The sequence below is a fragment of the Streptomyces sp. NPDC046859 genome, assembly GCF_040645135.1.
Lineage (GTDB): Bacteria > Actinomycetota > Actinomycetes > Streptomycetales > Streptomycetaceae > Streptomyces.
Window position 1 is genome coordinate 1 of the sequence record NZ_JBEYXR010000010.1, and the last position, 57,671, is coordinate 57,671.

43 protein-coding genes, 1 tRNA gene, 1 rRNA gene and 2 pseudogenes (1 of these 47 running past the window's edge) are annotated in these 57,671 nt (G+C 70.8%); 36 read left to right on the plus strand and 11 right to left on the minus strand.

Annotation, left to right across the window (positions count from 1 at the left end; genetic code table 11):
* From rrf to ABZ899_RS17015, 3 genes are all read left to right on the plus strand, one after another.
* A 5S ribosomal RNA gene (rrf, locus tag ABZ899_RS17005) occupies positions 1-95 on the plus strand; the annotation flags it as partial.
* A 113-nt stretch (positions 96-208) separates the two neighbouring features.
* Complete coding sequence (locus ABZ899_RS17010; protein WP_361346696.1) at positions 209-871, plus strand: DegT/DnrJ/EryC1/StrS family aminotransferase; 663 nt, start codon at positions 209-211, stop codon at positions 869-871.
* Between the two features lie 75 nt (positions 872-946).
* Positions 947-1,019: transfer RNA gene (locus ABZ899_RS17015), tRNA-Thr, on the plus strand.
* A 61-nt stretch (positions 1,020-1,080) separates the two neighbouring features.
* On the opposite strand, the gene ABZ899_RS17020 is transcribed toward ABZ899_RS17015, so the two are convergent.
* Positions 1,081-3,825, minus strand: coding sequence for a SpoIIE family protein phosphatase (locus ABZ899_RS17020; protein WP_361346299.1), 2,745 nt, complete (start codon positions 3,823-3,825; stop codon positions 1,081-1,083).
* Between the two features lie 379 nt (positions 3,826-4,204).
* Here ABZ899_RS17020 and ABZ899_RS17025 point away from each other — a divergent pair, with 379 nt between their 5' ends.
* The 9 genes from ABZ899_RS17025 (at position 4,205) to ABZ899_RS17065 (ending at position 18,547) form a co-directional block, all read left to right on the plus strand.
* On the plus strand, positions 4,205-9,679 hold the full coding sequence (locus ABZ899_RS17025; RefSeq protein ID WP_361346301.1) for a HAMP domain-containing protein: 5,475 nt from the start codon (positions 4,205-4,207) through the stop codon (positions 9,677-9,679).
* A 244-nt stretch (positions 9,680-9,923) separates the two neighbouring features.
* Positions 9,924-10,607, plus strand: coding sequence for a response regulator (locus ABZ899_RS17030; protein WP_361346303.1), 684 nt, complete (start codon positions 9,924-9,926; stop codon positions 10,605-10,607).
* Positions 10,608-10,755: 148 nt separating this feature from the next.
* On the plus strand, positions 10,756-13,503 hold the full coding sequence (locus tag ABZ899_RS17035; RefSeq protein WP_361346305.1) for a DNA translocase FtsK: 2,748 nt from the start codon (positions 10,756-10,758) through the stop codon (positions 13,501-13,503).
* Between the two features lie 276 nt (positions 13,504-13,779).
* Entirely contained in the window at positions 13,780-14,616 is an 837-nt protein-coding gene (locus ABZ899_RS17040; RefSeq protein ID WP_361346307.1) for a RodZ domain-containing protein, read from the plus strand.
* Between the two features lie 94 nt (positions 14,617-14,710).
* The gene (gene rimO, locus ABZ899_RS17045; protein WP_361346309.1) at positions 14,711-16,180 is read left to right on the plus strand and encodes a 30S ribosomal protein S12 methylthiotransferase RimO; all 1,470 of its coding nucleotides are present in this window, start codon (positions 14,711-14,713) and stop codon (positions 16,178-16,180) included.
* Positions 16,177-16,968: a CDP-diacylglycerol--glycerol-3-phosphate 3-phosphatidyltransferase gene (gene pgsA / locus ABZ899_RS17050; RefSeq protein WP_361346311.1), complete on the plus strand. Its 792-nt coding sequence runs from the start codon at positions 16,177-16,179 to the stop codon at positions 16,966-16,968. The genes rimO and pgsA overlap by 4 nt, the downstream gene beginning before the upstream one ends.
* On the plus strand, positions 16,965-17,510 hold the full coding sequence (locus ABZ899_RS17055) for a CinA family protein (protein ID WP_361346313.1): 546 nt from the start codon (positions 16,965-16,967) through the stop codon (positions 17,508-17,510). Before pgsA ends, ABZ899_RS17055 begins: the two co-directional genes overlap by 4 nt.
* A 109-nt stretch (positions 17,511-17,619) precedes the next feature.
* Positions 17,620-18,000, plus strand: a complete 381-nt coding sequence (locus tag ABZ899_RS17060; protein ID WP_019756312.1) for a helix-turn-helix transcriptional regulator — start codon at positions 17,620-17,622, stop codon at positions 17,998-18,000.
* Positions 18,001-18,268: 268 nt separating this feature from the next.
* Entirely contained in the window at positions 18,269-18,547 is a 279-nt protein-coding gene (locus tag ABZ899_RS17065) for a hypothetical protein (protein ID WP_361346314.1), read from the plus strand.
* Here ABZ899_RS17065 and ABZ899_RS17070 read toward each other — a convergent pair.
* The 3 genes from ABZ899_RS17070 to ABZ899_RS17080 form a co-directional block, all read right to left on the minus strand.
* Positions 18,495-19,259 (minus strand): SDR family NAD(P)-dependent oxidoreductase, encoded by a 765-nt coding sequence (locus ABZ899_RS17070; protein ID WP_361346316.1) that lies wholly within the window; start codon positions 19,257-19,259, stop codon positions 18,495-18,497. The two genes, ABZ899_RS17065 and ABZ899_RS17070, sit on opposite strands and share 53 nt — an antisense overlap.
* Positions 19,260-19,291: 32 nt before the next feature.
* Entirely contained in the window at positions 19,292-20,176 is an 885-nt protein-coding gene (locus tag ABZ899_RS17075; RefSeq protein WP_361346318.1) for a DNA-formamidopyrimidine glycosylase family protein, read from the minus strand.
* Between the two features lie 65 nt (positions 20,177-20,241).
* Positions 20,242-25,116 carry an ATP-dependent helicase gene (locus ABZ899_RS17080; RefSeq protein WP_361346320.1) on the minus strand — a complete coding sequence of 1,625 codons (4,875 nt, stop codon included), beginning with the start codon at positions 25,114-25,116 and terminating at the stop codon, positions 20,242-20,244.
* 161 nt (positions 25,117-25,277) lie between these two features.
* Here ABZ899_RS17080 and ABZ899_RS17085 point away from each other — a divergent pair, with 161 nt between their 5' ends.
* From ABZ899_RS17085 to ABZ899_RS17095, 3 genes are all read left to right on the plus strand, one after another.
* Positions 25,278-26,129 (plus strand): AraC family transcriptional regulator, encoded by an 852-nt coding sequence (locus tag ABZ899_RS17085; protein WP_361346322.1) that lies wholly within the window; start codon positions 25,278-25,280, stop codon positions 26,127-26,129.
* 130 nt (positions 26,130-26,259) lie between these two features.
* A complete protein-coding gene (locus ABZ899_RS17090; RefSeq protein ID WP_361346699.1) occupies positions 26,260-26,928 on the plus strand; it encodes an AzlC family ABC transporter permease in 669 nt (222 codons plus the stop codon).
* Positions 26,925-27,233, plus strand: a complete 309-nt coding sequence (locus tag ABZ899_RS17095) for an AzlD domain-containing protein (protein ID WP_361346324.1) — start codon at positions 26,925-26,927, stop codon at positions 27,231-27,233. The genes ABZ899_RS17090 and ABZ899_RS17095 overlap by 4 nt, the downstream gene beginning before the upstream one ends.
* Before the next feature lie 26 nt (positions 27,234-27,259).
* Here the strand turns inward: ABZ899_RS17095 and ABZ899_RS17100 are convergent, their stop codons facing one another.
* Together ABZ899_RS17100 and ABZ899_RS17105 are read right to left on the minus strand one after the other, a co-directional pair.
* The gene (locus tag ABZ899_RS17100) at positions 27,260-28,195 is read right to left on the minus strand and encodes a hypothetical protein (RefSeq protein ID WP_361346325.1); all 936 of its coding nucleotides are present in this window, start codon (positions 28,193-28,195) and stop codon (positions 27,260-27,262) included.
* Positions 28,196-28,447: 252 nt separating this feature from the next.
* Positions 28,448-29,098, minus strand: coding sequence for a pentapeptide repeat-containing protein (locus ABZ899_RS17105; RefSeq protein WP_361346326.1), 651 nt, complete (start codon positions 29,096-29,098; stop codon positions 28,448-28,450).
* 939 nt (positions 29,099-30,037) lie between these two features.
* On the opposite strand from ABZ899_RS17105, the pseudogene ABZ899_RS17110 reads away from it, so the two are divergent.
* The 8 genes and pseudogenes from ABZ899_RS17110 to ABZ899_RS17145 all read left to right on the plus strand — a co-directional run.
* Positions 30,038-31,738, plus strand: a pseudogene (locus tag ABZ899_RS17110) (glycoside hydrolase family 9 protein); the annotation flags it as partial.
* A gap of 290 nt (positions 31,739-32,028) precedes the next feature.
* Positions 32,029-32,532, plus strand: coding sequence for an RDD family protein (locus tag ABZ899_RS17115; RefSeq protein ID WP_361346328.1), 504 nt, complete (start codon positions 32,029-32,031; stop codon positions 32,530-32,532).
* A gap of 260 nt (positions 32,533-32,792) precedes the next feature.
* Entirely contained in the window at positions 32,793-34,475 is a 1,683-nt protein-coding gene (locus tag ABZ899_RS17120) for an acetolactate synthase large subunit (RefSeq protein WP_361346702.1), read from the plus strand.
* A gap of 805 nt (positions 34,476-35,280) precedes the next feature.
* Positions 35,281-36,144, plus strand: coding sequence for a phosphatase PAP2 family protein (locus ABZ899_RS17125; RefSeq protein WP_361346329.1), 864 nt, complete (start codon positions 35,281-35,283; stop codon positions 36,142-36,144).
* A 118-nt stretch (positions 36,145-36,262) separates the two neighbouring features.
* On the plus strand, positions 36,263-36,943 hold the full coding sequence (locus ABZ899_RS17130; protein WP_361346331.1) for a response regulator transcription factor: 681 nt from the start codon (positions 36,263-36,265) through the stop codon (positions 36,941-36,943).
* The gene (locus ABZ899_RS17135; protein WP_361346333.1) at positions 36,940-39,009 is read left to right on the plus strand and encodes a GAF domain-containing protein; all 2,070 of its coding nucleotides are present in this window, start codon (positions 36,940-36,942) and stop codon (positions 39,007-39,009) included. The genes ABZ899_RS17130 and ABZ899_RS17135 overlap by 4 nt, the downstream gene beginning before the upstream one ends.
* 227 nt (positions 39,010-39,236) lie before the next feature.
* Positions 39,237-39,797 (plus strand): annotated as a pseudogene (locus ABZ899_RS17140) (trehalase-like domain-containing protein); the annotation flags it as partial.
* Positions 39,798-39,954: 157 nt separating this feature from the next.
* Positions 39,955-40,149, plus strand: a complete 195-nt coding sequence (locus ABZ899_RS17145; protein WP_361346334.1) for a glycoside hydrolase family 15 protein — start codon at positions 39,955-39,957, stop codon at positions 40,147-40,149.
* A gap of 58 nt (positions 40,150-40,207) precedes the next feature.
* Here ABZ899_RS17145 and ABZ899_RS17150 read toward each other — a convergent pair whose 3' ends face one another.
* From ABZ899_RS17150 to ABZ899_RS17165, 4 genes are all read right to left on the minus strand, one after another.
* Positions 40,208-41,320 carry a glycoside hydrolase family 5 protein gene (locus ABZ899_RS17150; RefSeq protein WP_361346335.1) on the minus strand — a complete coding sequence of 371 codons (1,113 nt, stop codon included), beginning with the start codon at positions 41,318-41,320 and terminating at the stop codon, positions 40,208-40,210.
* Between the two features lie 167 nt (positions 41,321-41,487).
* The gene (locus tag ABZ899_RS17155; RefSeq protein WP_361346337.1) at positions 41,488-41,829 is read right to left on the minus strand and encodes a DNA-binding response regulator; all 342 of its coding nucleotides are present in this window, start codon (positions 41,827-41,829) and stop codon (positions 41,488-41,490) included.
* A 205-nt stretch (positions 41,830-42,034) separates the two neighbouring features.
* Positions 42,035-43,024: a glycoside hydrolase family 6 protein gene (locus tag ABZ899_RS17160; protein WP_361346339.1), complete on the minus strand. Its 990-nt coding sequence runs from the start codon at positions 43,022-43,024 to the stop codon at positions 42,035-42,037.
* An 86-nt stretch (positions 43,025-43,110) separates the two neighbouring features.
* Positions 43,111-44,259 (minus strand): S8 family serine peptidase, encoded by a 1,149-nt coding sequence (locus tag ABZ899_RS17165; protein WP_361346341.1) that lies wholly within the window; start codon positions 44,257-44,259, stop codon positions 43,111-43,113.
* Between the two features lie 388 nt (positions 44,260-44,647).
* Here ABZ899_RS17165 and ABZ899_RS17170 point away from each other — a divergent pair, with 388 nt between their 5' ends.
* The 7 genes from ABZ899_RS17170 (at position 44,648) to ABZ899_RS17200 (ending at position 52,796) form a co-directional block, all read left to right on the plus strand.
* A complete protein-coding gene (locus ABZ899_RS17170; protein WP_361346343.1) occupies positions 44,648-45,205 on the plus strand; it encodes a GtrA family protein in 558 nt (185 codons plus the stop codon).
* Positions 45,202-46,494: a glycosyltransferase gene (locus ABZ899_RS17175; RefSeq protein ID WP_361346345.1), complete on the plus strand. Its 1,293-nt coding sequence runs from the start codon at positions 45,202-45,204 to the stop codon at positions 46,492-46,494. The genes ABZ899_RS17170 and ABZ899_RS17175 overlap by 4 nt, the downstream gene beginning before the upstream one ends.
* 184 nt (positions 46,495-46,678) lie before the next feature.
* Positions 46,679-48,193: a glycosyltransferase family 39 protein gene (locus ABZ899_RS17180; protein WP_361346347.1), complete on the plus strand. Its 1,515-nt coding sequence runs from the start codon at positions 46,679-46,681 to the stop codon at positions 48,191-48,193.
* Between the two features lie 24 nt (positions 48,194-48,217).
* The gene (locus ABZ899_RS17185) at positions 48,218-49,693 is read left to right on the plus strand and encodes a hypothetical protein (RefSeq protein ID WP_361346349.1); all 1,476 of its coding nucleotides are present in this window, start codon (positions 48,218-48,220) and stop codon (positions 49,691-49,693) included.
* 60 nt (positions 49,694-49,753) lie between these two features.
* Complete coding sequence (locus ABZ899_RS17190) at positions 49,754-50,191, plus strand: hypothetical protein (protein WP_361346351.1); 438 nt, start codon at positions 49,754-49,756, stop codon at positions 50,189-50,191.
* Entirely contained in the window at positions 50,188-52,098 is a 1,911-nt protein-coding gene (locus tag ABZ899_RS17195; RefSeq protein WP_361346352.1) for a PAS domain S-box protein, read from the plus strand. Before ABZ899_RS17190 ends, ABZ899_RS17195 begins: the two co-directional genes overlap by 4 nt.
* The gene (locus ABZ899_RS17200; RefSeq protein ID WP_361346354.1) at positions 52,095-52,796 is read left to right on the plus strand and encodes a response regulator transcription factor; all 702 of its coding nucleotides are present in this window, start codon (positions 52,095-52,097) and stop codon (positions 52,794-52,796) included. The genes ABZ899_RS17195 and ABZ899_RS17200 overlap by 4 nt, the downstream gene beginning before the upstream one ends.
* A 75-nt stretch (positions 52,797-52,871) precedes the next feature.
* Here the strand turns inward: ABZ899_RS17200 and ABZ899_RS17205 are convergent, their stop codons facing one another.
* A complete protein-coding gene (locus ABZ899_RS17205) occupies positions 52,872-53,291 on the minus strand; it encodes a DoxX family membrane protein (protein WP_361346356.1) in 420 nt (139 codons plus the stop codon).
* A gap of 237 nt (positions 53,292-53,528) precedes the next feature.
* Between ABZ899_RS17205 and ABZ899_RS17210 the strand changes: the two genes are divergently transcribed.
* From ABZ899_RS17210 to recA, 6 genes are all read left to right on the plus strand, one after another.
* Entirely contained in the window at positions 53,529-53,840 is a 312-nt protein-coding gene (locus ABZ899_RS17210) for a zf-HC2 domain-containing protein (protein ID WP_361346357.1), read from the plus strand.
* A 446-nt stretch (positions 53,841-54,286) separates the two neighbouring features.
* Complete coding sequence (locus tag ABZ899_RS17215) at positions 54,287-54,535, plus strand: zf-HC2 domain-containing protein (protein WP_361346359.1); 249 nt, start codon at positions 54,287-54,289, stop codon at positions 54,533-54,535.
* A 234-nt stretch (positions 54,536-54,769) separates the two neighbouring features.
* Positions 54,770-55,324: a sigma-70 family RNA polymerase sigma factor gene (locus ABZ899_RS17220; protein WP_361346361.1), complete on the plus strand. Its 555-nt coding sequence runs from the start codon at positions 54,770-54,772 to the stop codon at positions 55,322-55,324.
* A 209-nt stretch (positions 55,325-55,533) separates the two neighbouring features.
* Positions 55,534-55,728, plus strand: a complete 195-nt coding sequence (locus tag ABZ899_RS17225) for a DUF3046 domain-containing protein (protein WP_361346363.1) — start codon at positions 55,534-55,536, stop codon at positions 55,726-55,728.
* Positions 55,729-55,788: 60 nt separating this feature from the next.
* The gene (locus ABZ899_RS17230; protein WP_361346364.1) at positions 55,789-57,153 is read left to right on the plus strand and encodes an AI-2E family transporter; all 1,365 of its coding nucleotides are present in this window, start codon (positions 55,789-55,791) and stop codon (positions 57,151-57,153) included.
* 219 nt (positions 57,154-57,372) lie between these two features.
* Positions 57,373-57,671 carry the beginning of a recombinase RecA gene (recA, locus tag ABZ899_RS17235; protein ID WP_361346366.1) on the plus strand. Its footprint extends 829 nt past the window's final position, so 299 of the gene's 1,128 nt are visible here — the first part of the coding sequence; the start codon lies at positions 57,373-57,375; the stop codon falls past the right edge of the window.

The window sequence follows — 57,671 nt, forward strand, 5'->3', positions numbered from 1 at the left end:
AAACGCCCGGTTACATTCCGAACCCGGAAGCTAAGCCTTACAGCGCCGATGGTACTGCAGGGGGGACCCTGTGGGAGAGTAGGACGCCGCCGAACAATACTTAGAGGGCTGGACCCGAAACTTAGGTTTCGGGTCCAGCCCTTTTTTGTTGTGCGTCATCTGTCGTTCACGTGTCGCGCAGACGATCCATGGCATGGGTACTGCTGCAATGCTCCAGGCCGCCGGCATAGGGGTCGGTGACGAGGTCGTCGTACCGGCCTTCGGGAACGTCGAGGTGGCCGAGGCCGTGGTCCTCGCGGGTGCGCTGCCCGTGTTCGCCGACATAGACCCGGTGACGTACTGCCTGGACGCCGCCGCCGTGGACGCGGTCCTCGGTCCGCGGACGGCCGCTGTCGTCGCCGTACACCGCTTCGGGCGGGTGGCCGATGTGCCGCGACTGCGGGCCGTCGGGCGACGGCATGGGCTGCTGGTGCTGGAGCAGAGCGAGTCCGAGGGGCCGTACGACGAGGTCGCCCAGCGCCGGCAGCGGGCGGCGTACTTGGAGGCCAAGTTGAAGGGTGTGCTGGTGCCCGACGGCGGTGACGGGCACACCTACCAGCAGTATGTGGTGCGGGTGCCCGGGAATGGGCGGCCCGACCGGGACGCGTTCGCACGGGCTCTGCGCCTCAAGGGAGTTGAGTGCCGCGTGCCGGTGAAGACGCCGGTGCATCGGCTGCCCGAGTACCGGCGGTGCGTGTCCCTGCCGGAGACCGAGCGGGCCGCCGACGAGGCACTGGCGCTGCCCGTCGACGGCGCCCTCACCAAGCGGGAGTTGCAGCACATGGTGTCGGCCTGCAATGCGCTCGGCGGACTGCTCCAGCCCGCCTTCTGACGGAATTTGGGAGCACGGGCGCGTTCAGGGTACGATCTCTTTCGTTGCCGCGAGGGAAACCCCGCAGGGTAGCAGGCCCCTATAGCTCAGTCGGTAGAGCGTCTCCATGGTAAGGAGAAGGTCAACGGTTCGATTCCGTTTGGGGGCTCGACAGAAAAGGCCCCGCCCCTTCGGGCGGGGCCTTTTTCATGCCCGTCTTCCGTCTTCTCTCAGTCCTGGTGGACTTCCGGGACCCGCATGGCCAGGATCGCCATGTCGTCGGACGGGGCGTCGGAGGCGAAGCGTTCGACCGCGCGCATGATGCGGGCCGCGACCGCGCCGGCCGTCAGGCCCGTGCAGGTGGTCAGGACGTCGGCGAGACCGTCGTCGCCCAGCATGCGGGTGCCTTCGCGGCGTTCGGTCACACCGTCGGTCACGCACAGCAGGACGTCGCCCGGGTCGAGGGTGACCGTCTGCTCGTAGAGCTCCAGGTCCTCCATGACTCCCAGGAGAGGCTGGGGTTCGGCGGCCGGTTCGACGGTGCCGTCCTGGCGCAGGCGGAGGGGGAGCGGGTGGCCGGCGCAGACCACCTTCAGCTCCGCGCTGCCGTCCTCCTGCGGCCTCATCTCGCCGTAGAGGAGGGTCAGGAAGCGGCTGCGGGCTCCCTCGTCGAGGATGGCGGAGTTCAGGCGCTCCAGGACGGCGGGGCCGCTGAGACCCTCACGGGCGAGGAGCCGCAGGGCGTGCCGGGCGAGGCCGGTGACCGCGGCGGCGTTGGGGCCCGTGCCGCAGACGTCGCCGATGGCGAAGCCGTAGGCGCCGTCGCTGATGGGGAAGAGATCGTAGAAGTCGCCGCCGACCTCGTTGCCCTCGCCGGCGGCGCGGTAGATGACCTCGACCTCCACGCCGTCGATCTCGGGCAGCTCCGGCGGCAGGAGACTGCGCTGCAGGGACTGGCTGATGGCCGTGCGCTCGGAGTAGAGGCGGGCGTTGTCCAGGGCGAGGGCAGCCCGTCGGCTCAGGTCCTCGGCGAGTTCGAGGATCTCCTGGCGGAAGTGCTCGTCGGTCGGCTTGCCGAGGGTCAGCATGCCGATGACGCGGTTGCGGGCGACGAGCGGAAGGACGACGGTCTCGCCGCCCACCGCGGAGGCCGTGGCGAGCGTGGGGCCGATGCCCGCGCTGACGCGGCCGACCGGCTCGCCGAGACCGAGGCTGCGCATGGAGGTGCGCAGAGCGGCCTGGTGCGCCGACTCGGCGGGAGCCGACCAGATGCGGGCGCCAGGGGTGGGTACCGGGTCCGGCGGGGGGATCTTCGACAGCAACGACTTGATGCCGTCGATGAGTTCCTCGTCCTCGTGCAGGACGTACGACAGGTACGGCTCCGAGGCCTGGTCGGCGATCGTGTAGACGGCGCACCAGGTGGCGAGGGTGGGGACCGTCATCTGGGCCATGAGCGCCAGCGTCTGGTCGCGGTCCAGGGTGCCGGCCAGCAGGTCGGACGCCTCCACGAGGAAGCTGAGGGAGCCCCGGCGCAGCCGTTCGAGTTCGCCGAGGCGGGCGGACTCCACGGCCAGCGCGATGCGGTCGGCGGCGAACTGGAGGCGCAGGGCCTCCTCGTTGGTGTACCGGCCGGGTCCCTCCGCGGCGACGCCGAGGGAGCCCGTGAGGCGGCCCTCGACCTTGAGGGGGACGGTGACGACCGAGCGCATGCCGGTGCCGCGCAGCAGGGGGACGGCGCCGGGCACCATCGTGAGGTCCTCATGGACCGCCGGCATCCGGGCGGAGCCGTAGCGGCCGGGGCCGGCCTCGACCGGGACGCGGGCGAAGCGCTGGCGGGCGGAGGGCAGGCCGGTGGAGGCGCGGACCTCCAGTTCGGTCTCGTCGTCGGTGGCGAGCAGCAGGAAGGCCGAGTCGCCGTCGAGCATGTCGCGGGCGCGTTCCACGGTGCGCTGGAGCAGGCCGTCGAGGTCGTCCGGGGCGGGGGAGCCGATGAACACCTCGAACGGGTCGCTGCTCGTCGACTCGGAGGCGGAGTCGCCGGCCGGCACGCGCACGGGTGTCTGGAGGACGGCGCGCTCGTGGTTGCGGACCAGGAGGCAGACCGTGGAGGGCTCGCCGTCGGTGTCGCGGACGCGCAGGTGGGAGGCGTACACCGGAATGACGCGGCCGTCGGCGCCCCTTATGCCGTAGCTGCCCTCCCAGCGGGAGAGCTGGAGGGCCTCGGCGATGCCGGTGCTGGTGCCGGGGGTGTGCGGCCAGGCCGCGAAGTCGGTGAGGGGCTTGCCGACGACCTGCTCCGACGCGTAGCCGAAGAGGTCCTCGGCGTCCTCGTTCCACGAGGAGATGGCGCCGGCCCGGTCGATCTGGACCACGGCGACGCGGACGCGGCCGTCGGCGAGCGGGAGGAGGTCGAGGGGGAGCGACGGGCCGGCGGCGCGGGTGCCGACGGGGCGCTCGGGCAGGTCGAGCTGGAACCAGACCTGCTTCTGGGTGGGGGAGTAGTCGACGCCCCAGCGGCCCGCGAGCGCCGCGCAGAGCTGGAGGCCACGGCCTCCCTCGCGGTCGGGGCTGCCCATGTTGACGGGCGAGCCCTGGAGCGGGATCTCCCGTTCCGGGTAGCGGTCGGCCACCTCGATCCGTACGCCGTCCTCGCTGCGCAGGCACAGGACGTCCGCGGAGGTGCCCGCGTGGACGACGGCGTTCGTCACCAGTTCGCTGGTGAGGACCACGGCGTCGTCGACGATGTCGGCGAAGCCCCAGCCCTGCAGGGTGTCGCGGACGAAGGAGCGGGCGCTCGCGACGGACCGCCCGACAGGCTCGAAGCTGGCTGCCGCGCGCGCGGTGATCACTGAACTCCTCGTCCGGTCGTCGACGTGCAGGGCTTCGCGGCCGGCCGGGTCGTGCCGCTGGTGCGGCATCTGTCCGCCCGTCGGCCCCTCCGGGGTCGGTGCCCCCGGAATCAGTCCGGTGGTCATGTCCGGCCGCCCCTCCGTTTGCCCGCTCGTGCTCCTCCTGCCACCGCCCAGGCCGGACGGACCGGCGCGGCTGGACAGCCGCATGCAAGGTTACTTACCTTCGCGGTCCCTGCGGATGCCGGTCTGCAGTGTTTCCGTCCCGAGGGTGTGCGGACGATGTGCGAAGCTGCCGAACTGTTATGGCCGGGTTCAGCCGGGGTGAAACACTGGGCAGGCTTCCGGTGAAGGTCCGGGCAGGCCGAGTGGGGGGCGCGTCCGGCGGGCAGCAGCCCGTGGTGCGGCCCCGTTCGTCCGGGCGGACCACCCGGTGGACAACGGGTACGCGGAAGCAGCAGCACCGAGCACGACAGTGATGGTCGACCCCTGCGGGAGGGACACAGTGGAGTCTGGCGCAGCGACGCGGGGCACTCAGACGCGCGCGAAAGGCGGACAGTCCCTGAAGAGCGAACGCAAGAGCCGCGGCGGTACCACCGCCGTGGACACGGCGGCCCTGAACCGGCTGCTGACGGCCTTGGTGTCGATGCGCGACGGGAACTTCCGCAAGCGGCTCACGGTGTCCGGGGACGGCGTGATGTCGGAGATCGCGGCCGCCTTCAACGAGGTGGCCGACCGGAATCTGCACCTCACGGGTGAGCTGGCGCGGGTGCGGCGGATGGTCGGCCGGGAGGGCAAGCTGACCGAGCGGCTGGAGACCGGGGCCTGTGAGGGCTCCTGGGCGGCCGCGATCGACAACTCGAACGCCCTGGTGGACGACCTGGTGCGACCGGTGTCCGAGGTCGGGCGGGTGCTGTCGGCGGTGGCCGAGGGTGATCTGTCGCCGCGGATGGAGCTGCGGACGCAGGCCCCGGACGGCACCGGGCATCCGCTGCGGGGCGAGTTCCTGAAGGTCGGCCGTACCGTCAACAATCTCGTCGACCAGTTGTCGACGTTCACCGACGAGGTCACGCGGGTGGCCAGCGAGGTCGGCACCGAGGGCAAGCTCGGTGGGCAGGCCCGGGTGCGGGGCATGTCGGGTTCCTGGAAGGACCTGACGGACTCCGTCAACACGATGGCGTACCGGCTGACCGCTCAGGTGCGGGACATCGCGCTGGTGACGACGGCGGTCGCCAAGGGCGATCTGTCGCGCAAGGTCACGGTGCACGTGGCCGGCGAGATGCTGGAGCTGAAGAACACCGTCAACACGATGGTGGACCAGCTGTCGTCGTTCTCGTCCGAGGTGACGCGCGTCGCCCGCGAGGTGGGCACCGAGGGTGAGCTGGGCGGTCAGGCGCAGGTGCCCGGTGTGGCCGGTGTGTGGAAGGACCTCACCGATTCGGTGAACCTGATGGCCGGCAATTTGACGGCCCAGGTGCGCGGTATCTCACAGGTGACGACGGCGGTCGCCAACGGTGACCTGTCGCAGAAGGTGACGGTGTCGGCGCGGGGCGAGGTGGCCCAGCTCGCGGACACCATCAACCAGATGACCGAGACGCTGCGGATCTTCGCGGACGAGGTCACGCGGGTGGCCAACGAGGTCGGCGCGGAGGGCCAGCTGGGCGGTCAGGCGAATGTGCCGGGGGCCGCGGGCACGTGGAAGGACCTGACGGACTCCGTCAACACGGTGTTCCGGAATCTGACCATTCAGGTGAGGGACATCGCGGCGGTCACGACCGCGGTGGCCAGTGGTGACCTCTCGCAGAAGGTCACGGTCGACGTGGCCGGCGAGATGCTGGAGCTGAAGAACACCGTCAACGGCATGGTCGATCAGCTGTCGTCGTTCGGCAGCGAGGTGACCCGGGTCGCCCGGGAGGTCGGTGTCGAGGGTGAGCTCGGCGGCCAGGCGCAGGTGCCGGGGGCCGCGGGCACCTGGAAGGACCTCACGGACTCCGTCAACACGGCGTTCAGGAACCTCACCGGACAGGTGAGGAACATCGCGCAGGTGACGACGGCGGTGGCCAACGGCGACCTGTCGCAGAAGGTCACCGTGGACGTGTCCGGCGAGATGCTCCAGCTGAAGAACACCGTGAACACGATGGTGGACCAGCTGTCGTCGTTCGCCGACCAGGTGACGCGGATGGCCCGGGACGTGGGCACGGAGGGCCGCCTCGGCGGTCAGGCCGTCGTACCGGGGGTGTCGGGCACCTGGAAGGAGCTCACCGACTCCGTCAACTTCATGGCCGGCAACCTGACGTCCCAGGTGCGGCAGATCGCCCAGGTGACGACGGCGGTGGCGCGCGGTGACCTGTCGCAGAAGATCGACGTCGACGCGCGCGGGGAGATCCTCGAGCTGAAGAACACCATCAACACGATGGTCGACCAGCTCTCCGGCTTCGCCGACCAGGTGACCCGGGTGGCCCGTGAGGTGGGCACCGAGGGCCGGCTCGGCGGCCAGGCGCAGGTGCCCGGCGTCGCCGGTGTGTGGCGGGACCTCACGGACTCCGTGAACGGCATGGCCGGCAACCTCACCGCCCAGGTGCGCAACATCGCGCAGGTCGCGACGGCGGTGGCGCGCGGTGACCTCTCGCAGAAGATCACCGTGGACGCGCGCGGGGAGATCCTGGAGCTGAAGAACACGCTGAACACGATGGTGGACCAGCTGTCGTCGTTCGCGGAGGAGGTCACCAGGGTCGCCCGTGAGGTGGGCACCGAGGGCGAGCTGGGCGGTCAGGCCGAGGTGCAGGGGGTCTCCGGTACCTGGAAGGACCTCACCCAGTCCGTGAACTTCATGGCGAACAACCTGACCATCCAGGTGCGCCAGATCGCCGAGGTCACGACGGCGGTCGCCAAGGGCGACCTGTCCAAGAAGATCACCGTCGACGCCAAGGGCGAGATCCTCGAACTGGTGACGACCGTCAACACGATGGTCGACCAGCTGTCGTCGTTCGCCGAGCAGGTGACCCGGGTGGCCCGTGAGGTGGGCACCGAGGGCATCCTGGGCGGCCAGGCGCACGTCCCGGGGGTCACGGGCATCTGGAAGGACCTCAGCGGCAATGTGAACCTGATGGCGAAGAACCTCACCATGCAGGTGCGCAACATCTCGCAGGTCGCCGCCGCCGTCGCCAACGGCGATCTGACGCGCACGGTGACGATCGAGGCGCGCGGCGAGGTCGCGCAGCTCGCGGACACGTTCAACACGATGGTGAAGACGCTGAGTTCGTTCGCCGATCAGGTCACCAAGGTGGCCCGTGAGGTGGGTACGGACGGCATCCTGGGCGGTCAGGCGCATGTGCCGGGAGTGGCCGGCACCTGGAAGGACCTCACCGAGTCCGTGAACCAGATGGCGTCGAACCTGACCGGTCAGGTCCGCAACATCGCCATGGTCACGACCGCCATCGCCAAGGGTGACCTGACGAAGAAGATCGACATCGACGCCCGGGGCGAGATCCTGGAGCTCAAGACCACGATCAACACCATGGTCGACCAGCTCTCGTCGTTCGCGGAGGAGGTCACCCGCGTCGCCCGCGAGGTGGGCACCGAGGGACAGCTCGGCGGCCAGGCACGCGTGCGTGACGTCGACGGCACCTGGCGGGACCTCACCGAGTCCGTGAACGAGATGGCCGGGAACCTCACCCGGCAGGTGCGTGCCATCGCGCGCGTGGCGACCGCGGTGACCCGCGGCGACCTGAACCTGAAGATCGACGTCGACGCGTCCGGCGAGATCCAGGAGCTCCAGGACTACATCAACAAGATGATCGCCAATCTGCGCGACACCACGATCGCCAACAAGGAGCAGGACTGGCTCAAGGGCAACCTGGCCCGGATCTCGGCGCTGATGCAGGGCCGCCGGGACCTGGAGGACGTGGCCTCGCTGATCATGAGCGAGCTGACGCCGGTGGTGTCCGCCCAGCACGGTGCGTTCTTCCTGGCGATGCCGCTGGTGGACGGCAAGGACATCAGCGCCGAGGGCGAGGACCAGTACGAACTGCGGATGCTGGGGTCGTACGCCTACTCGATGGGGTCGATGCCGACGTCGTTCCGGCCGGGCGAGGGGCTGATCGGGACGGCCGCCCTGGAGAAGCGCGCGATCCTGGTGGAGAACGCGCCCAGCGGCTATCTGAAGATCTCCTCCGGGCTCGGTGAGGCGCCGCCCGCGCAGGTGATCGTGCTGCCGGTGCTGTTCGAGGGCAAGGTGCTCGGAGTCATCGAGCTGGCCTCCTTCACGCCGTTCACGCAGATCCAGAAGGACTTCCTCAACCAGATCGCCGAGATGATCGCGACCAGCGTCAACACCATCTCGGTCAACACCAAGACCGAGGTGCTGCTGCGCCAGTCGCAGGAGCTGACCGAGCAACTGCGCGAGCGGTCGGCCGAGTTGGAGAACCGGCAGAAGGCCCTCCAGGCGTCCAACGCCGAACTGGAGGAGAAGGCCGAGCTGCTGGCCCAGCAGAACCGCGACATCGAGGTGAAGAACACCGAGATCGAGGAGGCGCGGCAGGTCCTGGAGGAGCGCGCCGAGCAGCTCGCGGTGTCGATGCGCTACAAGAGCGAGTTCCTCGCCAACATGTCGCACGAGCTGCGCACCCCGCTCAACTCGCTGCTGATCCTGGCGAAGCTGCTCGCCGACAACGCCGAGGGGAACCTCTCCCCGAAGCAGGTCGAGTTCGCCGAGACCATCCACGGGGCCGGTTCCGACCTGCTGCAGCTGATCAACGACATCCTGGACCTGTCGAAGGTCGAGGCGGGCAAGATGGACGTCTCGCCGACGCGGATCGCGCTGGTGCAGCTGGTGGACTACGTCGAGGCCACGTTCCGGCCGCTGACCGCGGAGAAGGGCCTGGACCTGTCCGTGCGGGTCTCTCCCGAGCTGCCGGCCACGCTGCACACCGACGAGCAGCGGCTGCTCCAGGTGCTGCGGAACCTGTTGTCCAACGCGGTGAAGTTCACCGACTCCGGATCGGTCGAGCTGGTCATCCGGCCCGCGGGCTCGGACGTGCCGCAGTCGATCCGGGAGCAGCTGCTGGAGGCCGGGTCGCTGAGCGAGGCCGACGCCCCGCTGATCGCGTTCTCGGTGACCGACACCGGCATCGGGATCGCCGCGAGCAAGATGCGCGTGATCTTCGAGGCGTTCAAGCAGGCGGACGGCACCACGAGCCGCAAGTACGGCGGTACGGGTCTGGGGCTGTCGATCTCGCGGGAGATCGCCCAGCTGCTCGGCGGTGAGATCCACGCGCAGAGCGAACCGGGGCGGGGTTCGACGTTCACGCTGTATTTGCCTCTGCACCCCAGCGAACTGCCTCCGCAGGGGTATCAGCAGCAGTTGCCGCCGCTGGACCCGGGTGACCTGGTGGCGTCGGCGGCCGATCTGGCGGAGCTGTCCGACGCCGAGATCGAGACGCCGGCCGAGGTGCGGTCGTACCGGGAGACGCAGAACGGAGCCGCCGCGCTCTTCCGGCGCCGGCGCCGGGCCGCGGAGCTGGAGCAGCGGCCCGCCCAGCCGGAGCTGCGGTCGGCGGGCACCGAGGACGCCGCGGCGGCCCGGGCCCGGCGGGGCATCCGCTTCGGGGGCGAGAAGGTGCTGATCGTCGACGACGACATCCGCAACGTCTTCGCGCTGACCAGCGTGCTGGAGCAGCACGGCCTGTCCGTGCTGTACGCGGAGAACGGCCGGGAGGGCATCGAGGTCCTGGAGCAGCACGACGACGTGGCCGTCGTCCTGATGGACATCATGATGCCCGAGATGGACGGGTACGCGACGACCACGGCGATCCGCCGGATGCCGCAGTTCGCCGGGCTGCCGATCATCGCGCTCACCGCGAAGGCGATGAAGGGCGACCGGGAGAAGGCGATCGAGTCGGGCGCCTCCGACTACGTGACCAAGCCGGTGGACCCCGATCATCTGCTCACCGTGATGAACCAGTGGATGAGGGAGCAGTGACAGGGACGGACGGGTGTGCCGTGGTTTTGTTGACTCAGGGTGCTCGAAGCTGTGTAGAAGTGCGGGATTCGGGGAACCCTCTGGTCTCCCGCCACGTTTCTGCTACGTGCACAGTGACATCGCGGTGACAGGGTGTGGCGACAGGCGGGGTGCGGCTACCATGACCGGCACGAGGGCGGGCGGCGTAAGGGAGCCGTCCCCTGGGGCGGAGCCCGGTGCACTGCCGGGGCGAGGAGGGCGGGCCATGGTGCAGAAGGCCAAGATCCTCCTGGTCGATGACCGGCCGGAGAATCTGCTGGCGCTGGAGGCGATCCTCTCTGCGCTCGATCAGACCCTGGTGCGGGCATCGTCCGGGGAGGAAGCGCTCAAAGCACTGCTGACGGACGACTTCGCGGTCATTCTCCTGGACGTTCAGATGCCGGGAATGGACGGTTTCGAAACCGCGGCGCACATCAAGCGACGGGAACGGACGCGGGACATCCCGATCATCTTCCTCACCGCGATCAACCACGGTCCGCACCACACCTTCCGCGGATACGCGGCGGGTGCGGTGGACTACATCTCGAAGCCGTTCGACCCGTGGGTGCTGCGGGCGAAGGTCTCGGTGTTCGTCGAGCTGTACATGAAGAACTGCCAGCTGCGCGAGCAGGCGGCGCTGCTGCGGCTCCAGTTGGAGGGCGGCGGCGGGAAGGCCGCCGGTGCCGAGTCCAAGGAGCCCGCCGGGCTGCTCGCCGAGCTGTCGGCGCGCCTGGCCGCCGTCGAGGAGCAGGCCGAGGCGCTCTCGAAGCAGCTCGACGACGACTCGGCCGACGCGGCCGCGGTGGCCACGGCGGCCCATCTCGAACGCAAACTCACGGGTCTGCGGCGGGCGCTGGACGCGCTGGAGCCGGGCGCCGGCAACGCGTCGTCGGTGTCCTCGCAGAACTGAGCGCGGGGCGGCCCCGGTTGGTGACCGGGCGGCGCTATGTCCCGATGTGTGAGTCGGCGTCAGTTCACTGCCTCCGCACGGACGACACGAACGGGTGAAGCGGTGGGCACACGTGTCCACTGTCTCCTCCACCGGTAACCTCACCTCCATGGCCTCACGTTCCCCCGCAGCCAGGAAGCCGCCCGCGAACAAGGCGGCCGCTTCGGCGAAGGCTCCGGCGAAGAAGGCCGCCGCCAGGAAAGCCCCCGCGAAGAAGGCGCCGGCGAAGAAGGCCGCGGCCCGCAAAGTCGCGCCCCCGCCCAGGCCGGCGCCCAGCCCCACCGGGGGTGTGTACCGGTTCGTGCGCGCGATCTGGCTCGGGCTCGCGCACGCCGTCGGCGCGGTGTTCCGCGGGATAGGGCAGGGCGCGAAGAACCTCGACCCCGCCCACCGCAAGGACGGCGTCGCCCTGCTGCTGCTCGGCCTCTCCCTGATCGTCGCCGCCGGGACGTGGTCCAACCTGCGCGGCCCCGTCGGGGACCTCGTCGAGATCATCGTGACCGGCGCCTTCGGCCGGCTCGACCTGCTGGCGCCGATCCTGCTCGCGGTCGTCGCCGTGCGGTTCATCCGGCACCCCGAGAAGCCCGAGGCCAACGGCCGTATCGTCATCGGCCTGTCCGCGCTCGTCATCGGCGTGCTCGGCCAGGTCCACATCGCGGTCGGGTCGCCGGCCCGCAGCGCCGGCATGCAGGCCATAAGGGACGCCGGCGGGCTCATCGGCTGGGGCGCGGCGACCCCGCTGACGTACACCATGGGCGAGGTCCTGGCCGTACCGATGCTCGTGCTGCTGACGGTCTTCGGTCTGCTGGTGGTCACGGCCACCCCGGTCAACGCCATCCCGCAGCGGCTGCGGCTGCTCGGCGTGAAGCTGGGCCTGCTGCCCGATCCGGAGGACGACGAGGTCTACCCCGAGGACGACGAGCGCTACGACGAGCAGTGGCGCGAGGCGCTGCCCGCCGCGCGCGGGCGCAAGCGGACCCGGGCCCCCGAGGCGTACGACCCCGAAGGAGCCGAGCAGGAGGCCTTCTCGCGGCGTCGCGGGCGTCCCAGGCGCTCCGCGGTGCCCCAGCCCGAGATGGACCGTCCCATGGACGCTGTGGACGTCGCCGCGGCCGCCGCGGCCGCGCTCGACGGCGCCGTGATGCACGGCATGCCGCCCTCGCCGATCGTCGCCGACCTCACCCAGGGCGTCAGCGTGGGCGACCGCGAGGACACCACACCCGTGCCGACGCCGGTCCCGGCGGCTCGGCCCCAGCAGGACCGGCTGGCCAGGCCCAAGGCCGCCGATCCCACCAAGACCGAGGTCCCCGATCTCACCAAGGCCGCGCCCGTACCCGACGAGATCCGCGATCTGCCCCCGCGCGCGGAGCAACTGCAGCTCTCCGGTGACATCACCTACGCGCTGCCGTCGCTGGACCTGCTCGAACGCGGCGGTCCCGGCAAGTCGCGCAGTGCCGCCAACGACGCCGTCGTCGCGTCGCTCACCACCGTCTTCACCGAGTTCAAGGTCGACGCCCGGGTCACCGGCTTCACGCGCGGGCCGACGGTCACGCGCTACGAGGTCGAGCTGGGGCCGGCCGTCAAGGTCGAGCGCATCACCGCGCTCACGAAGAACATCGCCTACGCCGTCGCCAGCCCCGACGTACGGATCATCAGCCCGATCCCGGGCAAGTCCGCGGTCGGCATCGAGATCCCCAACACGGACCGCGAGATGGTGAACCTCGGTGACGTGCTGCGGCTCGCTGCCGCCGCCGAGGACGACCACCCGATGCTGGTCGCGCTCGGCAAGGACGTCGAGGGCGGCTACGTCATGGCGAACATCGCCAAGATGCCGCACGTGCTGGTCGCCGGTGCGACCGGCTCCGGCAAGTCGTCCTGCATCAACTGCCTGATCACCTCGATCATGATGCGGGCGACCCCGGAGGACGTCCGCATGGTCCTGGTCGACCCCAAGCGCGTCGAGCTGACCGCGTACGAGGGCATTCCGCACCTGATCACGCCGATCATCACCAACCCGAAGCGGGCCGCCGAGGCGCTCCAGTGGGTCGTCCGCGAGATGGACCTGCGGTACGACGACCTGGCGGCCTACGGCTACCGGCACATCGACGACTTCAACGAGGCCGTCCGCAGCGGCAAGGCGAAGGCCCCGGAGGGCAGCGAGCGAGAGCTCCAGCCCTACCCGTACCTGCTGGTCATCGTGGACGAGCTCGCCGACCTGATGATGGTCGCGCCGCGGGACGTGGAGGACGCCATCGTCCGCATCACGCAGCTCGCGCGCGCGGCCGGCATCCATCTGGTGCTCGCCACCCAGCGGCCGTCGGTCGACGTCGTCACCGGTCTGATCAAGGCGAACGTGCCCTCGCGGCTGGCCTTCGCCACCTCCTCGCTCGCCGACTCCCGGGTCATCCTCGACCAGCCGGGCGCCGAGAAGCTGATCGGCAAGGGCGACGGCCTGTTCCTGCCCATGGGCGCGAACAAGCCGACCCGGATGCAGGGCGCGTTCGTGACCGAGGAGGAGGTCGCGGCGGTCGTCCGGCACTGCAAGGACCAGATGGCACCCGTCTTCCGGGACGACGTGGTCGTCGGGACGAAGCAGAAGAAGGAGATCGACGAGGAGATCGGCGACGACCTCGACCTGCTGTGCCAGGCGGCGGAACTGGTGGTGTCCACGCAGTTCGGCTCGACGTCCATGCTCCAGCGCAAGCTGCGGGTCGGGTTCGCCAAGGCGGGCCGCCTGATGGACCTCATGGAGTCGCGCGGCATCGTGGGACCGAGCGAGGGATCGAAGGCGCGTGACGTCCTCGTGAAGGCCGAGGAGCTGGACGGTGTGCTCGCGGTGATCCGCGGGGAGGCTTGAATGTGCCCCCGGCGGAAAAACGGACCCTTGGTGGCGAGCGGGCCGGGTAGGCGATGAGTCGATGCCTGATCGTGACTCACCCGTAGGGGATCATTGAGCAACCGTTTCCCTTCGACGTACGTCAAGTTGAGCGAAACGACAAACTCTTGGCCGCCATCGGCGTGTCGGGCCCTACCGATGGCGTACAAAGTCCCACCGCCCGCTTGCCTCACCCTTTTGTCGCCCCCCTAGACTGAACCTCCAGCACAGGTGGCTCACCGCTCGAAAGGCGCCCCCGTGTCCATCGGCAACTCCCCTGAAGACGAGCGTCCGTTCGACGACGAGTCCGACGACTCCCGGCCCTCGATCGGGCATGCCCTGCGGCAGGCCCGTCTCGACGCCGGGTTGACCGTCGACGACGTCAGTACCGCCACCCGGGTCCGCATCGCCATCGTGCAGGCCATCGAGGCGGACGACTTCGCCCCCTGCGGTGGCGACGTGTACGCCCGCGGCCACATCCGGACCCTGGCCAAGGCCGTCCACCTCGATCCGGCCCCGCTGCTCGCCCAGTACGACGCGTCCCACGGCGGACGGCCGGCGCCCACCCCGGCGGCCCCCCTGTTCGAGGCGGAGCGCATCCGTCCCGAGCGCCGCGGGCCGAACTGGACCGCGGCCATGGTCGCCGCGATCGTCGCCGTGATCGGGTTCGTCGGCTTCACCGCCTTCAAGGGCGACGACGAGGGCGGGAAGTCCGCCGTCGCCGAGGGCGGCTCGACGCCGTCGGCCGACAAGAGCACGCCGACCCCCAAGACCGACAAGCCGAAGGACCCCGAGCCCGAGCCCTCCGACAGCGCCATCGCCGCCGTCCCGCAGGACAAGGTGACCGTGCAGGTCAGTGCCGCCGACGGACGCAGCTGGGTGGCCGTCAAGGACCACAACGGCCGGCTGCTCTTCGACGGTCTCCTCAAGCAGGGCGACAGCAAGACCTTCCAGGACAGCAAGAAGATCAACCTGGTCCTCGGCGACGCCGGAGCGATCGACCTGTACGTCAACGGCAAGAAGATCGAGGACGACTGGCGGCCGGGCGCCGTGGAGCGCCTGAGCTACACCAAGGGCGACCCGCAGGCCGGGTAGGTCCGGACGACGGGGTGAGCCGGGGACGGGGTCGGCCGGGATCGGCCAACCCCGTCGACATGGGCCGTCAGTGAGACAAAGTAGTCTTGAGCCCATGCCTGAACGCCGTACCGTCGCACTCGTCACTCTTGGCTGCGCCCGCAACGAGGTGGACTCGGAGGAGCTCGCAGGCCGCTTGGAGGCGGACGGCTGGGACCTCGTGGAGGACGCCGCCGACGCGGACGTCGCCGTCGTCAACACCTGTGGCTTCGTCGACGCCGCCAAGAAGGACTCCGTCGACGCCCTCCTGGAGGCCAATGATCTCAAGGGCCACGGGAGAACCCAGGCCGTCGTGGCGGTGGGCTGCATGGCCGAGCGGTACGGCAAGGACCTCGCCGAGGCCCTTCCCGAGGCCGACGGCGTGCTCGGCTTCGACGACTACGCGGACATCTCCGACCGCCTCCAGACCATCCTGTCCGGCGGCATCCACGCCGCCCACACTCCGCGGGACCGGCGCAAGCTGCTGCCGATCAGCCCGGCCGAGCGGCAGGAGTCCGCGGCCGGGGTCGCGCTGCCCGGGCACGCCCCCGTCGATCTTCCGGAGGGGCTCGCTCCGGCCTCCGGGCCGCGGGCGCCGCTGCGCCGCCGCCTCGACGGCGCCCCCGTCGCCTCGGTGAAGCTCGCCTCCGGCTGCGACCGGCGCTGCAGCTTCTGCGCCATCCCGTCCTTCCGCGGCTCCTTCATCTCGCGCCGGCCGAGCGACGTGCTGAACGAGACGCGGTGGCTGGCCGAGCAGGGCGTCAAGGAGATCATGCTGGTCTCCGAGAACAACACGTCGTACGGCAAGGACCTGGGCGACATCCGGCTGCTGGAGTCCCTGCTGCCCGAGCTCGCCGAGGTCGACGGCCTCGAGCGGGTCCGCGTCAGCTATCTGCAGCCGGCCGAGATGCGGCCCGGTCTGATCGACGTCCTGACGTCGACGCCGAAGGTCGCCCCCTACTTCGACCTCTCCTTCCAGCACTCCGCGCCCGACGTGCTGCGCGCGATGCGCCGCTTCGGCGACACCGACCGCTTCCTGGAGCTGCTGGACACCATCCGCGGCAAGGCGCCCCAGGCGGGCGTGCGCTCCAACTTCATCGTGGGCTTCCCCGGCGAGACCGAGGCCGACCTCGCCGAGCTGGAGCGCTTCCTGAACGGGGCCCGGCTCGACGCGATCGGCGTCTTCGGCTACTCCGACGAGGAGGGCACCGAGGCCGCGACGTACGACGGCAAGCTGCCCGAGGACGTCGTCGCCGAGCGGCTCGCCCGGGTGTCCCAGCTCGCCGAGGAGCTGGTGTCGCAGCGGGCCGAGGAGCGCCTCGGCGAGACGGTGCACGTGCTGGTCGAGTCCGTCGACGAGGACGGCGTGTACGGGCGCGGTGCGCACCAGGCGCCGGAGACGGACGGCCAAGTGCTGCTCACGAGCGGCGCGGGTCTGAGCATCGGTCGTATGGTCGAGGCGAAGGTGGTCGGCACCGAAGGCGTCGATCTGGTGGCCGAGCCCCTCCAGGGCACGTTCGCGTGTAGTGAGGAGGCGGGCAGATGACCGGAGTTCCGGCGTCCGCCGCGGGCGGCCCCTCCCCGGCGGGTGCGACGGGCAAGGTGAGCGCGGTGGGTACGACGGGGAAGGCGAACGCGACCGGTGCGTCCCAGGCGGGTGTGACCCGGCCCGCGGGCGCCGACCAGGGCGCCGAGGGCGACGGTCGGCCCGCGCGGGGCGCCAAGATCGCGGCCGCGGCCGTCAACCAGGCGAGCATCTGGAACATCGCCAACCTGCTGACCATGCTCCGGCTGGTCCTGGTGCCGGCGTTCGTCGCGCTGATGCTGGCAGACGGCGGTTACGACCCCGCCTGGCGCTCGTTCGCCTGGGCGGCTTTCGCCATCGCCATGATCACCGACCTGTTCGACGGGCATCTGGCCCGCGCCTACGACCTGGTCACCGACTTCGGCAAGATCGCCGACCCCATCGCCGACAAGGCGATCATGGGAGCGGCCCTCATCTGTCTGTCCGGGCTCGGCGATCTGCCGTGGTGGGTCACGGGCGTCATCCTCGGCCGGGAACTCGGGATCACCCTGCTGCGTTTCATCGTCATCCGGTACGGCGTCATCCCGGCGAGCCGCGGTGGCAAGCTGAAGACGCTCACGCAGGGCGTGGCCGTCGGTATGTACATCCTGGCGCTGACGGGATGGCTGGCGACGCTGCGCTGGTGGGTGATGGCGGCTGCCGTCGTGCTGACGGTGGTGACCGGGCTCGACTATGTGAGACAGGCCATTGTGCTGCGGAGGCAGGGAATCGCGGAGCGCAGGGCAGCGTTGGAGGAGACGGAAGCGTGAACTCTCGCGCCGCGGACGTCGTGCGACTACTCACGGTGAAGGGCGAGACGCTTGCCGTCGCGGAGTCCCTGACCGGTGGTCTGGTCGCGGCGGACATCACCGGCATTCCGGGGGCGTCGAAGGTCTTCCGCGGATCGGTGACGGCCTACGCCACCGACCTCAAGCACCGGCTGCTCGGCGTGGACGCCACCGTGCTGGAGCGGCGCGGAGCGGTGGATGCGCAGGTCGCGGTGGAGATGGCGGCCGGTGTGCGCAAGGCGCTGGGAGCCGACTGGGGCATCGCCACGACCGGTGTGGCCGGGCCGGAACCGCAGGACGGACAGCCCGTGGGCACCGTCTTCGTGGCCGTGGACGGCCCCGTCCGTCCGGGTTCCGGTTCCGCCGGTGGCGGAAAAGTGGAGGCCCTGCGGTTGAACGGCGGCCGGGCGGAAATTCGTATGGAGAGTGTACGGAGCGTACTCGCCCTGCTTCTGACGGAGCTGGCGAACGAACACCATGGGAATGAGTGGGCACAGGATACGGAACGGAACGGGGGGTTTTGATGTTTGCAGCCCTGAGTGAACACGACATCGCTCCCCGCACGGCCGCGGCGCAAGGCGGTACGGTGGGGCGTGAAGGATGCGGCTACGCGGTCCGAGGAGGGAGCCACCGATGATTCTGCTCCGTCGCCTGTTGGGTGACGTGCTGCGTCGGCAGCGCCAGCGCCAGGGCCGTACTCTGCGCGAAGTCTCCTCGTCCGCCCGAGTCTCGCTCGGCTATCTCTCCGAGGTGGAGCGGGGGCAGAAGGAGGCTTCCTCCGAGCTGCTCGCCGCTATCTGCGACGCGCTGGACGTACGGATGTCCGAGCTCATGCGGGAAGTGAGCGACGAGCTCGCCCTTGCCGAGCTGGCCCAGTCTGCTGCGGCCACCCCCAGTGAGCCTGTACCCACGTCGGTCCGGCCGATGCTGGGTTCCGTATCGGTGACCGGTGTGCCACCGGAACGGGTGACCATCAAGGCGCCGTCCGAAGCGGTGGACGTGGTCGCCGCGTGACGATGCCACCGGTGCGCGTGGACTGACCATGCGCTGAGGTGTGGTGTGAGGCCCCGGCCAGGGCTTCTCCAGTCGGATCTGGAGAGTGCGGGTCGGGGTTTCGTGCTGTCCGGGCCTCCGTGAGCCGCCGGGGCGCGCTTGCCGAGCCGCCGCGCGCCGGTCAGGGTGGATGTGTGACGGCGCATGGACGCGCGGTGACGAGGGCCTGCGCTGCGTACGCCCCCTGGTGGCGGAAGGCGCGATCCGGCGCCGGGCTGGAGGTGAGCGGATGGCACGGCCCATAGTCCGCTGGGGGGTGGTTCTCGGGGGTTCCTCGCTGTGGTGGTGGGCCGTGGTGCGTCTCGTGTGCGCACCGGGCGCGGGAGCGCTGGAGGCGGCCGTCGCCGCCGGCGGCTGGGGGCTGAGCCTGCTGCCGGTGCACTGCGAACCGAAGGGGCAGGCGGACGGGGCCGTCGACGCGCGGAAGTGGGTGCGGGCCTGGCGCGTGGGACGCGCTACCACGGCATCGCCACACCACCGTTCGGACGCAGGATCTGCCCCGTCGTGAACGACGAGGCGTCGGATGCCAGATGAAGCACCGTGTGTGCGACGTCCTCCGGTCCGCCGACCCGGCCCAGCGGTGACAGGCGCGCCATGGACGACTCCGTCCGCGCCTGTACGGCGGCGTCGTGCCGGTCGGTCATGGGGGTGCGGATCCAGCCCGGAGCGACCGCGTTCACGCGGATGCCGTGCGGGCCCATCTCCGCCGCGAGGGTCTTCGTCAGCTGGACCACGGCCGCTTTGGCCGCGCCGTACGCGAGGAGGCCGGGGGCCCCGGTGTCCACGGCGCCCGAGGCCATCGTGACGATGCTCCCGGCGATGCCCCGGTCGAGCATGATGCGGGCCGCCTCCTGGCAGGCGTACAGCACGCCTTTGAAATTGACGTCCAGCACCCGGTCCAGGTCCTCGTCACGGGTGTCCAGGACGAGGCTGCTGTGCATGATCCCGGCGATCGCCGCCATGACGTCCAGCCGCTCGCAGGAGGCGACGGCGCGGTGCAGCCGCGCGCGGTCGGTGACGTCCAGGTGGTGGGTGCGGGAGCTGCCGCCGACCGCCTCGATGAGGTCCGCCGTCTCGTGCAGTCCCCGCGCGTCGCGGTCGGCGCAGTGCACGGTGGCGCCGGCCTGGGCGAGCAGGACGGCCGAGGCGCGGCCGATGCCACCGGCGGCACCGGTGACGAACGCGGTGCGGCCGGTGAGATCGTACGCCGTGACGGGCATGTGGGGACCGTAGAGGCGTATCTGACGGTCCGTCAACTGTTCGCGCGGTCGCGGTCCTCGGGACGCGGGGGAGTGCCGGGCGTGCCGGTCGGGGCAGGGCCGGCCTGGCAGTGGGGGCACCAGTAGGTGGGGCGTTCGCGGGAGCCGTCGCCCTGCTGCGCCACGCGGATCCGGGTGCCGCAGCGCACGCAGGGGCGCCTCGCGCGGCCGTAGACGAAGAGGTCCTGGCCGCGCAGGCCCGTCGTCTTGCGGACCGGGCGGTCGCGGTTGGCCTCCAGCAGCTTCTTGGCGAGCAGGGGCAGTTGGGCGGTGTGTTCGGCGGGCAGCGCGCCGACCGGGAGCCAGGGGGTGACCCGCAGCAGGAAGCAGATCTCGCTTTTGTAGATGTTGCCGACACCGGCGAGGTTGCGCTGGTCCAGCAGGGCCTCGCCGAGCGGACGGCCGGGATCGGCGAGCAGGCGGGCGAGGGCGCGGTCCGGGTCCCAGTCCGGGCCCAGCAGGTCGGGGCCGAGGTGCCCGACCACCGTGTCCTCCTCGGCGGTGCGCAGGACCTCCAGGACGGGGAGGCGGTAGCCGACGGCCGTGCGGGCCGGGCGCGCCTCGGCGGCGGCCGCGTCTGGGGCGGGGGCGGTGGTGAGGACCGCCCGGATCTGGTGGACGGCACCGCCCGCCCAGCGCTCTCCGTCGGTGAAGATCCGCCAGGAGCCCTCCATGCCGAGATGCGAGTGGATCGTCAGGCCGCCCTCGACCCGGGTGAGGAGGTGCTTGCCCCGCGCGGTGACGTCCAGGACGGTGCGGCCCGCCAGGTCGACCGTGGCGAACTTCGGCACCCGGAAGTCGCTCAGGGCCAGCACCCGGCCCGCGAGGGCGGCGTGGAGCCGCTTCGCGGATTGCCAGACCGTGTCACCTTCGGGCATGTCTCAAGGGTGACACGAGGGGGCGGGGAGCACGCCGGGGAGCCGGGCCGGCCGTGACGGCGCGATCAGGCACGGAGGCGGAGCCCTCGGGGGGTCGCGATGAAGCCCGCCGCCTCCAGGAGCGTGCCCACGGGAGACGTCAGGGCCTGTGCGCCGTTCACCCGCTCCACCGTGACCGTGCCGAGGGAACCCGCCGCGGCGGCGCCCGCCAGGGCTTCGGCGGCGGCCCGCAGCCGGGGGTCGTCGGCGGGCTCGGTCTCCGGGGCCGACGGCCAGGCGAGCAGGGTCTTCCCGCCGCGCTCCATGTAGAGGGTGAGCTCCCCGTCGACCAGGACCACGAGCGAGCCCGCCTTGCGGCCCGGCTTGTGCCCGGCGCCGGTGGGCGGCTCGGGCCAGGGGAGGGCGGCGCCGTACGCGTTCGCCGGGTCGGCCGCCGCGAGGACGACGGCCCGGGTGTCCGGGGTGGGGCGGTTGCGGCGGGGGCCGGTCTGCCACGGGGCGGTCGGCCCCCGGCGGTTGCCGGCGCCGGCGCGGTCCAGGGGGGAGACGTACTCGTCCGGCTTGAGCCGCTCGAGGTGGGCGTCGAGGAAGTCGTGGTCGAGGTCGGGGATGTCGTAGGACGGACCGCCGTCGGGGTCGCCCGGTAGGCCGCCGGAGCCGTCGGCGCCCGGTGCGGGCGGGCCGGGCAGGTCCTCCCCGCGGTCGCGGGCGTTGGACACCGCGCGCAGCCGGTCCACCGCGCCGTCCATCGCGAACTGCGCGGCGCCCAGCCCCTCCACGACATAGCCGCGCCGGGCCTGGCCGCTCTCCTCGAAGGCGGCCAGGATGCGGTATATCGCCGAGAAGCCGCCCTCGACGCCCTCCGCGGCGACCGCGCCGCGCGTCACCACGCCGTGCCGGTCCAGAAGGGTGCGGGCCAGGGCGTGGGCCCGCACGGTCGGGTCCGGTTCGTGCGCGGGCAGCAGGGACCAGCGGCCGGCGACGGTCGGCGGGCCGGTACGGGAGGCGGTGCGGGCGGCGGCGGTCAGCGAACCGTAGCGCCCGCGCGGGACCGTGCGCTTGGCGCGGTGGGCCGTGGAGCCCGCGGTGCGGCCCGAGCCCAGCAGTGAACGCATCGGTGCGAGCGTGTCGTTCGTCAGGCGGCCCGACCAGGCCAGCTCCCAGAGGGCGTCCGCGAGCTGCGGGTCGGTGACCTCCGGGTGGGTGGTGGCGCGGATCTGGTCGGCGATCTGACGGAAGAACAGGCCGTAGCCGCCGGACAGGGTGTCCAGGACCGACTGGTGGAGCGCCGTCAGCTCCAGGGGATGGGGCTGCGGCAGCAGCAGGGGGGCGGTGTCCGCCATGTAGAGGGAGACCCAGCCGTCCTTGCCCGGCAGTGAGCCCGCCCCCGCCCACACGACCTCACCGGCGGCCGTGAGTTCGTCGAGCATGGCCGGCTGGTAGCCGGCGACACGGGACGGCAGGACGAGCTTCTCCAGCGCGGACGCGGGCACGGAGGCCCCCTGCAACTGCTCGATGGCGCGGACCAGTCCGTCGGTCCCCCGCAGGCCGTGGCCCTTGCCGATGTGCTGCCACTGCGGCAGGAACTGGGCGAGCGCACCCGGCGGCACCGGCTCCAGCTCGTGCCGCAGCGCGGCGAGGGAGCGGCGGCGCAGCCGGCGCAGGACCGCGGCGTCGCACCACTCCTGGCCGATGCCGGCCGGATGGAACTCGCCCTGCACCACGCGTCCGCTCGCCGCCAGCCGCTGCAGCGCGCCGTCGGTGATCGCCACTCCCAGGCCGAAACGGGCCGCCGCCGTCGCCGACGTGAAGGGTCCGTGGGTGCGGGCGTAGCGCGCGAGGAGGTCGCCGAGCGGATCCTTGACCGGCTCGGTGAAAGCCTCCGGGACACCCACGGGCAGCGCCGTGCCCAGCGCGTCGCGCAGGCGGCCCGCGTCCTCGATCGCCGCCCAGTGGTCGGCGCCGCCGATCCGCACCTTGATGGCCCTGCGGGCAGCGGCCAGCTCCCGCGCCCACGCCGGCTCCGCGCCGCGCTCGGCCAGCTCGGCGTCCGTGAGCGGACCGAGGACGCGCAGGAGGTCGGCGACGCCCTCGACGTCCTTGATCCGGCGGTCCTCGGTGAGCCACTGCAGCTCGCGCTCCAGCTCCGTCAGCACCTCGGCGTCCAGCAGCTCGCGCAGCTCCGCCTGCCCGAGCAGCTCGGCCAGCAGCCGCGAGTCGAGCGACAGGGCGGCGGCGCGGCGCTCGGCCAGCGGCGAGTCCCCTTCGTACAGGAACTGGGCGACGTACCCGAAGAGGAGGGACCGCGCGAAGGGGGACGGCTCGGGAGTGGTGACCTCGACGAGCCGCACCTTGCGCGACTCCAGGTCGCCCATCAGCTCGACGAGGCCGGGGACGTCGAAGACGTCCTGGAGGCATTCGCGGACCGCCTCCAGGACGATCGGGAACGAGCCGAACTCGCTGGCCACCTCCAGCAGTTGCGCGGCACGCTGGCGCTGCTGCCACAGCGGGGTGCGCTTGCCGGGGTTGCGGCGCGGCAGGAGCAGGGCGCGCGCGGCGCACTCGCGGAAACGGGACGCGAACAGCGCCGAGCCGCCGACCTGGTCGGTGACGACCTGGTCGACGTCGCCCTTGTCGAAGACGACGTCCGCCGCGCCGACGGGCGCCTGGTCGGCGTCGAACTCCGTGCCGGCCTTCCTGGGCTCCTGGTCCAGCAGGTCCAGGCCCATGAGATCGGCGTCCGGAAGGCGCAGCACGATGCCGTCGTCGGCGTGCATGACCTGCGCGTCCATGCCGTAGCGCTCGGACAGCTTCGCGCCCAGGGCCAGGGCCCAGGGGGCGTGGACCTGGGCGCCGAACGGGGAGTGCACGACCACACGCCAGTCGCCCAGCTCGTCGCGGAAACGCTCGACGACGATCGTGCGGTCGTCCGGGATGTGACCGCAGGCCTCGCGCTGCTCGTCCAGGTACGACAGCACGTTGTCCGCGGCCCAGGCGTCCAGGCCCGCGGTGAGCAGGCGGAGCCGGGCGTCCTCCTTCGACAGCGAACCGACCTCGCGCAGGAACGCGCCCACCGCGCGGCCCAACTCCAGCGGGCGGCCCAGCTGGTCGCCCTTCCAGAAGGGCAGCCGTCCCGGCACACCCGGAGCGGGGGAGACCAGCACGCGATCCCGTGTGATGTCCTCGATGCGCCACGAGCTGGTGCCCAGCGTGAAGACGTCGCCGACACGGGACTCGTAGACCATCTCCTCGTCCAGCTCGCCGACCCGGCCGCCGCCCTTCTTCGGGTCCGATCCGGCGAGGAACACCCCGAACAGGCCCCGGTCGGGGATCGTGCCGCCCGAGGTGACCGCGAGGCGCTGGGCACCCGGCCGGCCGGTGATGGTGCCGGCGACCCGGTCCCACACCACGCGCGGGCGCAGCTCCGCGAAGGCGTCCGACGGATAGCGGCCGGCGAGCATGTCGAGGACCGCCGTGAACGCCGACTCCGGCAGCGACGCGAAGGGAGCGGCCCGGCGGGCCAGCGCGAGGAGGTCGTCGAACTGCCAGGTGTCCATCGCCGTCATGGCGACCAGCTGCTGCGCGAGGACGTCCAGCGGGTTCGCCGGGACGCGGAGGGACTCGATGGCACCGGTGCGCATGCGCTCGGTGACCACGGCGGACTGGACGAGGTCGCCCCGGTACTTCGGGAAGACCACTCCCGTGGAGACGGCCCCGACCTGGTGCCCCGCGCGGCCCACGCGCTGCAGGCCCGACGCCACGGACGGCGGCGACTCGACCTGGACGACGAGGTCCACCGCACCCATGTCGATGCCCAGCTCGAGGCTGGAGGTGGCGACGACCGCGGGGAGGCGGCCCGCCTTCAGGTCCTCCTCCACCAGGGCGCGCTGCTCCTTGGAGACCGAGCCGTGGTGGGCGCGGGCGATGACCGGCGGCGCTCCGTGGGCGGCGCCGGAACCGCCCATCAGCTCCGCCGGGGAGTGGTGCTCGTCCAGGGTCTCGCCGGTGGCCCGCTCGTAGGCGATCTCGTTCAGGCGGTTGCACAGGCGCTCGGCGAGCCGGCGGGAGTTGGCGAAGACGATCGTGGAGCGGTGCGACTGGATGAGGTCGGTGATCCGCTCCTCGACATGCGGCCAGATCGAGGGGCGCTCCGCGCCTTCGGAGCCGTCGGTCACCGGGGAGCCGCCCAGTTCGCCCATGTCCTCGACGGGGACGACGACGGACAGGTCGAACTCCTTGCCCGACGCCGGCTGGACGATCTCCACCTTCCGGTTCGGCGAGAGGTAGCGCGCGACCTCGTCGACCGGGCGGACGGTCGCGGACAGGCCGATCCGCCGCGCCGGCTTCGGCAGGAGCTCGTCCAGGCGCTCCAGGCTGAGTGCGAGATGGGCGCCTCGCTTGGTGCCCGCCACCGCGTGCACCTCGTCCAGGATCACCGTCTCGATGCCGGTCAGCGCGTCGCGGGTCGCCGACGTCAGCATGAGGAACAGCGACTCGGGCGTGGTGATCAGGATGTCCGGGGGCCGGGTCGACAGCGCCCGCCGCTCCGCCGCCGGGGTGTCGCCGGAGCGGATGCCGACCCTGACCTCCGGCTCGGGCAAGCCGAGACGGACGGACTCCTGGCGGATGCCGGTCAGCGGGCTGCGCAGATTGCGCTCCACGTCAACGGCGAGCGCCTTCAGCGGGGAGACGTACAGGACGCGGCAGCGCTTCTTCGGGTCGGCCGGCGGGGGCGTGGCGGCCAGCTGGTCCAGCGCGGCGAGGAACGCGGCCAGCGTCTTGCCGGAACCGGTGGGGGCCACGACCAGCACGTCCGAGCCCTCGTGGATGGCCTGCCACGCGCCTGCCTGCGCCGCGGTGGGCGCGGAAAAGGCACCCGTGAACCAGTCACGGGTCGCGGGGGAGAAGCCGTCCAGGGCTCGCTGCGGATCGCTGACCATGCATCTATCTTGCACCCGAGGACCGACAATACGTCTGACCTGCGCTGATGCCGCCGAGCCGGTGCGCGGGCGGCCCTCTGCGACGGGCGGAGGCGCGGCTCGGACGGGTGCGGGGGCGGGGTGGGGGCGGGACAGCGGCGCAGGTCGCGGACAATGGGGTCATGGCAGGGCAGGGTGAGAAGGCGCGGCATTGGCGGTACGCCGAGCTGCCCGACGTCGACCTGCTGCGCGCCCGCTACATCCGCAAGGCGTTCGTGCGGCACACCCACGAGCACTTCGTGATCGCCGCCATCGCCGACGGCGTGGAGGTCTTCCACCACCGGGGCGCCGACCAGTACGCCGGGGCCGGGGCGCTCGCTCTGGTCAACCCGGACACGCCCCACACCGGGCGGGCGGGTGTCCCCGAGGGCTGGCGGTACGGGGCGGTCTACCCCTCGCCGCGGGTCGTCGCCGAGATCGCCGCCGAGACGACGTCGATCAAGGGGACGCCCGGGTTCGTACGGCCCGTGCTGGACGATCCGTACGCCGTGTCCCTGGTGCACCAGGTGCTGCGGGCCGCCGACGAGGGCAACGCGCTCGCCGCCGACACACTGCTGCGGGTCGCCGTGACCCGGTTGCTGCGGTCGAACGGTGGCCCGCTGCCACAGCGCGAGGTGCGGTCGGCGGGCGCCCGCGTCGCGGCACACGCGCGTGAGGTGCTCGAACGGCGCATGGCCGAGCCGCCCAGCCTGGAGAAGCTCGCCGGCGACCTGGGCACCGGCCCGTTCGCCCTGCTGCGGGCCTTCCGGGACACCTACGGGATGCCGCCGCACACCTGGCTGACCGACGCGCGCGTGCGGCGCGCCCGCCGGATGCTGGACGCGGGCGTCTCACCCGCGGAGGCCGCGCTCGCGGTGGGCTTCACCGACCAGCCCCACCTCAACCGGCACTTCAGCCGCATCGTCGGCGTACCGCCCGGCGCCTACCAGCGCGAGCGCAAGAACGTACAAGACGCCTGGCGGGAGCCGTCCTAGCGTGGCGGGCGTGTCAGAACGGAAAGCCCTCGCAGGACCCAGGACAGATCCCGACCCGGACCCGGTACGGGACCGGGACCGCGCCCTTGAGACGGACCCCGGCGACGGCCGGGACAAACCCGACGCCGCCGTGGTGCGGGACGCCCTCGGTGTGGGCGTCGCCGTCGGGCTGTCCGGCTTCGCCTTCGGAGTGACGTCCGCCGGCAGCGGACTCACGCTCGCCCAGACCTGCGCGCTCAGCCTGCTGGTGTTCACGGGAGCCTCCCAGTTCGCGCTCGTCGGGGCGCTCGCGGCGGGCGGCAGCCCGCTGACCGCGGCCGCCGGCGCCTTCTTCCTCGGCGTGCGCAACGCCTTCTACGGGCTGCGCCTGTCCCAGGTGCTGCGCCTCACGCGCGCGATACGGCCGTTCGCCGCCCAGTGGGTGATCGACGAGACGACCGCGGTCACGCTGGCGCAGCCGACCCGGCGCAGCGCGCGGATCGGGTTCCTGGTGACCGGGCTGAGCCTGTACGTGCTGTGGAACCTCACGACCCTGCTCGGCGCCCTGGGCGCCGAGGCCATCGGGGACACCGACGCCTGGGGGCTCGACGCGGCGGGGCCCGCCGTCTTCCTCGCGCTGCTCGCACCGATGCTGAAGTCCACGACCGAACGCGCCGTCGCCGGTCTGGCCGTGGTGCTGGGACTCGGACTGCTGCCCGTCCTGCCCGCCGGTGTGCCGGTCCTCGTGGCCGCGCTGGCGGCGCCGGTGGTGCTGTGGGCGCGGGGCCGCCGGGGCGACGTACCGGGGGAGGGACGGTGAACGTCTGGATCGCGATCGCCGCCACCGTGCTCGGCTGCTACGCCGTCAAGCTGATCGGGCTCCTCGTGCCCGCGGGCGCCCTGGAGCGGCCCCTCGTGCGGCGCCTCGCCGCCCTGCTGCCGGTCGCCCTGCTGGCCGCGCTCACCGCCCAGCAGACGTTCGCCGACGGGCGGGAGCTCGTCCTGGACGCGCGCGTGGGCGGGCTCGCCGCGGCCGCCGTCATGCTGATCCTGCGGGCGCCCTTCCTGCTCGTCGTCGCGGCGGCCGTCCTGGTGACGGCGGGGGTGCGGGCCCTCGGGGGGTGACAGCGGCTGTGAGGCGGGGACACCGGTCAGCCGATGTGGCGGCCGTACGCCCTGAGGGTGCGCAGTGCCTCGATCGTCGCCATCGGGCGGGTCTCCAGGGTGACGCCGGGCGCCCACCGGTGGCGGCGGGTCGGCCAGCCGCCGTCCTCCTGCTGATCGCCGGCGAGCCGCTCGAGGGAGCGGTCCATCTCCTCGTCCGTGAACCAGGCCCGCGCGAGGGAGTCCGGGCGGGGCGCGTACTCGTGCGGGAAGTGGGACGCTCCCTCCGCGAGCGGGGAACCGTCGGCGCCGCTCGGCTCCGGTGCCACCAGGCGCTGCCCGCGCACCAGCCGGCCCAGCCGGTCGGCGGCCGCCTCCGCGCGCGTACGGTCGTGAGCCGAGTCCAGGAAGGCCACCGCCGCCTCCACCTCGTACGGATGCGACTTCTCCAGGGACTCGACCACCTGCCAGCAGAAGTCCGTGGCCCGGAACAGCCACGCGTGCCAGACCTCGTTGCGATGCAGCAGGCCGACCACCGGCCCCGTGGCCAGGAGCGAGCTGGGCGGCGGCTCCACGACCGGCAGGGACGGCGCCGCCGGATAGCCGCGCAGGCTGGGATGGACGGCCGGCAGAGCGCCGTCCGGGGCGGAGACCGAGGTGAGATGGCGGCAGACGCGGTCCACACGCTGTCCGCCGCACCGCCCGATCGCGTCCAGCACCTGGAGCGCGCGGCAGGCGTGCCGCGGCTGGCTGACCGGACCGCGCAGATCCGGGTCGAGACCGTGGCCGTAGCCGCCGTCGTCGTTGCGGTACGCGTCCAGCGCGGTCTCCACCGGGTCGGCGGCGCCGTTCAGGAAGTGGTACGCGAAGAGGCGCTGCTCCAGCACGCGCGCGGTCAGCCAGACGAAGTGCTCGGCGTGGAACAGCGGGGAGCGCGCCGGGGGAGGCGCCTGGCGGAGAGGGGAGGCTCCTGGTTCGGGCATGCGACAGACCGTAGGGCGGAAAGCGGTCTCGGCAAGGGGTACCGGCTCAGGCCCACTCTCAGGGGCGGGAAACTGGACGCACGCGGTTGACGGACGGCCTTCTGGCGGCGGATGGCTCGCCGACCTGCGGGAATCATCGCAAGCAGGTCCTCTGACCTGCACTTTTGTGCGGAATTGAACGCCCTCCGCGTCCGCGAGCCGCGTCAATCCGCTCACCAGCCGGCTCGTACGTCCCCGTGAGCCGGGCGGCCCTCAGGGCGCCGGGACAAGGTGGCCGGTGCAGGAGCGCGTACCGACGGACTTGGTGCCGTCCGGACACACGACGTTGTCCCAGCTCGTGTGCGAGAGGTCGGCCCCGTCCAGTCGTGCCCCGCGCAGTGTGGTGTCGGACAGGGTGGCACCCGCCAGATCCGCGTCGCTCAGATCCGCGCCGACGAAGTCGACGTTGGTGAGCGTCACCGAGCGCAGTGTCGCACCACGGAGCGTCGCTCCCTCGAAACTGACGTTGGTGAGGAGGCTCTCGTCGAGCACGGCGGTACCGAGGTCGGCACCACGCAGGTCGACCTCGCCCAGAGTGGCGGAGGCAAGCCGGGCGCGGCGCAGATCCGCGCCACGCAGGTCCACGCTCTCCAGCGACACCTCGGCCAGCTGCGCCCCGAAGAGGTTGCCGCGGCTCAGGTTCGCCTCGGACACCGAGCCCGTCAGCGCCGAGCCCTCCAGATTGACGCACCGGAGCGTCTTCTGCCACAGCTCGACCCCGTCGACGGCCCGGCCCGACAGGTCCTTGCCCGTCCCGTCAGGACAGGTCCGGCCCTGCGCGCCCTCACCGCAGCCGGCCGCCAGGACGACGGGCAGGGCGAGTACGGCCGGACACAGCCGCAGACGCATCACAGAGATCTTCACGAGCCACTCCTGGCGCAGTCGTGGCGGTGCAGGCGCATGCACCCGAGCGGACGACGATCAGCCTCAGCCATGGTGCGGCCCGCCGCAGCGGTCACGTCGTGCACACGCGGAAGGCCGGCCGGAATGCCGCCGACACGGCGACGTACGGGACGGCTGCGGGCCTCTCCGCCGAGGACGCGGACCGTACGTCCTGCTGCTCGGGCGGTGCCCAGGCCGGAAGCGCCTGGGGCGGGGGAGCACAGGCTCGGCCACCTACCTGCCGGGGGCTTCGCCGGCCCGCGATCCAGCCGTTCCGCGTCCTGGCTCGAGCTCGTCATCAGTGACTCTCTCCGCCCCTCCGGAGAGGCCCAGCACTCCGTCGGGGCTGATCCGTGTACATCCATCCCCTCAATCACACTCTGTGGACTCGTGGCGTGCACGCCGGGGAACCGTCGGCGACCGAGCGGGAGGCGGAGGGGTGAGGCGCGTGCCGCCGGCATCCCCGTGCGTACTGGATCAGTCACGGAAAGCGACCCCGCCGGGGCTCTGAAGATCGCTGGGTGCCCGTCCTGCCGGGCGCCCGCAGGCGCGTACCTCAATTGAGGTAGGCGCCTGCCCTTCGATCGAAGGGTCTCAACTTCGCTCGCGCGTACGGTGATTGAGGGCAGGGCCTCCTTCTACCGTCGGTGGAGCGGTTGCAAAAGCCGCAGATCTCTTGCACCCCACCTCGGAAGGACCCTCCTGGTGTCTCGCCCGCTCCCCCGTATGCCCCGTGTACTCGACCGGCTCAACCTTGGCGGACGCCGCAGGCTGGCGGTCGCGACCGTGGCCGGTGTGCTGGCCGGCGGTATCGCAGTCCCTGTCGTCGCCTCCGGTCTCGGCTCGGAGGCGGGCGCAGCCGCGGCGGCCAAGCCGCAGATCTCCAAGCCCGCAGCCTCCAAGAGCGGCCCCGCCCCGACCGTGCGCGTGAACCAGGTCGGCTACCAGACCGAGAGCCCCAAGAAGGGCACGGTCGCGACCAAGGCCAAGAAGCCGCTGGCCTGGTCCCTCAAGGACGCGAGCGGCAAGGAGGTGGCTCACGGGATGACCACACCCGGCGGGGTGGACAAGTCCTCCGGTGAGAACGTCCATACCTTCGACTTCAGCGATGTCACCGAGAGCGGCCAGGGCTACAGCGTCACTGTCGACGGCCACAAGAGCGAGCCGTTCACCATCGCCGACGATCTCTACTCGCAGCTGCGCACCGATTCGCTCGCGTACTTCTACCACAACCGCAGCGGCATCGACATCGACGCCGACCTCGTCGGCAAGGAGTACGCCCGCCCTGCGGGCCACGTCGACGGTGCGGCGTCCAGCGACGAGAAGGTGCCCTGCCAGCCGAAGGGCTGCGACTACACCCTCGATGTCAGCGGCGGCTGGTACGACGCGGGCGACTACGGGAAGTACGTGGTCAACGGCGGTATCTCCGTCGCCCAGCTGATGTCCAGCTACGAGCGCACCCAGCACGCGAAGGGCGCCGACGCCGACGCCCTCGGCGACGGCCGGCTCGTCGTGCCCGAGCAGGGCAACGGCGTCCCCGACATCCTGGACGAGGCTCGCTGGGAGATGGACTTCCTGCTGAAGATGCAGGTGCCGAAGGGCGAGAAGCTCGCCGGCATGGCCCACCACAAGGTCCACGACAGCCAGTGGTCCGGCCTGCCGCTGAGGGCCGACAAGAGCGATGGCAAGCGGGAGCTGCACGCCCCGTCCACCGCGGCCACCCTCAACCTTGCGGCGACCGCCGCCCAGGCCGCCCGCCTCTTCGAGCCGCACGACAAGGAGTTCGCCGCCAAGTCCCTGAAGGCAGCGCGCGCCGCCTTTGACGCGGCGAAGGCCCACCCGGAGATGTACGCCGACCCCGGCGACGCCACCGGCGGCGGCGCCTACAGCGACTACAACGTCAAGGACGAGTTCTACTGGGCCGCGTCCGAGCTGTTCATCACCACCGGTGACAAGGAGTACCGCAAGGAGGTGCTGAAGTCGCCGCTGCACAACGACGCCCAGGCGCTCTTCCCGAGCGGCGGTGTCTCGTGGCAGTCGGTCGGCGGGCTCGGCGCCCTGGACCTGGCCACCGTGCCGAACAAGCTGGGCGCGGCCGAGACCAAGGCCGTACGCAAGACCGTCACCCAGGCCGCCGACCGCTACGCCGCCGCCGCCCGCAAGGCCGGGTACGGCGTCCCGTACGCCCCTGACGGAGGCAGCTACCAGTGGGGTTCCAACGGCCAGGTGCTGAACAACATGGTCGTCCTCGCCACCGCGCACGACATCACCGGCGACGCCAAGTACCGCGACGCGGTGACCAGCGGCATGGACTACATACTGGGCCGTAACCCGATGGGCCTGTCGTATGTCACCGGCTACGGCGAGCGGTACGCGCACAACCAGCACCACCGCTTCTGGGCCAAGCAGAAGGACGCCAAGCTGCCGCAGCCGGCCCCGGGCGCCGTGGCGGGCGGTCCGAACTCGTCGATCGACGACCCGCTCGCCCAGACCAAGCTCAAGGGCAGCGCCCCGGCCAAGAGCTACATGGACGACATCGAGTCCTGGTCCACGAACGAGATCACCATCAACTGGAACGCCCCCCTGGCGTGGGTGGCCTCCTACCTGGACGACCAGGCCTGATACGAAGGTCTGTGACCGCATGAGTCGAACGAGGAGGGTCGGGTCGCCCGGCCCTCCTCGTGCATGACCGGACAACGTGACAGCAGCCCTTGGGTGCCTCTGCCCCCGGTCGCCGGAGAACTGCCCGTCGATGCCGCCGTTGGCGGCACGGCCTGACGGTTCTCGGGGCGCCCGGCCGGTACGGGGCCAGTCGTGTGCGCCGTCCTCCGCCTGGCTGTCCCGGCATGCCGGGACAGCCGTCGGCGTGCACGCTGGGAGCACGAGATCACCGCCCCGTCAGGAGGTCTGTGATGGCGACGGCCCCGCCCAGCCGCGACGCGTTGGACACCGAGGTCGTGGGGCGGCGCGTCGTGCAGTACGGGCTGGACGTCCTGATCTCCGCGCTGATCGTGCTGCCCCTGACCCTGCTCGTCGGCATCGGCGCGAACAGCGACAGCGGTACGACCGCCTGGGCGGTGCTCGCCGGGCTCCTGTGTGGGCTTCTCACCTTGTTCTGGTACTGGGTCCTGCGTCCGGTCGGCACCGGCCAGACCTGGGGGATGCGACTGCTCGGCCTTCGCGTGGTCAGGGCCGACCGGTCGCCTCTGACCACGCGGGACGCCGTCGCCCGTCTGCTGTTGCTCGTCGTGGACGGTCCGGTCGGACTGATCGCGATGCGTCTGTCTGCCCGTCGCCAGCGGCTGGGGGACGTGGTCGCGGGCACTCTCGTCGTGCGTGACCGGCGAGTGCTCCGGGCCGACGGTGGTGCGTGCGACGTTGCCGCGGGACCGCCCGCGGGGCGAGTGAGCTGGTGAGCAAGCGTGCGGTGCGTGCTGCAGCCATGCGGCTCGGTTGCTCGGTTCGGCCGGCCGCGCCGCCGCATCGACCCGCGGAGTCGTGAGTCCGCCTCCCCGCGCCGGACGCGGGCCGCGAGCGCACCGGCCGCCTCATCTTGAGAATGTCCAGGCCGAGGGGGCTTCCCCGGTCGGCATCTCCTCACCCGACCGGGCCGCACGAACGGGCCCGCTGTCACAGCGCTTCCTACGCTGGGCCCATGAGCTCCTCCCCAGCCTCCATGCCCTTCGCCGGCCAGTACGCCGGCATCGAGCTGGAGAACGCCGCCTGTCTGCTGGTCCGCTGCCTGGAGGCGGAAGGGGTGGAATACGTCTTCGGCATTCCCGGCGACGAGAACGCCCGCCTGGTCGACGCACTCGCGAACTCCTCGATCCGGTACGTCCTGGTCCGGCACGAGCAGGGCGCGTCGTTCATGGCCGAGATGTACGGGAGGCTCACCGGCCGGGCGGGTGTGTGCTCCGCGACGCTCGGGCCCGGCGCGGTCAACCTCCTGCTGGGCACCGCGGACGCGACGGCGAACAGCACCCCGCTGGTGGCGCTGGCCGCGCAGGGCCCCTTGTCCCGCATGCACAAGGAGTCCCACCGGGTGATCGACCTGGTGCCGATGTTCGCCCCGGTCACCAAGTGGGCGGCGCGCGTCAACACGCCCGACGCGGTGCCGGAGACGGTACGCAAGGCGTTCAACACCGCACAGACCGAACGCCCGGGCGCCGTGTTCCTCGCCGTCCCCGAGGACATCGAGGGGGCCTGCCCCACGACCTCGCTCGACCCGCTGCCGCACAACACCGTGCGGGCGGACGCGCCCTCGCCCGCCCTGGTGGCGCGGGCCGCCGAGGCGCTGACCAACGCTCGCCACCCGATGGTGCTGGCCGGGCACGGGGCGGCCCGGGGCGGGGCGTCCGCGGCGCTGGTGCTGTTCGCGAGGAGACTGAACGTGCCGGTGGCCACCACTTTCCACGGCAAGGGCGTCTTCCCCGACGACGACCCGAACGCGCTCGGCGCAGTGGGCCTCATGCGTCACGACTACGCCAGCTTCGGCTTCGACGAGGCCGACGTACTGGTCTGCGTCGGCTACGAGCTGCAGGAATTCGACCCGGAGCGGATCAACCCGCACGGGAACAAGCGCATCATCCACCTGCACCGCTTCCCCGCGGAGGTGGACGCCCACTACCCGGTGGCGGTCGGCGTCGTGGGCGACATCGCCCAGGCCCTCGACGCGCTCAGCGTTGCCGTACCGCGCCGTTTCGAGCACGGCACGGCCGCCGCCGAGCGGAGCCGGGCGCTGCTGGCGGACGAGTTGGCGTACGGCCGCGAGAGCGACGCATTTCCCCTGGTGCCGCAGCGAGTGGTGGCCGACGTGCGGGAGGCGCTGGAGCGCGACGACGTCGTGCTCGCGGACACCGGCGCGGACAAGATGTGGATGGCCCGGCTGTACCCGACCTACGAGCCGGACACCTGTCTGCTCTCCAGCGGCCTGTCCACCACGGGCTTCGCCCTTCCCGGTGCGATCGGCGCGAAGCTCGCCCGCCCGGACCAGCGGGTGCTGGCGGTGGTGGGTGACAGATCGTTCCTGATGAACTCCCAGGAGCTGGAGACCGCCGTACGCGAACGGATTCCGCTGGTCGTGCTCGTCCTGGTCGACGGCGAGTACGGGCTGATCAACCGCAGGATGGAGCTGGAACTCGGGCGGCACAGCCGCATAGGGTTCTCCCACTCCGACCTGGTCGCCCACGCCGAGAGCTTCGGCGCCCGCGGCCACCGCGTGGACACCGCCGCGGACCTGCTGCCCTCCCTGCGCCGCGCCCTGGAAGAGGACGCCGTCTCGGTGATCGCCTGCCCCGTCGACTACACCGAGAACCTCCGCCTCAGCGACCGGCTCGGCGCCCTCTACAGCCCGTTCTGATCGCCCAGCCCGGCGGCAGAGCTTCGCGGGCTTCCGCACCGCCCGCCACGCCGACAGTCCCACGCGGGGAAGGGCGGCCTGATATGCCGTCACCCTCGCCTCCAGCCCGGCGGAAACCGCATGCCGGGCCCGCTCCCTTCACGTGCCTCTGGCCGAGGGGCATCGGTGTGCTCGGTGAACTGCTCCTCACCGGGGGCGCGTTGCTCGCTCTCTTCGTCGTCCACCCCGTGTCATGGACCAGCAAGCCGACCGTGAGGCCGATGACACGGGGGACCGGCTCAGCCGGGCGTGCGCACAGGACCCCGCCGCGGACGCGGACGCGCCGGTGAGGGGAGCGTGATCGACGCGATGCCCGCGCACTCGGGCAGGACCGGCGCCGGACGCTGCATCACCCCCACCGCCTGCCTCCCGGTCCGCACCTCCGATCAGTGGCTCCATCGTCCGGGGCGAGCCCGTACGCACCGAGAAGGCCGACGCCCCCCGGACGCCACTGCCGGAACCACGCTGAGCCGACGACGCTCATCACGCCGAGGTCGGCGATACCGGCCAAAACGTCGTAACGGGCTTACCGGGATATATTTGGCGAAACGGGAGTTCCGGGAGTGTCGAGCTGGGCTTCCTTTTCGTGTGCCGTCGCGTCGTGCCGGGTGCGGACTCTGTGCCGGTTTTACGCGGTCGAAGTTCCCGATGGACCGGGAGTCACGACATGGGTATGATCGCTCACCCCCTGTGGCGGGCAAGACTCTTCCCTGAAGTGCCTGGCAGGTGTACGACGGCTCTCTTCGCGCTGGTGGCCGGGGTGTACGTGGCCGTTTTCCTGGGGGTGCTCACCCGGTCGCCCCTGCTGGAGTTCGACTGGCGCGTGGCCATGTGGCGGCCGTACAGGCAGTGGCACGAGCCGGCAGGGCTGCTCGATGTCCTCGTCGTCGCAGGACAGCGCGGGCCGTCGGCGACAGTTGCGCTGGGCTGGCTGGGGTGGCGCTTCTGGCGGAGTCGGAACCCGCGCCCCTTGCTGGTCTTCCTGGTGGCGCTGCTGCTGCTCAATCTGAGCGTCGGTGCGGTCAAACTCGGCACCGGACGCCTGGGGCCCGGCTATGCGCATGCCATCGGATCCGACGAGTTCTTCCGGGGCGGCAACATGTTCCCTTCCGGCCACACCGCGAACGGTGTCGTCGTCTGGGGGACGCTGGCGTACCTGGCCACGCGTCGTCGCAGGACAGTGGGCGTGCTGGCCGCGCTGGTCGCGCTGGTGGTCGGGCTGACCACCGTCTACCAGGGATATCACTGGTTCAGCGACGCCCTGGGCGGCTGGGCTGCCGGGGCGCTGGTGCTGCTGGCCCTGCCGCGCTGCGAGCCTCTCGTCGAGCGTGTGACCGTGTGGGGCAGGGGGCTGCGGGAGCGCCTGCGTGCGGAGCCTGTGCCCGTTCCCGCAGCGGTCACGGTCGTCGGGGCGCACCGGCATCGCGGCCGTGGAGGGCGACACGGGGCGACGGACGGGCCGTGTCCCGCTGGTGCGGCGGCGCGGAGTCCGTCGCCCTGCGCCCCGTGGCGACAGGCGAGCCCTTCCCTGGCGACGGCCGCCGCTCGATCCGGGGTCGGGGTATGGAATGAGCGTGGGCCGCCGCGGGTTCCCGGTGTGCCGGAAATGCTCGTTATGTGTGTTCCTTGAGTATCCGGGCGACCGGGATGAACCCATAGGGCGATGGCGACCGCGTAGGCCTCGGGGCGCGTACCGCGGGCAACCCGTGGTGGGTGCTGTGAGCCGCGCTCGACGACGGAGATCACCAGTGGCAGTTCATGTTTTGATCGCGGAGGACCATGCGGTGGTCCGGGAAGGGCTCCGTGCCTTCCTGAGCCTTGACGGCGACATCGAGGTGGCCGGTGAGACGGCCAACGGACGGGAGGCCGTGCGGCTGGCCCGGGAACTGAGCCCGGACGTGGTGTTGATGGACCTGATGCTGCCCGTCATGGACGGGATCGAGGCCACGGAGCACATACGTCAGGAGCTGCCGGAGGTCAGGGTGGTGGCGCTGACGAGCGCCCTGGACGGTGGTGCGGTGATGGCGGCGGTGCGGGCGGGCGCGACGGGCTTCCTGCTGAAGAACGCGGAGGCCGACGAGCTACGGCACGCGGTGAAAGCCGTGGGGGCCGGGCGGACGCACGTCTCCAGCTCCGCCGTCGCCCGCCTGCTCGACCAGGTCACGGACGCGACCCAGCCGGAGCGTCTCACCGAGCGTGAGACAGAAGTCCTCGTCATGCTCGCCAGAGGCAAGGCGAACAAGGAGATCGCGCGCGAACTGCGCATCGGGGAGCAGACCGTGAAGACGTACGTCAGCCACATCTTCGACAAGCTGGGAGTGCACAGCCGGACGCAGGCGGTCGCCCACGCGCTGCGGCTGGGGCTCGTGCCGGCCGCGGAACTCGCCCGCGGCCTCGCCGCGACGGACGATTTCCGGTGGTCGGCGTGAGGGACACCCCTGCGACGCCGGCGGCACCGGACACGATGCCCGACGCCGCCTCCGGCGGGAGCGGGCAGCCGCCGTACGGGGAAAGGCCCGAGGAAGTGCTCCTCGTGCTGGATCCCCAGGGGCACGTGCTGAGCGTCGGCTCGGGCGCCGCGTCCCTGGACGGTCGCAGTTCGGCCGACCTGGTGGGGCGGCACGTCTCGCTCCTCTACCCGCCCGAGGACGCGGCGTCGGGCGGCGCGGCTCGCGCCCTGGACACGGCCGCGGCCCTCGGCACACACCGGGAGCACGCCTGGCGCCTTCGCCCGGACGGGGCGCGTTTCTGGGCCGAGACAGTCATCACGGCGACCCGGGACGCGCACGCACATCTGGTCGGCTACTGCGTGGTCGTCCGCGACCTGAGCGCCCTCTGGCGGCACGAGCGCCGGGAGCGGGCGGTCGCCGAGGTCACCAAGAGCGTGGTCGAGTGCGGCCCCGGGTACGAGGTGCTGGCGCTGGCGGCGCGGCGGGTGCGGGAGTCCGTCGGCGCGCAGACGGTTCGCGTGCTGGCACTGGACTGGGGAGACACACCGACCGTGCGCGCCGTGGACGGCGTGGGGAACGGGGCCTCACGCGGCCTTCTGATGCCGGGGGAGTCCGTGCTGGTGCGCGAGACGGTGCGTGGCGGACGACCGCGGATCTTCTCCGACACCGACCAGGAGCCGTCGGGGCCGCGCACGGCGCTGCGCGAAGCCGGGCTGGCATCGGTCATGGATGTGCCGCTGACGGTCCGCGATCGGGTCGTCGGGCTGCTGGAGGTGGCGAACCGGCGGGGCGGGCATCTCTTCACCTCCGAGGACTTGCGGTTCGTGGAGCCGTTCACCGGGCCGGCGGGGCTAGCGGTCGAGCGGTCCCGTGCGGAAGAGGACCTGGACCGGCTCGGGCGCAGATCCCTGGTCGGCCAGGACTCCGTACGGCAGTCACTGAACTCGGTGGCCGCCGAGGCGGTCACCCGCACCGGTGCGGTGTGCTGCGTGGTCTACCTGCTGGAACCCGGGGCCGGCCTGCGTCCGGTTGGCGGCCATGGCGGCACCGACGCCGATCCGCTGCCCTCCGGCCAGACCGAGGGCTCCGTCACCCATCCCGTGAAAGTGGCGATGGAGGCGATCACGACGGCGGCCCCGGTGAGCGGAGGCTGCGAGGAGGAGACGGCGGACAGGGACCCGGGACCCGCGCGAGCACCACGGGCCCCGGTCTCCGGCGAGTTCCTCACCTCTGTGCCGCTGTTGTGCCGCGAGGAGGCGGTCGGCGCCCTTTGCTGCCGGTTCCCCCAGGGCCGGCTTCCCGGTGCCGAGGATCTCGCGGCGCTCCAGACCCTCGCAGTCCGGGCCGCCGCCGCGGTGGAGACACAACGACTGTGGGCCGTGGCCCAGGAGCAGGCGACGCGCGAGGAACGGCGTCATCTGGCCCGTGAGTTGCACGACTCCCTCTGCCCGGCCCTCTACGGCATCGCCCTGAACGCCCGCACCGCCCGCGAACTCCTCCGCCGCGGGGACACCGGGGCGCACCAGTCGATCGACTCCGTGCTCCGGCTGACCGACGCGGGACTCAGCGAAGTCCGGACGATTCTGTGCCGGCTCAGCCCCGAGTCGCTGCAGACCGAGGGGCTGGTCACCGCTCTGGGCCGGTACGTCGGACAGGTGCGGGTCCGCCACACTGTCGCAGTCGAGGCGGAGTTCTCGGCCGAGCCGGACGCGGCACCGGAGACCAAGCACGCCCTCTACCGGATAGCCCAGGAGGCGCTGCACAACGTCATCCAGCACGCGGCGGCTCGGCATGTCCTGCTCCGCTTGTCCACGACGCCGGACACCATCACGCTCGCCGTCACGGACGACGGCGTGGGCTTCGACACCGGCGGGTCCTTCCCCGGCCACCTGGGCCTGCGCTCCATGCGGGAGCGGGCGCGTGAGGCGGGCGGCACACTGGAGGTGGACAGCCGCCTCGGGCATGGGACCCGGGTCCGGGTCGCCATCCCCGCACGCCCGACACCGGACGGCCCGTACGCCGTACGCCCCACGGCGGACCGGTGACCGTGCTGCTCCGGCCTTTCCCGCCCGGCGCAGAGCCTCTCGCGGGGCCCGTCGGGGCGCCGGATGTCCCTGCGGGCGACACGGTCCAGTGGGTATCCCGGCGCCCGAGACAGCCACCTCGCGGTGGCGGACGATCGGGTCGGATCTGTCCTCGGTAGAGCGTGTTCCCTCGTGTTCGGGCCGGTGTCACTTCGCGTGCAGGGAGATGCCGTGAACAAGATCCCCGAATGGATGAGGGGCTCCGCTCCCACGTGCTCTCACCGAGTCCCGTGGTGAACGGACATGCCGCGCATGCGCCTCTCCCCGGCGCCGCGGTGGGCACGGAGGCGAGGCCGATCGCGGACTACGCCCTGCTGTCGGACTGTCAGGGCGCGGCGCTCGTGGCGCGCGACGGGTCGGTGGACTGGCTGTGCCTGCCCCGCTTCGACTCCGCCTCCGTGTTGGCGCGGCTGCTGGATCGCTCGGCCGGGCACTGGTGGATCCGCCCCGTCGGCGTCTTCACCGCACATCGGGTGTACGTGGACACGACGATGGTGCTCCGCACGGAGTTCCGGACGGACACCGGGGTTCTGCAGGTGACCGACGCGCTGGCGGTGGGGCCGAACACGACCGGCCGGGTCCTCGGTCGGGAGGTGCCGCACACACTCTTGCGCGTGGCGGCGTGCACGGAGGGATCGGTCAAAGTGGCGGTGGAGTTCGCTCCCCGGCCGGACTACGGCGCGATCCGGCCGCTGCTGGCACCGGCAGACGGGGGGCTGCTCTGCGCCCTCGGTTCCGGATCATTGCTGCTGTCCTCGCCGCTGCGGCTGGAGGGGCGGGCCACGGCCCGTGGACAGTTGACCCTGGGAGTCGGAGAGCGGGCGGGCTTCGCCCTGACGTATGTGCCCGCCGGCGGCCGCCGAGAGCTGTGGTCGCAGGATCGCATCGGCGAGGCCACTCGCGCTGATGGGGGAGGGGACCGAGGCGCGGGAGGTCTTCGAGCGGGCCGCCGCCTGCGCGAACGACGTCGGGCTGCTGGCGGAGGAAGTGGATCCGACGGGACTGCGGTTGCTGGGCAACTTCCCGCAGGCGCTCAGCCACATCGGTCTGGTCGACGCGGCCTGGGCGATCGGCCGGGCGGAAGCGGGCGCCCACGGCTGAGAGGCCGCGGACACGATGTCCGCGGCCTCTCTCCGCTCACGCGCCGGTGCGCGGGGGACTACTCCTGCGAGGACTTCGCAGCCTTCGACTGGGGCAGCGGGTCCTGGTACGTGCCGACCAGTGCCTTCTTGCCCGAGTCCACGGTCGTCCAGTCGTCCTTGAGGACGCCGCCGGTGTCACCGGAGTTGGGGTTCCAGCTCCAGTAGGTGTAGCTGAGGCCGTTCTTCTTCAGGTACTGCATCAGGCTCTTCTGCCAGACGGCCTCGGTGCTGTTGCCCGTGCTCTTCTTACCGCCGAACTCGCCGAGCAGCACAGGAGCGGTGTTGTCCTTCTTGAGGAAGCCCCAGTGCTTGTCCCAGAAGGCGGGCATGTTGTTCGGGAAGCTCTTGTCCATGAACCAGTTCTGGTTGTAGACGCCGGGCCCGTAGTCGTGTGCGGAGTAGACGACCTTGTCGGCCTCCTTGAGCTTCACGGGGTGGTCCTTGGCACCCCGCAGCTCGCCGCCCCACCAGGTGGACTCGTCCTTGTACTTGTCATTGCCCTCGACGAAGACCAGCCAGTCCGGGTTGACCGAGTGGATCGTGTTGCCGGCCTTCTCGGCGGCCATCTTCCAGTCGGTCTTCGGGTTTCCGTCGCCCCAGGTGGCCTGGCCACGCGGTTCGTTGTGCAGGTCGGCGCCGATGACCCTGTCGTTGCCCTTGTAGCGGTCGGCCAGCATCTTCCAGTCGGACAGCCACTTGCTCTCGGGGAGCTTGTCGGTGTACCAGAGCTCGCTCTGGCCGTACTGGTCCGGGCGGTGCTGGTCGAGGATGACCATCATCCCGTGCTCGGTGGCGCTCTTGACGACCTTGTCCATGATCTGGAGGCCGTTGAGGCCCTTGAGCTCGGGGTTCTTCTTGTAGTCGATGCCGTTGGGCTTGCTCTTGGCGTCGAAGAGCTCGTTGGAGTACGGCAGCCGGAGGGTGTTGAACCCGGTGTCGACCATCTGCTCGACCATGGAATCGAGGTTGCGGGCCCACAGGCCGTGCGGCGCGAAGGTGCCGGTCTCCAGACCGAACCAGTTGACGCCGGTCAGGACGACCTTCTTGCCCTCGGCGTCCACCATGTCGCCGCCCTTGGTGTGCAGCGGGCCGTGCACACCGGAAACGGCGGTCTTTCCGGAGCCGCTCACAGAGTCCACTGTAAACGCGGTGACGGTTCCGCCGACGGCGGCGACGGCGACGGCCGCCCCCGCGACGCCCAGCGTCAGCCGGCGTCGACTGCGGCGTCGCTTCCCCTCGGTCGCCGATTCGGAAGACACAGACGTGGTCGGGTCGGTGTGGTTTTCCAGGGGGGAATTCATACGGTGAGACTCCTGAGGAATTCGGGTGCGTCGGTCTTGAGAATGCTGATGGAGGGTGTTTCCGCCGACGATTCCGGGCGCTCCTTGTGCGGCTCGGTGGCCGCGGAAAGAAGGACGAGCAAAGCCCTGGGAAGAAGTTCGCCGAGCCGGTGGGATTCCTGGGCGGCCGTATCCGTGTCGACCAGGATGATGTCCGGCGTCAAGTCGCTGATCTGCGACATTGCCTCGGTGATCGTGGTCACGGCGCCGACGAGTTCATATCCCGGCTCCTCTTCCACAAGTTCGGCTAGAGCCGTCAGTACGTGCGGATGAGGCTCCACGACGAGAACTCTTTTCATGGGCGGCGGTCTCCTTCGGGCTTTTCGCTGCCATGCCCACGAGACTAGGAAAGGAGCCGTGTTTAAATCGCCGTACGACCGAGCGAAATCCGGGCACGCCAATCGGCCGAATTCGGTCTACCTCAACTGAGGTAGACCGAATTCGGCCGATTAGTTACTTATGTCTCTTATGCGTGTCAGGAGAAGATGCGGGGTTTCCGTCGCGTCAGCGGGCGAGCCGGTAGGCGTACTGCGCGTCGAAGGCTCCCGCGGCCGCGGCGCAGCCGTCGGCCTGGCCTGGCGGTTTCACCCATAGGTAGGCGTCGACACCACGGACGCCGGTGTCCGTCGTCGGGGTCTGTCCCAGGCGGCGGCCGGACGGATCGCAGGTGCGATTGCCGCGGGCCGGTCCGGCTCCATTGCGGCTGGTGTCGATCACCATGGTCAGGCGGGCGCCGTCAAGTTCCCGGAGCACCGAGTAGCCGTAGGCGATCTCGTCACGGGTCCTGTTGAAGTTCGAGACGTTCAGCGCGATGCCGTCCCCGTAACGGGTGGCACCGGCGCGCCGGAGGCGGTCCGCCATGGTCCGGGCGGGGTGCCAGCCGGAATTGCCCGCGTCGTAGTACACCGAGGAGCGCGGAGCGTCGCGGTGCAGTATCCGCCCCGCGTAGGACAGAGCCGCGTACCGATCCCGCCGTTCCCGGGAGCTGAGGCAGTCGGCGAGCGCGAGCGCGTCCGGTTCGAGGACCACCAGTGCGTCTGCTGAACCGATTCCCCGGGCGAAGCCCTCGATCCAGTTCCGGTAGGCGGAGACACCCCCCGTGCCGCCGCTGCTGTGCCCGGAGCAGTCGCGGCGGTGCACGGCATAGGGGACCAGGACCGGGAGAGCGCCCCGTGCCCGGGCCGCGTCGACCACGGCGCGTACCTCGCCCTCCACCTTCTGCGGATCAGCGTCGGTGATCCAGGATCCCTGTGGCCAGGAGGCGATGCGCTCCCGGATGACCGCTGACCGGGGGTCCCGGTGGTGCTCGCGCACCCAGCGGGCGGCCGCGGTGTCGGGGGCGGTGTACAGGCGGGTCGCCGCGGGGAAGCGCGCTTCCGGCAGGCCGGGCGGCGCGGCGCCGGGACGCGAGTCCGGGAGGAACGGGCCGGTGGTCACTGCCGTGGAGACCGCCACAAGGAGGCCGAGAGCGGCCAGCAGGGCCCCCAGTCGCACGCTCCAGGGACGTGGATGCGCGCGCCCCGGGGCCGGTGTTTCGGGGCGCGCGCGCTCGGGGACGGTGCCGCTCAACCGGCTCGCCGTCAGTCGTCGTCCGACGGAGTGACGCTGCGCCGGATCAGGAGCCATGAGATGACGGTCAGTACGAGTAGCGTCGCGGTCACGGCGAGTACGATCAGCGCCGGTCCGGCGTCGGAGGAAGCGGACGTGGTGCGGCTCTCGGCGTTCGCCGCCTGGTCGTTCCGCAACGCGCTCACGGGTTCGGGCGAGGAGGCCCGCTTCGCCAGCGCCGCAGCGGGAGCGACGACCCCCCAGCCGTACCGCGCATCCCAGTTCGCCTTGCCCTGCTGGGTGGCTGTCCGGGTCAGTCTCCGGGTGACCTGGTCGGCCGTCCATTTCGGGTGCTCGGAGCGCAGCAGCGCGGCCGAGCCCGCCACCCAGGACGCCGCGAGCGCGGTGCCGGAGCCGGTCCAGTAGTCGCGGCTCCGGGCGGTGGTCAGGATGTCGACACCCGGCGCGGCCAGGTCCACATCCTTGCCGTGGTGGGAGTCCGGCCAGAGCGTGCCCTTCTTGTCGACGGCGGTGACGGAGAGGACATCCGGATAGGCGGCCGGGTAGGTCTTGTCGTTGCCGGTCCCACCCGTGTCGCCCGCACCGGCCACGACCAGGGCGTCCCGGTCGGCCGCGAACTCGACGGCCGTCTTGAGGTCGTCGCTCGGGCGGGGGAAGCCGACGGTGACGTCGATGACCTCGGCTCCCTGGCGCGCGGCGTCCATGATCGACCTCGCGGTCGCGGCGGCCAGGGCCGTGTTGTCCCGGTAGACCTTGAAGGGCAGTATGCGTGCCTCAGGAGCGAGTCCGAACAGCCCGTCGCCGGCGTAGCTGCGGCCGGTTCCGGCGATCACCCCCGCCGCGTGGGTGCCCTGTACCGCTGCGGAGCCCCCCTCGTCGCGCGCGCCGTCGAGGGCTTTGCTCTTGACGACGCGGCCCGCCAGGTCGGGGTGGGTGGCGTCGACCCCGGTGCCGATCACCGCGACCGTCACGCCCTGGCCCCTGGTGATATCCCAGGCCTTCTCGGCCTTGAGGGCGGTCAGCGCCCACTCGGACTCGCGGAGGGCTCCGGAATCAGCCTGGGCGGTCGTGCCGGGGGCGACAACAGCGAGTGCCAGCGCCGCTGCGGCGGCTCCGGCGCGTGTGGCGAGCGCGGGGCCCGATGTCCTACGACCTGCCATGGCGTGGCACCTACCTCTGGTGCTGGAATGTGAGGCCGGGCCACCGGAAGCGAGGAGGACGGCCCGGCCGTCCCGACCCGGTGCTCTGGACAGGACACCGGGCCTGGACTCCGCTGCTCGCTCCATCGTCCGCAGTCGAGGGGTGGCGTTGCACCCGCCGATGGGGGAGAGGGCTCTCCCCTCTTCGGGGGAGCGGAAGGGGCGGTTGTTCCCGTCTTCCGGACCTGATCTCCGGGTCCTCCCCCAAATGGGGGAGTGCGAGGGCTCCCCCGAAAGCGGGTAGGTCGCTCACCCGTTTATGTGATGTTCGCGAGTGCTCGCGCGTGCAGGCTGGTGTCGGAGGTCCCGCCGGGCGGGGCCGCAGCGCTCTCGCCTCGGAGGAGCCGCGATGCACTATTTCCGAACGGTACCGGTCCACACCGACGAGCCACGAGCGGCGGCGGAACCGGCCCGAGCGGCGGCGGAACCGGCCGGAGCGGCGGAATCGGCCAGTGCGGCGGCGGAACGGGACCGGAACACTGCCCCCCAGGCCCAGGGCGGCTGGATCAGACGGCTGCCGACGAGCCGGGTGCTGCGCTTCGCGGTGGTCGGTGGTGTGGGCACGATCGTGAACACGGCAGCCCTGTACGTCCTTCATCGCCTGCTGAATGTGCCGCTGGTCGTCGCGTCGGCGGTGGCCGTCGAGCTTGCCGTGGCCCACAACTACGTGCTGAACGACCGGTGGACCTTCGCGGTCCGTGCGCCGTCGTTCCGGCGGTTCGGGAAGTTCAACATGTCCATGCTCGCCGGCCTCGCGGCCAATGTGCTCGTCGTGTGGACCCTGGTGCACGTCGGAGTCCATCTCCTGACGGCGAACCTCCTCGCCATCGCTGCCGCCTTCTCGGTCAACTACGCCTCCAGCGTGCAGTGGGTGTGGGGCAGGACCCGGAGGAGGAACCGATCATGACGCTCCTGCTGTACGCCGGACTGGTTCTGATCTCCCTCCTGCTCACGCTCCAGTCGGCCCATGTCCTGTACTTGATGCTCTACACCTGGGATCAGCCGGAGGCGGAGGCGAAGGCGAAGGTGCCGGAGGAGTTCCTGCCACCGGAGCTGTCGTTCAGCGTGCTGCTGCCGGCCCGGCACGAAGAGGACGTCATCCAGACCACCGTCGACCGGGTGGTGCGCGCCGACTATCCGACCGAGTTGCTGGAGGTCTTCGTGATCTGCTCGGCGGACGACACCGGCACGATCAGCAAGGCCGAGGAGAAGATCGCCGCACTCCATCGGGAAGGGCTGCACAACGTCGAGGTCGTCGTCTTCGACGACAAGCCCGTCAACAAGCCGCACGGCCTCAACGCGGCGCTGCCGCAGACGAGTCACGACGTGGTGACCATCTTCGACGCCGAGGACGACATCCACCCCGCGATCTTCGACCTGGTCAACACGGTGATGCTTCAGGACAAGGTCAAGGTGGTCCAGGCCGGCGTGCAACTGATGAACTATCAGTCCACCTGGTACTCGGCACTGAACGTGCTGGAGTACTTCTTCTGGTTCAAGAGCCGCCTGCACTACCACGCCCTTGAGGGTTCCATCCCGCTCGGCGGGAACACCGTGTTCTTCGAGCGCCAGCTGCTGGTACGGCTCGGCGGCTGGGACGAGTACAACCTCACCGAGGACGCCGACCTGGGCCTGCGGGTGTCCGCCGCGGGAGAGCGGGTGCGGGTCGTCTACGACGACCGGTACGTCACCAAGGAGGAGACGCCGCCCACACTCGGGCAGTTCATCCGCCAGCGCACCAGGTGGAGTCAGGGCTTCATGCAGACTCTGAAAAAGGGCACCTGGAAGCAGATGCCCACCCGCAAGCAGCGCTGGCTCGCCTTCTACGTGCTGGCCTTCCCGCATGGACAGGCCCTGCTCGGCCTGTACCTCCTGATCTCCCTCGGGATGATGTTCTTCCTCAAGGTGCCGGTGCTGATCGCGCTCATCTCCTGGCTACCCGTACTGATGCTGGCGGCGCACTTCGTGACGCAGACCGTGGGCCTGTACGAGTTCACCAACGCCCACGGCCTCCAGGCCACCCCGAAGGCCGTGCTGAAGATGGCCATCGCCTGGTACCCGTACCAACTCGTCCTCGCCTACGCCGCGCTGCGCGCCATGCGACGCCAGCTGACCGGCCAGAACAACTGGGAGAAGACCCAGCACGTCGGCGCTCACCGGACCGAGTCGTCGGGGGCGGACTCCGATGCCGCGTGAGATGAGACGGCGTGGGACAGGACCTCGTGCGACGAGGCCCCAACTGGCCGTCGTCCATGAGGGGCAGTCCGCACCGACCGGACGAGCCCCGACGCCGCCGCCCCGGAAGGACACACGGCCGGTCATCAAGCTGGGCCGGTTCCCCGAGCTGGGGCAGCGCGGGCGGATCGCGCTGGGAGCCGCTGTGGTCACCGGGCTGGTCACGCACGGCTGGCACCTGTTCCAGTACCCGCTGTACCTCACCGACGAGGGCATCTACATGCAGCGGGCCTGGTCGCTGGTCCGGCAGACCCGGCTGTCGCCGTACACCTACGACTACGACCACGCGCCCGGCGGCTGGATCCAGCTCGCCGGCTTCGCCTTCCCGCTGCCGGGCCAGTTCGAGACGTTCGGCAACGCCATCAACACCGGCCGGTTCCTGATGCTGCTGGTCCACCTGGCCAGCGTGGCCCTGCTTTTCGAGATCGTCCGGCGGCTGAGCGGCAGCCTCCTGGCCGCCACCGTCGCCGCGTTCTTCTACAACGTCTCGCCCCTCGCCGTCTACTACCAGCGGCAGGTCCTGCTGGACAACCTCATGATGTTCTGGGTGCTGCTGAGCCTGTACCTGCTGATCGGCCGCGACATGAGGATCCGGCACGCGGTGGGCGCCGGCTCCGCGTTGGGCATCGCACTGATCACCAAGGAGAACGCGCTCTTCTTCGTCCCCACCCTGGTGTACCTGTTGCACCGCAGGGTGAAGGGCTCCACCCAACGCCGGTTCACCAGGTCGCTGTGGCCGTTCGCGATGGTGATCCCGGTCGGTGGCTACGTCCTGTACGCCGTGCTGAAGAACGAGCTTGTGCCCAGTGGCCTCGACTTCGACCTGAACAACCCGCCGGCCGACCACGTGTCCCTGCTCTACACCTTGTGGTGGCAGCTCAACCGCAACCAGGGCTCCCTGCTCGGCCAGGGCAGCTTCCTGTACAACAGCTGGCTCCCGAGGGACGGACTGTTCCTGATCCTCGGTCTGCTCGCCATGCTGGCCGCCCTGTACTGGGGTCTCAAAGACCGTCAGCGCGACCTGGGACTCCTCGTGGTCGGCACGATGGCCGTCGCCTATGCCTTCTATCTCGTGCGGGGCAGTGTCCTGCTGGATTTCTACATCGCTCCGATGATCCCGCTGTTCGCGATGAGCATCGGCATGGTGACCGATCGGCTGGTGGGGCGGCTGCGTCCCCGGCTGCGGCTAGCGGTGCCCGCCGCGGCTGCGGCACTGCTGTTGCTCGTACCGATGACGGGCTATCTGCTGACGGTCAATGACGAGGGGAAGGTGGCGGTCGCGGACCAGTACCACCCGAAGCTGGACCTGACCCGTATGCAGGAGGAACAAGTCGCCTGGATACGGGAGCACGTCCCGTCGGACGCGCGGATCATCATGGACGACGACCTGTGGAGCGCACTCCACGACGTCCCTCCCTTCTATCCGTTCGCGCACTCCCATTGGAACGCCTCAGCCGACCCCGACGTACGCGACAAACTCTTCGCCAAGCGTTGGCAGAACATCGACTACATCGTCATGTCCAACAAGATGCGGCAGTCGATGAACGGCAACAACGGCGACGGCCGCGAGAACTGGATCCTGGCCGGGCTGAAGAACGCGAGGAAGGTCTGGGAGACGGGTCAGGGCGACATCAAACTGCAGATCTACCGGGTCGGTTAGCCCCGGGCCGAGGAGGTGAACGTCATGCCGGAGAACCCCGAGAACAGGGAACAGGACATACCGGAGAGCCTCGAGGAGGACGAACAGGCACCTCCAGGAGCACCCGGAGGAAAGAAGAGCCGGTTCACCTGGAAGAGGTTCCTGATGGCCGTCATCGCGCTCGTCGTCGTCGGGTCCCTCTTCCAGATCGCGAGGAGCAGCGGATTCGGCGGCGCTCTGAACACGACCGGCGACAAGTCCGAGCACCGGAAGAGCGCCCCCGAGGAGATCAAGAAACCGACCAAGAAGCCGAAGTCGGTCAAGCTGGGAAACCAGAAGATCCCGCGGGAGGCCGGGCCGGTCATCGTGGTCAACCCCGGCCTGGTCACGCCCGGTGGCAAGGCGACCGTCGAGGGCGCGGGCTTCGACGCGAAGTCCACCGTGGACCTGTTCCTGAAGACCTCGGCCAAGAAGAGCGAGGGAAAGAGCATAGGCACGGCGAAAACCGACAAGACCGGGTCGATCAACGCACAGATCGCGGTGCCCGAGAGCGTCAGCCAGGGCGCCGTCCTGGTCGCACAGCAGCGCGACGCCGACAATGTGGCCGAGGCCCAGCTGGTCTCGGGCGGCGTGGTCGGCTCGGTGAAGATCAGCAAGGCGGTGGGCAAGCCCGGGGACAGTGTGTCTCTCAGCATCCGAGGCTTCAGGCCCGAGGAGAAGATCAACGTCTTCTGGGGTCGCGTCGGCGGAAAGCCGGACGCCAGCCTGACCGCCGACGGATCCGGCGGCATCGGCCGCGCCGACGTCAAGGTCGGTGTCGCCCCCACCGGTATCAGCACGCTGATCCTGGTCGGTGAGAAGAGCAAGACCACCGCTACCGCGCCCTTCCAGATCCTGGGCCTGTACCCGACGCTCAAGTCGTCGCCGTACTCCCTGAAGTCCGGACACAAGATCACCGTATCCGCCGGCGGGTTCGCCCCGGCCGAGCGTGTCCTGTACTACATCAACAGCGCCAGCGGCATCCCCGCCTTCACCGCCACCGCCGACGCCAACGGCAAGGTCGGGTCCGTGTCCTTCGACGTGCCCTTCGGCTTGGAGGGCAAGCAGAGCCTCACCGCGATCGGAGAGCGGACCCGGGCCGTGGTCCGCTCCGGCTTCCAGGTGATGCCCTACACGCCGGCCGCCGAGCCCAGCGCCTACTCCGGCAAGGCCGGTACGGCGGTGAGCTTCTATGTCACCGGCTTCGCCGCGAACGAGACCGTGACCCTCTACGCCGGCGGCCCGAACGGCGACGGCAAGAAGGTCACGACCTTCCAGGTCGATGCCAAGGGCGAGGCGGAGGCGGTGGGTTCGTACCCGATCACCAAGGCCGACGAGGGCGGCGTGACCTTCAAGCTCGTCGGCAGCAAGAGCGGCGGAGAGGCCAAGGCCTCCGTCAACTCGGCCGAGAAGGGGCAGCAGGACCAAGGGCAGCAGAACCAAGGGCAGCAGGACCAAGGGCAGCAGGGCCAGGGGCAGTAGACCGGACGGGCCGGACGAACGGCCGGAGCCGCACGGCGACCGACACGGGAGGAGCACACCATGAGCGTCGTCTTCGGGCCCAACACCCGACGGGTCCTGCAGTTTCTCACCCACATCGAGGACCTGTCGCCGCAGGAGATCGACCGGGTGGCCGGCCTGTGGCGGCAGACCTCCAGCCAGACCCGCGCCGAGGCGTGGGCCGAAGTCCGGCGCACGACCACGGACGAGGAGCGCTATCGCATTCTCGTGGCGGCGTCCGTGGCCCGCCGGGCGGCCCTGGACGCGGCGCTGAGCCACCAGAGGCACGACTGGGCGTTCTGGGCAGCGGTGTGGGACGCGGTGATGGCGATCGCGGTCTGCGACCGGATCGGCGGCCACTACGACGTACTGATCGCCCCGGTTGCCGCCGTGATGCCCTCCCTGGGCGTGTGCCGGCGCGACCAGCTCGGCCCCCACCACCTGCCGGACGCCGTCCTCGGGAGGAGCGGGAGGCCATGACTCGCCGCATCCCGGTCATGGTGGCCGACAACGACGCCGAGGTCCGCGAGGCGCTCGCCGACCTGGTCGAGTCCCACCCGGCCTTCGAACTGGTGGGACTGGCCGTCGACCACGCGCAGACGGTCTCGGTGGCCGCCCAGACGCATCCGCGGGTCCTGGTCCTGGACGTGCAGATGCCCAAGGGCAACGCCCCCACCACCGTACGCACCCTCCGTGAACGCGCGCCGGACACGAGGATTCTGGCCCTCTCCGCGTACGCCGACCGGGAGACCGTGACCGATGTGCTCCTCGCCGGGGCCGTCGGATATCTGGTCAAGGGCGCGCCCGCGGAGGAGATCCTCGAAGCCATCACCCGCGCGGCCCGCGGCCAGTTCAGCACGTCGGCCGAACTGGCGGAGTCCTGCCTGGAACCACTGCGTCGCGTCCCCAGACCGCCGGTGCCGGGGGCGGCAGCCGCTCCCACCCGTATCGACGAGAAGGCATGCCTGGACGTGCTCGAACAGGCGCCTTGCGGCGTGCTGGTCGTAGGGGCCCAGGACCGTGTCGAACTCGCCAACGGCCACGCCCGGCACATGTTCGGTTATAGCGCGTCGGAACTGCGCGGCAAGCGGCTGCGCGACCTGCTGCCCGAACATTCCGGTGTCGGTGTGGCCACCGAAGAGCTGATCGCTCCGGTCACGCCGGCTTTGCGCCGGGACGGCTCGGAGTTCCCCGCGCGGATCGGCGGCGGCCGACTGCGGGGCGGGCGTCCCCGTCGCGTGGTGTACGTGACGGACCTCGGCGAGGCGGGCGGGACCGGCGATCGGCTGCACCAGCTCGTCGAGTCCTCTCCCGACGCGATGCTGGTCGTGGACGCCGAGGACCGCGTCCGCCAGGCCAGCCCGCGTGCCGAATCCCTCTTCGGGTACAGCCACGAGCAGTTGATCGGCACGCGACTCGAGGTGCTGCTGCCCGACCAGCCGCTGACCGTCTCCCTCAGCGACTGGACCGATCCGCGCCAGGAACCGGCGGGACGCCGCGTGGAACTGGTCGGCCGACGCCAGGACTCCAAGCAGTTCCCGGTCGATGTGAGCGTCAGTCCGCTGCGCACCGCCGGGAACGTGCTCGCCGTGCTGACGGTACGGGACATCACCGAGGTGCAGCGCGCCCAGTTCGTCCTCGAACGCAGCCTGGAGCTCCTGGAGGGTACCGACCGCGACCGGCAGGCACTGCTCAGCCACCTCATCCACGCCCAGGAGGAGGAACGCCGGCGCATCGCCGCCGACATCCACGACGACACCATCCAGGTCATCACCGCCGCCGGCCTGCGCCTGCAGCAGTTGCGCAGGCGGCTGACCGACCCCAAGGACGTCCAGGTGATGGACCGGCTGGACGAGACCCTGAAACTTTCACTCAGCCGCCTGCGCCAACTCATCTTCGATCTGCGGCCCCCCGACCTGGAGCACGGCAGCCTCACCACCGCCCTGCAGACCTTCCTCGACCGGATGCGCGTCGAGACCGGCACGCACTACAAGTTCGAGGACCGGCTGGACACCACTCTGTCCGTCGAGACCATGGTGCTCCTCTACCGGACCGCCCAGGAAGCCCTGATGAACGTGCTCAAGCACGCCCGGGCCAAGACGGTCCGAGTCCAACTGCTCGGTCTCAACGACGGCTGCCTGATGCGGATCGTCGACGACGGCGCGGGCTACGACCCCCTCGAAGTCGAGTCCCGCCCCGGTCACCTGGGCCTCACCCTCATCCACGAACGCGCCCAGATGGCGGGAGGCTGGAGCCGCGTGGAGAGCGAGCCGGGAGTGGGCACCACCGTCGAGTTCTGGGTTCCGATCGAGGGGACTCCCTCACCGTCCACGGAATCCGGAACGGAGGAGAACGGCACATCGGTGCCGAAGGATCCCGGGCCATGAACCAGGCACCCGAACTCACCAAGGTGCTCCTTGTCGAGGACCACCGGGCTGTCGCCGAGGGACTGTGGGCCCTGCTCGACGAGTACGACGACCTGACCGTCGTCGGCTGGTCCGACTCCGTGGCCGAAGCCGTGCCGATGACGGAGCAACTCTCTCCACAGGTGGCGCTGATCGACTACCGGCTGCCCGACGGCACCGGCGCGGAGGCCGCGGCCCACATCCGCGCCCACGACCCCGCCATCGCGGTCGTGTTCCTCAGCGCCGACACCAGCGACGGCGCTCTGCTGGCCGCGGTCGAGGCCGGCGCCAGCGGATACCTGCTCAAGTCGGCGGGCGGCGAGGAGATCGCCACGGCCATCCGTGCCGCGGCCGCGGGCGAGACCCTGATTCCCGCCCGCACGCTCATGGAGGTTCTCGCCCGCCACCGTGAGAGCACCCGTACCTCCGCGCGACAGACGGAGCGTCTGGAGAGCCTCACCGCGCGAGAGCGGGAGATCCTCGCCCTCATGACACAGGGCCTCGACAACCGGGCCATCGCCGACCACCTCACCATCAGCTACGCCACCGTGCGCACCCACGTACGCGGGATCCTGGAGAAGCTGGACGCGCGGTCCCAGTTGGAGGCGGTCGCCAAGGCCTCCGATTGGGGCTTCCGTCCGGCGCAGCCCGACGCGGCAACGGAGCCGGACGGACCGTGACGGCGCAGGCCCGGAGTGTGGAACGGCAGGAGACAGGCCGTACGAAGGTGGACGCGTACTGCGCCGAGCGCCGTGTCAGCCGATGTCGAACGCCGGACCGGTGATCGTCAGCCCGAGGTCCCCACCGGCGTGAGAGATGAGGGCGAGCAGCATCAGCGAGGCCCCCGCCAGGGCCATGTCCTTCAGGAACTGGATCATTTCCAACTGCCGGGACTGGGCGTCGCTCTCCTTCCAGAACGCGTGCATCAGCAGCGCGGCCGGGATCAGGAACACGGCCAGCAGCAGGAAGCCGAGGTCGGCCCAGATGCCGAGCAGGACGCTCAGTGAGCCGATGAGGAGCAACAGACCGGTGCCGCGGATCACTGCAGCGGAAGACGGGGCACCTTTGGATGCGGCGTACTCGGCCATCGTCCTGGTCTGCGTGAAGTGGCTGAGAGCCGAGGCGAGGAAGAGGGCCACGAAGAGGATGCGGCCGACGAGTACCAGGACGTCCATGAAGACCTCCGGCCATGGATGCTGGAGCAGGGATCATCTGTACAAAAGGGTACTCTTCGACCACGTCCGCCGCGGTCCGTGCAGGAGTGGAACGCGGACTCAGGAGTGAAGGGAGGCGGCCGCTCTGCCGGGTACGCGTGAAGCGGCCGTGACGAGGCGACTGCGCCAAGCGCGCAGGCGGATCCGTGTCCGGCCGGCCGCGGCCGGACCGGTGCCGGGACGAGGTGAACGGTGAACATGTGGTCGAAGCGCGTACAGCCCGCCGAGCGCAGGATGTACTGCATGCGGGTGGCCCGGATCCTGCAGGCGTATCTGGACGGGGAGACCGGCGAGGCCACCGCCCGCCGGGTGACGGCCCATCTGGAGGACTGCCGCCCCTGCGGACTGGAGGCCGAGACCTACCGGAGGATCAAGGACGCGCTCGCCCGCGGGTCGGAGCCGGACGCCGACGCGGTCGAGCGGCTGCGGGGGATCGCCGAGGGGCTGCTGCACGGCGGTGGGGACGAGGAAGAGGGATACGTACAGAAGGGGCTTGACCCGCTGCCCTGAGTGGAACATGCCGTCGGTCGCCCTCCCTGTCTGATCCCAAGGCTCCCCTGGTTGACACCGTTTGCGCCCCGATTCGGTCACACCCGCCGGTACTGCCGAAACATGACGCGACGCCGCACAGAGGCAAGGGCCTGGACGTCCGGCGCCCGCCCGCCGAAGGGAATGTGGAGGCGCCGTCAGTGGGTTCCCTGCTCGCAAAGGGCCGTGTCCGGGCGCCCGATGCCCCCTGGTGGCAGGTGGGCAGGGGTACGGATTGCCCGGGCGCACGGGGTGAGCGGTCTGGTTCCCTGCTGAGCCGTGCCCGAACGCCGGTGGTTCGGGTGCCGGAGCCGTCGTTGCGCAGACGACGACGTCGGCGTGACGGCCGGTCCGGGAGCGAGGCGAGGTAGGCGATGAGGGTGTGGCCGAGACGGCAGGACGCGGTGCGGCCGGGGATGGGCTGTGCCATGGCGATCCGTGTCCTGCAGGCGTATCTGGACGGGGAGACGGATGACGTCACCGCCCGCCAGGTGATCGCACACCTGAACGACTGCTGTGACTGCGGCATGGAGGCCGTCCAATACCGCGAGATCAAGGAGTCGCTGGCCCGGCGGGGGCGGCCCGACGCCCAGGCAGTGGAACGGCTGCGCGGGTTCGGCTCGTCCCTGTTGCACACCGGGCCGGGTGACGGGGCCGCTCGCGTACCCGGCAGGTGAGTGCCGCTTGGCCGGGCCCGCTTGCCGTGCGGCTTCAGCGGCGCTGGGGGATGCTGCCGAATGGCGTCTGGATCGTAGCTTCACCGCGTTGGTGGCGTGTGAGGGAGAACAGCCCTCAGCGAGGTCGTCGCCGTCGCACTCGGCTTCGTCGTGCACGGGAAACCCGCGTTACGGCGTGCCCCATTTCGTGGAATGCTCCGGTTGGCCTGGGGGGTCTAGTCCTTGGGAGACACAGTGGCGCAGCCGCCGGAGGTGCGGGACAAGGCATTCACGGAGTACGTGCTGCCCGAGGTGGAGGTCTTGCTGCGGGTGGCGATGACGCTGACGGCGCAGCCCGCCGACGCCGAGGATCTGGTGCAGGACACGCTGTTGCGCGCCTACAACGCGATCGACCGGTTCGACGGCGAGCACCCCCGCGCCTGGCTGCTGACCATCATGCGGCGCGCGGAGATCAACCGGCACCGCCGCCGCAGGCCCCACCTGCTCGACGACCCCGACGCCGCCCTGGACCGGATGACCGCGGCCGACACGGTGGCCTCGCCGGAGGAGGTCGTCGTCGGCGAGGGCTTCGACGAGGTGGTCGGCGCCGCGCTGGCCGCTCTGCCCGACAAGCACCGGCAGGTGGTCCGACTGGTGGACATCGGCGGGCTGAGCTACGCGGAGGCCGCCGAAGTGCTCGACGTACCGGAGGGCACCGTGATGAGCCGACTGCACCGGGCCCGCAAGCGGATCAGGACGCACATGGCGGCGGCCGGGGTCGCGCCGAAGCCGAAGCGGAGCAGGATGTGATCGGGCGGGGCGGCACGCCGCCCCATGACTGGCAGGGAAGTGGCCCCGGCACGTCAGGCAGTCGTTGGTGGCCGCCGGGCGGTAGGGCCTGCCACCTGTGTTCTGACCCGCGCTTCCGGCCAGTTGGTTCAGCAGAAGCCCCCTGACGGCCGTGAGGGGGTGTGAGAGGCTGGAAACATGCAGGTCATGGCGGGCATGGAGCGGAAAGCATGCGGTTGACGGTCTTCTGGCAGCGGATGGCGGAGCACTTCGGTGCGGGGAACGCCGAGACGTTCGCGCGCGACCATGTGATGACGGAACTCGGCGGACGCACCGTGCACGAGGCGCTGGGCGCCGGCTGGGACGCCAAGGACGTGTGGCGTGTGGTGTGCGAGGTCATGAACGTCCCGGGGGAGAAGCGCTGACGCGTCACAGAGATCGCGGGCCCGGGTCCGATTGTCACCGCCGTGGGCGAGACTTGCCCCGTGGCACGCACTGACGAGACCGGGCAGCCCGCCTGGCAGGAACCCCCGTTCGGCACGCCCCCGCCCGCCCCGCCCCCGCGGGAGGCCGGTGGCGGGCCGGACGCGCGCATGCCGCGCTGGCTGCCGCGCGCCCTGGTGCTGACGCTGGCCCTCGTCGGTGCGTTCCAGCTCGGCAGCTGGGCCTTCCACCAGCTCACCGGCCTGCTGATCAACATTCTCATCGCGTTCTTCCTGGCGCTCGCCGTCGAGCCCGCGGTGAGCTGGATGGCCTCCCGCGGCATGCGCCGGGGACTGGCCACCGGCATCGTCTTCCTCGCCGTGATGATCGTCTCCGCCGGGTTCGTGGCCCTTCTGGGGTCGATGCTCGCCGGGCAGATCGTCAAGATCGTCGAGGACTTCCCGGAGTACCTCGACTCCGTCATCAACTGGATCAACACGCACTTCAACACCGAGCTGCGGCGGGTGGACGTCCAGGAAGGGCTGCTGCGCTCCGACTGGCTGCGCAACTACGTGCAGAACAGCGCGACCGGTGTCCTGGACGTCTCCGCCCAGGTGCTCGGCGGCCTGTTCCAGCTGCTGACGATCACGCTGTTCTCGTTCTACTTCGCCGCGGACGGCCCGCGCCTGCGGCGGGGCCTGTGCTCCGTGCTGCCGCCGTCCAGGCAGGCCGAGGTGCTGCGGGCCTGGGAGATCGCCGTCGACAAGACCGGCGGCTATCTGTACTCGCGCGGTCTGATGGCGCTGATCTCGGGCGTGGCCCACTACATCCTGCTGGCCGCTCTGGATGTGCCGTACGCGCCGGTGCTCGCCGTATGGGTGGGTCTGGTCTCGCAGTTCATCCCCACCATCGGCACCTATCTCGCGGGCGCCCTGCCCATGCTGATCGCGTTCACCGTCGGCCCCTGGTACGCGCTCTGGGTGCTGATCTTCGTCGTGGTCTACCAGCAGTTCGAGAACTACGTCCTCCAGCCCAAGCTGACCTCCAAGACCGTCGACATCCACCCCGCCGTCGCCTTCGGCTCGGTCGTCGCGGGCACCGCTCTGCTCGGTGCGGTGGGCGCCCTGATCGCCATTCCGGCGGTCGCCACACTGCAGGCGTTCCTGGGTGCCTATGTGAAGCGGTACGACGTCACCGACGACCCTCGCGTCCACGGGCACCGGGACCGGGGCGCCGGGCGCGGGCTGGCCGGGCGGGTACGTGAGGCGTGGAACCGGCGGACCGGGGGCTCGACGGCACAGTCCGGGTCGGACTCCGGAGAGGAGCCCGGACCGGGCGCCGGGCCGCGATCAGGCGCGGACTCGGGGGACTCGGGGGACGCCGGGGACCCGGAGAACCCGGGGGGATCGGGGCCGGGGCCTTCCTGAGGGGCCTGCCCCGGGAGGGCGTGGCGCGCTTGACACCAAAATCGAACATCTATTCTTATGGAGACTCCGGCAGGCCACTCGGTGGGCGTTTCGCCATGGTTTCGAGGGAGAAGTCCCCGAGTTGTCCACAGGCTGGACGGGCGTCGGGGCGCGTTGTCAGTGGCAGGCGTTAGCGTCTTTGACGTGAAGCGATCGACTCAAGCAAACCGGGTGGAACCCATGGCAGGAACCGACCGCGAGAAGGCCCTGGATGCCGCTCTCGCACAGATTGAACGGCAATTCGGCAAGGGCGCGGTCATGCGCATGGGCGAGCGGTCGATGGAGCCGATCGAGGTCATCTCGACCGGATCGACCGCCCTCGACGTCGCCCTCGGCGTCGGCGGCCTGCCGCGCGGCCGTGTGGTGGAGATCTACGGACCGGAGTCCTCCGGTAAGACGACCCTGACCCTGCACGCCGTGGCCAACGCGCAGAAGGCCGGCGGCCAGGTCGCCTTCGTGGACGCGGAGCACGCACTCGA

Bases quoted from the DNA above. Each gene is read 5' to 3' on its own strand.
- ABZ899_RS17035 (WP_361346305.1), top strand. From the start codon at position 10,756: ATGGCCTCACGTTCCCCCGCAGCCAGGAAGCCGCCCGCGAACAAGGCG.
- ABZ899_RS17115 (WP_361346328.1), top strand. From the start codon at position 32,029: ATGGCGACGGCCCCGCCCAGCCGCGACGCGTTGGACACCGAGGTCGTG.
- ABZ899_RS17210 (WP_361346357.1), top strand. From the start codon at position 53,529: ATGTGGTCGAAGCGCGTACAGCCCGCCGAGCGCAGGATGTACTGCATG.
- ABZ899_RS17155 (WP_361346337.1), bottom strand. From the start codon at position 41,829: ATGAAAAGAGTTCTCGTCGTGGAGCCTCATCCGCACGTACTGACGGCT.
- ABZ899_RS17060 (WP_019756312.1), top strand. From the start codon at position 17,620: ATGATTCTGCTCCGTCGCCTGTTGGGTGACGTGCTGCGTCGGCAGCGC.
- ABZ899_RS17010 (WP_361346696.1), top strand. From the start codon at position 209: ATGCTCCAGGCCGCCGGCATAGGGGTCGGTGACGAGGTCGTCGTACCG.
- ABZ899_RS17215 (WP_361346359.1), top strand. From the start codon at position 54,287: ATGGCGATCCGTGTCCTGCAGGCGTATCTGGACGGGGAGACGGATGAC.
- ABZ899_RS17065 (WP_361346314.1), top strand. From the start codon at position 18,269: ATGGCACGGCCCATAGTCCGCTGGGGGGTGGTTCTCGGGGGTTCCTCG.
- ABZ899_RS17080 (WP_361346320.1), bottom strand. From the start codon at position 25,116: ATGGTCAGCGATCCGCAGCGAGCCCTGGACGGCTTCTCCCCCGCGACC.
- ABZ899_RS17205 (WP_361346356.1), bottom strand. From the start codon at position 53,291: ATGGACGTCCTGGTACTCGTCGGCCGCATCCTCTTCGTGGCCCTCTTC.
- ABZ899_RS17200 (WP_361346354.1), top strand. From the start codon at position 52,095: ATGAACCAGGCACCCGAACTCACCAAGGTGCTCCTTGTCGAGGACCAC.
- ABZ899_RS17030 (WP_361346303.1), top strand. From the start codon at position 9,924: ATGGTGCAGAAGGCCAAGATCCTCCTGGTCGATGACCGGCCGGAGAAT.
- ABZ899_RS17100 (WP_361346325.1), bottom strand. From the start codon at position 28,195: ATGCCCGAACCAGGAGCCTCCCCTCTCCGCCAGGCGCCTCCCCCGGCG.
- ABZ899_RS17195 (WP_361346352.1), top strand. From the start codon at position 50,188: ATGACTCGCCGCATCCCGGTCATGGTGGCCGACAACGACGCCGAGGTC.
- ABZ899_RS17190 (WP_361346351.1), top strand. From the start codon at position 49,754: ATGAGCGTCGTCTTCGGGCCCAACACCCGACGGGTCCTGCAGTTTCTC.
- ABZ899_RS17175 (WP_361346345.1), top strand. From the start codon at position 45,202: ATGACGCTCCTGCTGTACGCCGGACTGGTTCTGATCTCCCTCCTGCTC.
- ABZ899_RS17070 (WP_361346316.1), bottom strand. From the start codon at position 19,259: ATGCCCGTCACGGCGTACGATCTCACCGGCCGCACCGCGTTCGTCACC.
- ABZ899_RS17225 (WP_361346363.1), top strand. From the start codon at position 55,534: ATGCGGTTGACGGTCTTCTGGCAGCGGATGGCGGAGCACTTCGGTGCG.
- ABZ899_RS17020 (WP_361346299.1), bottom strand. From the start codon at position 3,825: ATGACCACCGGACTGATTCCGGGGGCACCGACCCCGGAGGGGCCGACG.
- ABZ899_RS17075 (WP_361346318.1), bottom strand. From the start codon at position 20,176: ATGCCCGAAGGTGACACGGTCTGGCAATCCGCGAAGCGGCTCCACGCC.
- ABZ899_RS17085 (WP_361346322.1), top strand. From the start codon at position 25,278: ATGGCAGGGCAGGGTGAGAAGGCGCGGCATTGGCGGTACGCCGAGCTG.
- ABZ899_RS17165 (WP_361346341.1), bottom strand. From the start codon at position 44,259: ATGGCAGGTCGTAGGACATCGGGCCCCGCGCTCGCCACACGCGCCGGA.
- ABZ899_RS17185 (WP_361346349.1), top strand. From the start codon at position 48,218: ATGCCGGAGAACCCCGAGAACAGGGAACAGGACATACCGGAGAGCCTC.
- rimO (WP_361346309.1), top strand. From the start codon at position 14,711: ATGCCTGAACGCCGTACCGTCGCACTCGTCACTCTTGGCTGCGCCCGC.
- pgsA (WP_361346311.1), top strand. From the start codon at position 16,177: ATGACCGGAGTTCCGGCGTCCGCCGCGGGCGGCCCCTCCCCGGCGGGT.
- ABZ899_RS17120 (WP_361346702.1), top strand. From the start codon at position 32,793: ATGCCCTTCGCCGGCCAGTACGCCGGCATCGAGCTGGAGAACGCCGCC.
- ABZ899_RS17145 (WP_361346334.1), top strand. From the start codon at position 39,955: ATGGGGGAGGGGACCGAGGCGCGGGAGGTCTTCGAGCGGGCCGCCGCC.
- ABZ899_RS17170 (WP_361346343.1), top strand. From the start codon at position 44,648: ATGCACTATTTCCGAACGGTACCGGTCCACACCGACGAGCCACGAGCG.